The 40,797-nt window shown below is 48.3% G+C and carries 32 protein-coding genes and 3 pseudogenes; 19 read left to right on the top strand and 16 right to left on the bottom strand.

All coding sequences use genetic code 11. The features are described from left to right. A pseudogene (locus NK638_RS04090) lies at positions 1-187 on the bottom strand (hypothetical protein); the annotation flags it as partial. A 642-nt stretch (positions 188-829) separates the two neighbouring features. On the opposite strand from NK638_RS04090, the gene NK638_RS04085 reads away from it, so the two are divergent. The 6 genes from NK638_RS04085 (at position 830) to NK638_RS04060 (ending at position 6,186) form a co-directional block, all read left to right on the top strand. Continuing rightward, positions 830-1,441 (top strand): rhomboid family intramembrane serine protease, encoded by a 612-nt coding sequence (locus tag NK638_RS04085; protein WP_274632034.1) that lies wholly within the window; start codon positions 830-832, stop codon positions 1,439-1,441. 114 nt (positions 1,442-1,555) lie between these two features. Next, positions 1,556-2,506, top strand: coding sequence for a metallophosphoesterase (locus NK638_RS04080; protein ID WP_201584142.1), 951 nt, complete (start codon positions 1,556-1,558; stop codon positions 2,504-2,506). Between the two features lie 149 nt (positions 2,507-2,655). Then, positions 2,656-3,210, top strand: coding sequence for a 5-(carboxyamino)imidazole ribonucleotide mutase (purE, locus tag NK638_RS04075; protein WP_105244753.1), 555 nt, complete (start codon positions 2,656-2,658; stop codon positions 3,208-3,210). 212 nt (positions 3,211-3,422) lie between these two features. Continuing rightward, the gene (locus tag NK638_RS04070) at positions 3,423-4,805 is read left to right on the top strand and encodes a 5-(carboxyamino)imidazole ribonucleotide synthase (RefSeq protein ID WP_274632033.1); all 1,383 of its coding nucleotides are present in this window, start codon (positions 3,423-3,425) and stop codon (positions 4,803-4,805) included. Next, the gene (locus NK638_RS04065; RefSeq protein WP_274632032.1) at positions 4,805-5,254 is read left to right on the top strand and encodes a YaiI/YqxD family protein; all 450 of its coding nucleotides are present in this window, start codon (positions 4,805-4,807) and stop codon (positions 5,252-5,254) included. Before NK638_RS04070 ends, NK638_RS04065 begins: the two co-directional genes overlap by 1 nt. Positions 5,255-5,547: 293 nt before the next feature. After that, positions 5,548-6,186, top strand: coding sequence for an NAD(P)H-binding protein (locus tag NK638_RS04060; protein WP_274632031.1), 639 nt, complete (start codon positions 5,548-5,550; stop codon positions 6,184-6,186). A gap of 257 nt (positions 6,187-6,443) precedes the next feature. On the opposite strand, the pseudogene epmA reads toward NK638_RS04060, so the two are convergent. From epmA to NK638_RS04045, 3 genes and pseudogenes are all read right to left on the bottom strand, one after another. Further along, positions 6,444-7,491, bottom strand: a pseudogene (gene epmA, locus NK638_RS04055) (EF-P lysine aminoacylase EpmA). A gap of 43 nt (positions 7,492-7,534) precedes the next feature. Then, a complete protein-coding gene (locus tag NK638_RS04050; protein ID WP_274632036.1) occupies positions 7,535-8,692 on the bottom strand; it encodes a 4-phosphoerythronate dehydrogenase in 1,158 nt (385 codons plus the stop codon). A 39-nt stretch (positions 8,693-8,731) separates the two neighbouring features. Beyond that, the gene (locus NK638_RS04045; RefSeq protein ID WP_105244748.1) at positions 8,732-9,859 is read right to left on the bottom strand and encodes an AI-2E family transporter; all 1,128 of its coding nucleotides are present in this window, start codon (positions 9,857-9,859) and stop codon (positions 8,732-8,734) included. An 834-nt stretch (positions 9,860-10,693) separates the two neighbouring features. Between NK638_RS04045 and NK638_RS04040 the strand changes: the two genes are divergently transcribed. Both NK638_RS04040 and NK638_RS04035 read left to right on the top strand, forming a co-directional pair. Continuing rightward, positions 10,694-12,385: an NAD+ synthase gene (locus tag NK638_RS04040; RefSeq protein WP_274632030.1), complete on the top strand. Its 1,692-nt coding sequence runs from the start codon at positions 10,694-10,696 to the stop codon at positions 12,383-12,385. Positions 12,386-12,512: 127 nt separating this feature from the next. Then, positions 12,513-13,787 carry a hemolysin family protein gene (locus NK638_RS04035; RefSeq protein ID WP_274632029.1) on the top strand — a complete coding sequence of 425 codons (1,275 nt, stop codon included), beginning with the start codon at positions 12,513-12,515 and terminating at the stop codon, positions 13,785-13,787. A 34-nt stretch (positions 13,788-13,821) separates the two neighbouring features. Here NK638_RS04035 and NK638_RS04030 read toward each other — a convergent pair whose 3' ends face one another. Further along, positions 13,822-14,517, bottom strand: a complete 696-nt coding sequence (locus NK638_RS04030; RefSeq protein ID WP_274632028.1) for a YggS family pyridoxal phosphate-dependent enzyme — start codon at positions 14,515-14,517, stop codon at positions 13,822-13,824. Positions 14,518-14,868: 351 nt separating this feature from the next. On the opposite strand from NK638_RS04030, the gene NK638_RS04025 reads away from it, so the two are divergent. Further along, positions 14,869-15,924 carry a type IV pilus twitching motility protein PilT gene (locus NK638_RS04025; protein WP_192995874.1) on the top strand — a complete coding sequence of 352 codons (1,056 nt, stop codon included), beginning with the start codon at positions 14,869-14,871 and terminating at the stop codon, positions 15,922-15,924. 124 nt (positions 15,925-16,048) lie between these two features. Further along, positions 16,049-17,170 carry a PilT/PilU family type 4a pilus ATPase gene (locus tag NK638_RS04020; RefSeq protein WP_075101772.1) on the top strand — a complete coding sequence of 374 codons (1,122 nt, stop codon included), beginning with the start codon at positions 16,049-16,051 and terminating at the stop codon, positions 17,168-17,170. A 154-nt stretch (positions 17,171-17,324) separates the two neighbouring features. Here NK638_RS04020 and fur read toward each other — a convergent pair whose 3' ends face one another. Then, positions 17,325-17,759 (bottom strand): ferric iron uptake transcriptional regulator, encoded by a 435-nt coding sequence (gene fur / locus NK638_RS04015; protein WP_192995876.1) that lies wholly within the window; start codon positions 17,757-17,759, stop codon positions 17,325-17,327. 362 nt (positions 17,760-18,121) lie between these two features. On the opposite strand from fur, the gene NK638_RS04010 reads away from it, so the two are divergent. After that, positions 18,122-18,541: an outer membrane protein assembly factor BamE gene (locus tag NK638_RS04010; RefSeq protein ID WP_083608584.1), complete on the top strand. Its 420-nt coding sequence runs from the start codon at positions 18,122-18,124 to the stop codon at positions 18,539-18,541. A gap of 19 nt (positions 18,542-18,560) precedes the next feature. On the opposite strand, the gene NK638_RS04005 is transcribed toward NK638_RS04010, so the two are convergent. The 5 genes from NK638_RS04005 to NK638_RS03985 form a co-directional block, all read right to left on the bottom strand. Further along, positions 18,561-18,644, bottom strand: a complete 84-nt coding sequence (locus NK638_RS04005) for an RnfH family protein (RefSeq protein ID WP_274632035.1) — start codon at positions 18,642-18,644, stop codon at positions 18,561-18,563. A gap of 7 nt (positions 18,645-18,651) precedes the next feature. Further along, positions 18,652-18,864 carry a hypothetical protein gene (locus NK638_RS04000; RefSeq protein ID WP_274632037.1) on the bottom strand — a complete coding sequence of 71 codons (213 nt, stop codon included), beginning with the start codon at positions 18,862-18,864 and terminating at the stop codon, positions 18,652-18,654. After that, positions 18,852-19,994 carry a hypothetical protein gene (locus NK638_RS03995; protein ID WP_274632027.1) on the bottom strand — a complete coding sequence of 381 codons (1,143 nt, stop codon included), beginning with the start codon at positions 19,992-19,994 and terminating at the stop codon, positions 18,852-18,854. Before NK638_RS03995 ends, NK638_RS04000 begins: the two co-directional genes overlap by 13 nt. A gap of 428 nt (positions 19,995-20,422) precedes the next feature. Next, positions 20,423-21,091 carry a c-type cytochrome gene (locus tag NK638_RS03990; protein ID WP_192994403.1) on the bottom strand — a complete coding sequence of 223 codons (669 nt, stop codon included), beginning with the start codon at positions 21,089-21,091 and terminating at the stop codon, positions 20,423-20,425. Positions 21,092-21,408: 317 nt separating this feature from the next. Continuing rightward, positions 21,409-21,741, bottom strand: a complete 333-nt coding sequence (locus tag NK638_RS03985; protein ID WP_105244740.1) for a c-type cytochrome — start codon at positions 21,739-21,741, stop codon at positions 21,409-21,411. 387 nt (positions 21,742-22,128) lie between these two features. Here NK638_RS03985 and yihA point away from each other — a divergent pair, with 387 nt between their 5' ends. After that, the gene (gene yihA / locus NK638_RS03980; protein ID WP_274632026.1) at positions 22,129-22,893 is read left to right on the top strand and encodes a ribosome biogenesis GTP-binding protein YihA/YsxC; all 765 of its coding nucleotides are present in this window, start codon (positions 22,129-22,131) and stop codon (positions 22,891-22,893) included. A 321-nt stretch (positions 22,894-23,214) separates the two neighbouring features. On the opposite strand, the gene NK638_RS03975 is transcribed toward yihA, so the two are convergent. Further along, a complete protein-coding gene (locus NK638_RS03975; RefSeq protein ID WP_274632025.1) occupies positions 23,215-23,955 on the bottom strand; it encodes an HAD family hydrolase in 741 nt (246 codons plus the stop codon). A gap of 278 nt (positions 23,956-24,233) precedes the next feature. Then, positions 24,234-25,259, bottom strand: coding sequence for an RluA family pseudouridine synthase (locus NK638_RS03970; RefSeq protein WP_274632024.1), 1,026 nt, complete (start codon positions 25,257-25,259; stop codon positions 24,234-24,236). A gap of 463 nt (positions 25,260-25,722) precedes the next feature. Between NK638_RS03970 and NK638_RS03965 the strand changes: the two genes are divergently transcribed. Both NK638_RS03965 and NK638_RS03960 read left to right on the top strand, forming a co-directional pair. After that, entirely contained in the window at positions 25,723-25,890 is a 168-nt protein-coding gene (locus NK638_RS03965; RefSeq protein WP_172953039.1) for a hypothetical protein, read from the top strand. 535 nt (positions 25,891-26,425) lie between these two features. Continuing rightward, on the top strand, positions 26,426-30,526 hold the full coding sequence (locus tag NK638_RS03960; RefSeq protein WP_274632023.1) for an Rne/Rng family ribonuclease: 4,101 nt from the start codon (positions 26,426-26,428) through the stop codon (positions 30,524-30,526). 163 nt (positions 30,527-30,689) lie between these two features. Here NK638_RS03960 and NK638_RS03955 read toward each other — a convergent pair whose 3' ends face one another. Then, a complete protein-coding gene (locus tag NK638_RS03955; RefSeq protein WP_274632022.1) occupies positions 30,690-31,616 on the bottom strand; it encodes a DUF808 domain-containing protein in 927 nt (308 codons plus the stop codon). Between the two features lie 586 nt (positions 31,617-32,202). Here NK638_RS03955 and NK638_RS03950 point away from each other — a divergent pair. From NK638_RS03950 to NK638_RS03930, 5 genes and pseudogenes are all read left to right on the top strand, one after another. Then, positions 32,203-33,045, top strand: coding sequence for a DsbC family protein (locus NK638_RS03950; RefSeq protein ID WP_274632021.1), 843 nt, complete (start codon positions 32,203-32,205; stop codon positions 33,043-33,045). 272 nt (positions 33,046-33,317) lie between these two features. Continuing rightward, entirely contained in the window at positions 33,318-34,661 is a 1,344-nt protein-coding gene (locus NK638_RS03945; RefSeq protein ID WP_192994415.1) for a homoserine dehydrogenase, read from the top strand. Positions 34,662-34,751: 90 nt separating this feature from the next. Beyond that, positions 34,752-35,933: a thiolase family protein gene (locus NK638_RS03940; RefSeq protein ID WP_274632020.1), complete on the top strand. Its 1,182-nt coding sequence runs from the start codon at positions 34,752-34,754 to the stop codon at positions 35,931-35,933. Between the two features lie 404 nt (positions 35,934-36,337). Continuing rightward, positions 36,338-37,157, top strand: a pseudogene (locus NK638_RS03935) (YsnF/AvaK domain-containing protein). Between the two features lie 231 nt (positions 37,158-37,388). Then, positions 37,389-38,024 carry a YsnF/AvaK domain-containing protein gene (locus NK638_RS03930; protein WP_274632019.1) on the top strand — a complete coding sequence of 212 codons (636 nt, stop codon included), beginning with the start codon at positions 37,389-37,391 and terminating at the stop codon, positions 38,022-38,024. Between the two features lie 294 nt (positions 38,025-38,318). Here NK638_RS03930 and NK638_RS03925 read toward each other — a convergent pair whose 3' ends face one another. Beyond that, positions 38,319-38,870 carry a hypothetical protein gene (locus NK638_RS03925; protein WP_274632018.1) on the bottom strand — a complete coding sequence of 184 codons (552 nt, stop codon included), beginning with the start codon at positions 38,868-38,870 and terminating at the stop codon, positions 38,319-38,321. Between the two features lie 235 nt (positions 38,871-39,105). After that, positions 39,106-40,797, bottom strand: a 1,692-nt coding sequence (locus NK638_RS03920; RefSeq protein WP_274632017.1) for a preprotein translocase subunit SecA, incomplete at its 5' end; no start/stop codon positions are given.

The raw sequence follows: 40,797 nt of genomic DNA, 5'->3' as shown, positions 1-40,797 counted from the left end.
CCGCCTCTGTACTGATTGTCTCATCGCTACGCAATAGCTCAGAGTATATATCTGGCTGCGCCAAACGGCTAGCCAAAACCGCATAAAACTGCTCAAGCAAACTGATATAAGCCACGCTTTGGTGACTTGCCTGCTCACCTAAGACAGCTGGGGTCACGGTTTGCTCTAGTTGATCGATGATACTCATAGATGACTGCCTCTATCGGCCATTGATGGAAATTTACAAAATGACAAGCTTATATTTTATTATGACTAGGGTTGACGCTATTGAAAAGCAGTATCGGTACAGAAAAAGTACTGGCTGTATGCTTTCAATAACAGCGCCAGTGTCGCAAAACCACGTCGACATTGATGACCTATCATGCCAGCTCAAACGCTACCTAATTCAGGTTTGACGGCTATCAATCATTGCATGGCTACATTATTCACCAGAAACGCATAAAAACGCAGCGTTTTGTCACATAATAGGTTTTGGCATTGGCTCAACTACTGTTAATATTATGGCTTACCTCGGTGCTCGATCAGCGATAATTTGGTTCCCTATAAAACATAACACCACTAGCGTATGGCTGGGATAAATATAGCTTATGCTGAGATTACCTAGGCTTAAGTTACGTAAAGATAAAGTGAGATAGCTTCAGCAGACACAGTCGATAAGTAAAATGTATCTCGCTAAGAGCGCATTTTTAGCCCATTTAGATGGCTATCGATTGAATTGAGAACACGCCCTAGTAATGATCGTCAGTTTTTATGCAGCCGTAACGCTTAGGCTTTGAACGTTGTCATTTCTCGCATTGTCATACATCAGGCGCATCCTAAGGATTTTTCTTTGTTAAACCATACCACTCTTATCATTATTATTACGGTTATCATCAGCTTGTTGGCATGGCAAAACAAACGCTTGTTTAACCGTTTTATTTTTTATCCGCCAGCGGTAAACAACGGACAGTGGGATCGTTTTGTGACGCATGGTTTTATCCATGCCGACAGCATGCATCTATTGTTTAACATGTTTACGCTGTATTTTTTTGGTCGCGCCATCGAAGGGCTGTACCAGCCGTGGTTTTTGTTTGGTTATGGGTTTGTGGTGTTTTATGTGCTTGCCATTGTTATCGCTATGGTGCCAAGCTATCTAAAAAACAAAAACAATGCCAGCTATCTAAGTCTTGGCGCGTCAGGCGGGGTTTCAGCGGTGCTGTTTGCCTTTATCTTGCTGGCACCGTGGGAAAGCCTTTACTTATTTGCCATTGTTCCGATTCCGGCGATTTTATTTGCAGTAGCATATGTGGCTTATAGTATTTATGCAGATAGGCGCGGCGGCTCAAACATCAATCATATGGCCCATATGTGGGGCGGCGCGTTTGGGGTGGTGGCCACGATTGTTTTAGAGCCGCGTGTCTTGCCGCACTTTATCAACGCGCTGCTGTCGCCAGGTTTTTAGAGCCGCTATGGCTATGGCTGATAATGGTCGATAGACAATCATCTCATTGATGGTTTGACTTTTTATGTATTGCGTTTTTATAAGCGCACAACCTCTCCTTTATGTTGTTTTATTATGATTATAGATGTTATCGGTGATATTCACGGCTACGCGGACAAGCTTGTCGGTTTGCTTAAACAGTTGGGTTATGTCCATAATGGTCAATACTTTGTGCCGCCAGAGGGCCATCGAGCGCTGTTTATTGGCGATTTGATGGATCGTGGGCCCCAGCAAGTGGCGACGTTGGAGATTGTGTTTGCCATGCTAGATGCTGATGTCGCCGACGCGGTGATGGGCAATCATGAGTATAACGCGCTGGCTTTTGCCACACCCGACCCGGACGTGCCTGGCGAGTATCTGCGCTCGCACGATGCGGTGCATACCCGTCAACACGAGGCGTTTTTGGCAGAGGTGCCTTTTGGCTCGGCGGCGCATCAGTACTGGCTTAAGCGTTTTTATGAGATTCCGTTGTGGCTCGAGACTGACTATGCCTGTTTTGTCCATGCTTGCTGGGATGTAGATAGCATGGCTGTGCTAAAGCCGTTGCTCACCGCAGATAATTGTCTGACGCCGCATGCGCTTGAGGTGACCTCGCGTGAGTTTAGTCCGGCCTTTGATGCGCTAGAGCGAGTGCTAAAAGGTGTGGAGACACCTTTGCCAGACGGCTTAGTAATGGTCGATAAAGAAGGCACGGAGCGCAAGCGGGTACGGGTACGCTGGTGGCTGGATGCGTTGAACCAGCGCACGCTGTATGAAGTTGCTCGCGCGCCCGCTTCGGCATTGGCGCAGATTCCTCAAGACGTCTTGGCTGATAATATCGATTTTGCCTTAAAAACTCACAAACCTGTGTTTGTCGGGCATTATTGGCTGACAGGTACGCCTGAGCCGCTCAGCGCGCAAGTCGCTTGCACAGATTATTCTGCCGCCGTAGACAGCGGCTATCTGACGTGCTATCAGCTTGATACGACCAAACCATTACCACTCACAGCAGATAGCTTTGTACAGTATCGTCACGATCAGCGCTAAGACCGCGTATGATGCGCGCTACCTGCTGACGCTTCTGTGTTCTGTGATGCGTGAGGGGACAAAAACGCGATAGTATGGCGAAACCTCAATCTTGGCTTTACGAACGCGGCAAAACTTTTGTATGATGGTCTTTTTGAGGATATCGCATCATGAGCACCCAATCAGCTACGATTCAACCTAATCCTATCGCCTCTCCTGCTGGCCAGCCAAAAGTCGGCATCATTATGGGCTCACAATCTGATTGGGCCACCATGAGCGCCGCCGCCCAGCTACTGGCCGACTTTGATATTGCCTTTGATTGCGAAGTGGTCTCAGCGCACCGTACGCCTGATAGATTGTTTGACTACGCCAAATGTGCAAAAGACAATGGCCTACAAGTGATTATCGCGGGTGCTGGCGGGGCGGCACATCTGCCTGGTATGTGTGCCAGCCAAACGCCGCTCCCTGTCTTTGGTGTACCGGTCAAGTCCTCCATGCTCAGCGGCTGGGACAGCCTACTCTCTATCGTACAGATGCCAAAAGGCGTGGCGGTCGGCACTCTCGCTATTGGGACGGCAGGCGCATATAACGCCGCTTTGCTGGCGATTCAAGTATTGGCATTACATGACGAGGCGGTGGCCAGCAAGCTCGATACGCTGCGTCAGACGCAAACCGATACCATCCTTGCCAGCCCAACTCCAGGTATCATTAATCAATCCGCCTAGCGATTTATGGTATCTGGGCTGATGGTTATCATACGAAACAACCATGCAAAAACATGCAAAGCCAAGCGATCATTCATCTTAGCGCGTCTAGCGATTGTTTTAAAATGCGCGCTTAGCATGCGGGTTCACCCAAGAATAAGGTGCAGAAATTGCGCCTTTTCCTATTTTAATACGCTCGTTTTCATCCATTACTTATTCAAAGAGTTACTATCATGACCACAGCCAATGCTTATCCTGTTACTCAAACTATCCGTACCATCGGTATCTTAGGTGGTGGTCAGCTGGGCATGATGCTCGCCCAAGCTGCGCTACCGCTCGGCTATCAATGCGTGTTTTTAGAGGACAATGCGGACTGCCCAGCCAGCCTCTATGGTACGGTATTTTCAAGCGCGCAGCTCGATGACTTTATCGCAGCGGCCGATGTCTTTACCTTAGAGTTCGAAAACACGCCAACTGCCACGGTCGAAAAACTGGCCAGCCTCTCAACATCAGGCAACAAACAAGGCATGTTTCCGCCGCCAGTGGCCTTAGATATCGCTCAAGATCGCTTAAAAGAAAAGCGGATGTTTAATGACTTAGCAATCGCCACGGTGCCTTTTCAAGAAGTCAGCTCTGAGGCTCAGTTAAAGCAAGCCTGCGATGAATTAGGGCTACCTATCGTTCTAAAGACCAGCCGCGGCGGTTATGACGGCAAAGGCCAGTATGTCATCAAACAAGACAGCGACATCACCAAAGCTTGGCACGACCTCAAAGACGCGGTCAGCGGTAAAGGCAGCCTAACGCCTACCCCAGCGCCGCTGATTGCCGAAGGTTTTATCAACTTTAGCCGCGAGGTATCTATCATTGCGGCTCGCGCCCAAGATGGTAGTGTGCGCTGTTATGATTTGGTCGAAAACCACCATCATCATGGCATTTTGGCCAAGACCCAAGCGCCTGCTGTCGGCACCAGCCATATCTTTAGCCAAGCCAAAGAAGCCATCACCACGATCATGAACCACTTAGGTTATGTAGGCGTGATGGCGCTTGAGCTGTTTGTCACCAAAGATGCGCGCGGTCATGACTATCTGCTGGCCAATGAGATTGCGCCGCGGGTACACAACTCTGGGCATTGGAGCATCGAAGGGGCGATTACCAGTCAATTTGAAAACCATATCCGCGCGGTGGTCGATTTGCCATTAGGCGATACTGATAACGTCCATCCAGCGATTATGGTCAATGTGCTGGGTCAATACCCTAACATCAGCGACGTACTGGCTATCGATGGTGCCCATTATCACAGCTACCACAAGGCTGAACGCGACGATCGTAAAATCGCTCATATCACCTTGATGCCCAATGACGTCACTGACTTAGAGCCTTCGATGGCCAAGCTGGTCGCCATCTTACCCAACAAAGTCGGTTTGGATAAAGAGTACGCTGCCGTCCAAAAGCCTCAAGAGCCTGCCAGTCCACAAACGAACAGCACCGCCCAAGACGCCCAGACGCTCGATAGTAAGGCCGCGAACAACGCTGCACCCCAAGCTACAGACCGCCAAGTGGAAAGTGAGGCGAAGGTGCAACCCACACAGGACAAAACCACACAGGCAAAAAAATAATGCAGATTTGGGTAGATGCAGATTCGGTACCATCCATTGCCAAAGACTTGATTATCAAGACTGCTGAGCGCACACAAACGGCGGCGATATTCGTCGCCAATCAGCCGATTAAACTGCGCCGCTCACCCCTGCTCACCATGACGGTGGTACCATCGGGGTTTGATAAAGCCGATGATTATATCGTTGAGCAAATACAGGCAGGCGATCTGGCCATCACCAGCGACATTCCTTTGGCCAATGATATTTTGGACAAAGGCGCGTTGGTGCTTACCACGCGCGGCATCATTTATACTAAAGAAAATATTAAGCAAAAGCTGAACATGCGTGACTTTATGGATACCATGCGCGGCACTGGCGTCTTAGAGCCACAAGAGATGAGCGGACAAAAACCTTATGGCGAGCGTGACAAAAAAGCCTTTGCCGATGGTCTAAACAAGCTGGTGCGCTGATCTTCCACGTATTTTTGCAGATCTTGCAAACCCTATACACTCTACAACCAAACACTATGCAAACGGCACGCTTCATAACGAAGTGTGCCGTTTATTGTTGTTAGTCTATATACAGTCTTTAAGATGTGCTTTTCCAGACACGCTTTGATAGGGCGATGACATTGGCAAAACGGCAAAACGCAATATTGTTTAAAGCCCTGTATCATTTAAATCAGTCAAAATACTGTGTTGTCAAAGCGCTATGATAAAAGCGCAGACGTCATCGTAGTTAATATATAACAATAGGAATGCATATGAAAATTTTAGTGATTGGAGCAAGTGGCCGTGTGGGTACAGATTTGGTCGAACAACTATTGGCAGACGACCATCAGGTCATCGGTACCACGCGTCAGGATAAAAAACTGTTTGATAACGACAATTACCGTCAGCTAGACTTAGATATCACCGCCGAAAAAGACGCCATCGCCGAGCAAATAGAGCAAGATATCGATGCGGTCTATTTTGTTGCAGGCTCAGGCGGCAAAAACGTTTTAGAAGTGGACTTACATGGCGCTGTAAAGACCATGCAAGCGGTAGAAGACAAAGGCATCAAACGCTATATCATGCTAAGCACGGTGTTTTCGTTAGACACCAATAAGTGGGACACTCCTGGCATTGCTGATCTAAAAGAATACTATATCTGTAAGCATTACGCCGATCAGTGGCTGGTCAACGACAGCACGCTTGACTATACCATCGTACAAGCAGGGGCCTTAAAGGAGCGTGCAGGGACTGGCAAAATCACCATCAACGATGACAATGCAGGCGAAAATGCGATTGCAGATGTGGCGGCGACCTTGACTGCGGTATTGGGCGCAAACAATACCATCAAAAAAGTCTTTAGTCTGCACAATGGTGAGACCGCCATCAACGAAGCCATCGCTACGTTATAGTAGATAATAGGTAGCATATATAGTTGATTCTAAATAAAACAGATACATTCTATGTCAACGTGGAACTGTATCGTTTTTATACTGAACTCACTATACAATCTACAACTTATAAATACGGTGCTGAATCAGATTAACGACCGTTACAGCTAAAAAAGACAAAAGCGAGTCAGCCTTTTTGCTTGACTCGCTTTTTTATGACGGTCTATTAGAAGACATAATATTAGAACGCTTGCACTTACAATGCATTTACAGCCCAGTTACGCCAAACCACTAGGAAAGGCAATCACTTCCTCCAAGCTGCGCGCTCCTGTTGTCACCATCAATAACCGATCGATACCAACCGCGATGCCGCTACAAGGCATCAATGCATCAGAGGCTGCCAATAGATGCTCATCGATTGGCATGGCTGGCAGGTCATGCTGCTGACGCCGCTCATTGTCCTGCTCAAAACGCTGGCGTAACGCTGGCCCATCTGCCAGCTCATCATACGCATTGGCAATCTCAATGCCATTGATATACAGCTCAAAACGCTTGGCAACGGTATTACCCTCTTTATCCACCGCAGTCTTTGCCAGTGCTGCCGTCGCTGGTGGATATTCAATAATCAGCGTCGGCAGATCATGACCTAAATTTGGCTCGACGACGTGGCTAAACAGCAAGTCAAGCCAGCTTTGGCGGATGCTCTCCTCGCTCTGACCGGCGTCGTTTTTTTCAGCCTTATTGATGCCCGTATTAAAATCAAACCCCATCAGCCCTTTATCCTCTGCAACTGCTTGTAGCGTCGCAAGGCTAGCGGTCAGCGGATGAATCCCGACAAAATCCATAAAAGCATCGACATAGCGATAATGACTTAGCACCACTGCATGACCATATAGGCGCTCCCAGCTCGGCGGCCATATCCTCAAGACTATAATGGGGCTGATACCACTCCAGCATGGTGAATTCGATATTATGCCGCACCCCTATCTCATTGTCTCGAAACACAGGACAGATCTGATAAATCGGCACTTGCCAGCTGGCGAGTAAACGCTTCATAGCAAACTCAGGCGAGGTATGTAGATAGTAGGTGCGCGGTTTGTCTTGATAGGTGACCGCCGCGGCGACCGACTGCAAAAAAGTATCGGTATTGCCCGCTTGCGACAGTAGCGGCGTCTGCACCTCTAATACGTGCCGCGCTGCAAAAAACTGCCGCACCTTACTCATAAAATGCGCGCGCTGCTGTGCCATGGCAAGCGTCATGGTCGGCGCATAACTGGGCTGGGAGCAAGCGTTTGGGTTTGATGTAACTGATGCTTTGGAACTCATGATGATGTACTACAACTTTTATAAAAACCTATGGAAAATACGCCTAAAACTGCCACTCGCGGCGCAAATGATAGTCACGGCGAAGCTGATCAAAAGCCGCGGCCTTTACCTGACCCTCAGCGAGCGTGGCTCGCAGCGCTTTATCATCTTGCATGATGTCATAAAACTTAACCAGCCTATCAGGGTGTGCCTGTAGCTCAGACCACAAAAACATATTGAGCGGTAGCAGCTGATGCATCGACTGCGCAGGGCTGATTGAGAGTTTTTCACAGAGCGCATCATAGATCATTTGAGTGCCGCGCAGCTTACCTTCCAAGGTGTAGCCAGCGATATGCGGGGTGGCAATCGCCAGTTTGCTTAGCAGTGCTTCCTCAATTTGCGGCTCATGCTCAAAGACATCGAGCACCACTTGCCGACCGGTACGCTCAATATCCGCCTGCAAGGCAGCGGCATCGATGACGGGCCCGCGAGCACTGTTGATCAATAAGGTACTGGCTGGCATCGCATCCAGAGCGTTTTTGTCGATTAAATGCCGCGTTGGATACTCATGGGCATGACTACTATGATGGGCACTGCCCGCCACACTGGTCGCACTCGATTTGTCAGTCAAGGGCACATGCAGGCTGACCACATCGCTTTTTTCGATGACTTGCGCAAAGCTGGCATTATTGAGGCTTGAGGCTGGTAGCAGCGGATCATAGCCGAGCACTTGCCAGCCCAAACTACTGGCATATTGCGCCAATGTACTACCGATATTGCCCAGTCCAATAATGCCCACTGTGGGCGGCGTCGATGACCGCTGCCAGTACTCAGGCCGCAAGGTCAAAATAGCGCTCAGCACATACTGCGCCACAGAGTGCTTGCTACAGCCTGCCGCATTGGCAAAGTGAATACGACGCGCCGCTAAGTAATCTTGATCGACATGATCGGTACCAATCGTCGCCGAACCGACAAACCTCACACTGTCATTGTCTTTCAATAAATCTGCGTTGACGTGGGTCACTGAGCGTATCAGTAAGACATTGGGCTGCGTATCCGCCAATAGCTGCGCATCGATATCGCGCCCTGCCACTTTGATCATACGCACGCGCCGTCCTGTCGTCCCACTGAGCGTGTCATTATTAAAAAACTCAGACAAGCTGGCGATATTGCTATCGGCCACGATGGTGAGGTCTGTTGCTGCATTTGGTTTATTTTCCATTGCCACATCCGCGCTCTTATTTAACATGGTCGTGTACCTCTATTCTGATTTAGTCACAGTTGGCAACGTCTGAGTCTCAGACAGTACCACGTCTTGCTGAGCAAATATCTCATTTTTATGCTGAGATATCCATTCACGCCACACGGCCAGCCCGATGGCTAGCACCACAGGCCCGATAAACAAACCGACAAAGCCAAACGCTGTCAGCCCGCCCAATACCCCGATAAATATAATGATAAAAGGAATCTTGGTGGCACCGCTGATGACGATAGGCCGAATCAAATTATCCACCCAGCTAATGACAAATATCCCCCACAGTGCCAGACCGATGCCCTCAACTGTATGACCTTGGCTTAGCAGCCAGACCGACACCCCGCCCCACACAAACGGCGTCCCAAACGGAATCAAGGCAATAATAAAGGTAACGATGGTCAACAAAATAGGACTGGGCGCGCCTGAGAAATAATAGCCAATACCGGCAAGCAAAGCCTGCGCCAGCGCGGTCAGCCCGATGCCATAGACTACCGCTCGTGTCGTCGTGCCGACCGAATCAATATAGCCATCAATGCGATTGCCAATGATATTGCGCAGGGCTTGGCGTATTTGCCGTACCAAACTGGTGCCATCTCGGTAAAAAAAGAACAGCGTCATCAATGCCATACCCAGCTTGGCAAGTCCACTAAACACCACATCAAAGGCGACTTTGCCATAATATAAATGTGACTGCACCCACATCCGAAACGCTTCTAGCGTGCCCTCTGGGTTTTTATTGATGCGCCACAAGATATCTTTGACCTGCTGACCGATAACTGGCAGGTCCTTGATGGACTCTGGCACATCCAGATAGCCCACCTTGATACGATAGATCAAGTTGCTAATAAGGCTCAACGCCTCTTGTTGTAAAATAAAAACCCCAATGACCAGCGGTATACCGATGATAAGTGAGATACTCACGGTCATAATCGCCGCGCTAAAGTCTGGACTGAGCTTTACTTTTTCATGAAAAAAACTATAAATAGGAAACGTCACATACGCCAAAATCGCCGCCCACAAAGCCGGCACAATAAAAAACTGTACCACCTGAAAGCACAGTACAAATAACGCAACCAATAAGGTAATGGCCAGCAGGCGCTGAATAATAAATTCTTTTGTCCAGTTTTCAATCATAGCGTATAAACCAAGGGCTGACAGCAAAGACCATTACAGCTTTGCTGACAAGTTTATAAATGGGTGATGAATATCCGTCTATAGATCATGTCCATAAGTCGTATTCACAAGCGAGGGTTTGTCCAACATTCATAGCGATAACACCATCACGATAGCAGTAGCAAGTCCTATGATACCGTAACACATTTAGCAGCCATTCTTTTTATAAAAACACACCAAAATCAAAGCGATTATCACCCTCATTATGCAATAAAATATCCCAAATAAATAACGCTATGTTGTAATCTTTACTTACAACTTTCTCTATACAATCTTATCGAGCTATGAGCACAATAACCACACTGCATCATAGGGTTTTGGTCGATAAAAACCATCACCGACAGCAGCGCGCTTCTGCCCATTTGCAGCAGATATCTCATCAGGTAATTCACCGGCGCGTTCTATTTGTCACGGTAATTGATGTTATACTAAAGCGATTATTTTACGCTTTTTGGGCGCATCAATGGCAATCCACCATAAAATAAAGACCGTTACAAAGCCGCTATCACATGGACATCGCCATTTTGATATCAAATCAAGAGGTTAGCGTCGTGTTATCGATGACGCTAATTTGAGAGATTAGCAGGATATAGGCGCACGTATCAGGTGCCGCTTTACGCCTTCTCTCAAAGCGAAAGTTTCAGCTAGGCGCTGTATGATTTAATAATCAAGCGGTCTATACCAGTGCTGTATAACCGCATTATTTTGCATAAATGTTGTTTGAATGAATGTTGGATTTTTAGACCCACACTGCCTGACCACATTTTAAATACTATATCGATAGGAAAAATAACAATGTCAAAAGACACTGATAATCCCAATCTAAACCCCTCGAGCGAGGCCAGTCATACCAGCAAGCCGCCAGAGACCGTTACTTTTGCACTGGCACAGTCACACTTTTTGGTCGGTGATATCAACGCCAACGCCGAAAAAATGCGCACCTTAGCGCTGCAAGCACGTGAGCAAGGCGCCGACGTTATCGTCTTTCCAGAGCTGGCCTTATTGGGCTACCCACCACAAGACCTATTGCTGCGTCCAAGCTTGTCAGGCCGCGTCAAAAGCGCGCTATCTACCCTAAGCGATATCGACGACATCGTTATGATTGTCGGCTATCCGCACGTCGATCATCACGGTACCTTCAACTCAGCGGCCATCTTACATAATGGTCATCAAAAAGGCTTTTATCATAAGCAAATTTTGCCAAATTATGGCGTGTTTGATGAACGCCGCTACTTTGATAAAGGCCGCAATCAAGTACTGTTTGACTATAAAGGTATCACCATCGGTCTGCTGATCTGCGAAGACTTGTGGGAAAAAGGCCCAGTCGCTGAGCTAAAAAAACAAGGCGCTGATATGATCGTCAGCCTAAACGCCTCACCGTTTGAGATTGAAAAACAAGAAAACCGCAAGACCATGCTGGCCAAACGCAGCCGCGAAAACAACTTACCTATTATCTATATCAATGCCGTGGGCGGACAAGATGACTTGGTGTTTGATGGCGGCTCAATGGCGATACAAGCAGATGGCAGCGTCGCCCACGAAGCGCCGCGTTTTATGAGCCAATTACTGCTGGCCACTTTAGATGTCAAAACAGCCAAGTTCGACAGCCAAACCAAAGCGCCACTGAGCTTGAGCCGCGAGTCGGAGATGTATCAAGCATTGGTAGTAGGGCTACGTGATTATGTCAATCTTTCTGGATTTTCAGGTGTCATCGTCGGCCTGTCAGGCGGTATCGATTCTGCCTTGACGCTTTGTATCGCGGTCGACGCGCTGGGCGCAGATAAAGTCTATGCAGTGATGATGCCGTACGAATATACCTCACAGATCAGCTTAGAGGACGCGCAAGCACAAGCGCGCCGCTTAAACGTTTCTTATACTGTCTGTCCAATCTTTGATGCGGTGGAAGGTATCCGTCATACGCTAGCGCCACTGTTTCACAAATCGCCTGCTGATACCACCGAAGAAAACATCCAAGCGCGCGCGCGCGGTGTGGTGCTGATGGCACTGTCCAACAAGTTTGGTCATCTGGTCATCACCACTGGCAACAAGTCAGAGCTGGCAGTTGGTTACTCAACATTATATGGCGACATGGCAGGCGGTTTTGATGTACTAAAAGACGTCTATAAATCACAAGTATATAAGCTGGCAAGCTACCGTAACCGCCTAGAGGACACACCTGTGATTCCAGAGCGCGTCATCACACGGCCGCCGTCCGCTGAGCTGCGTCCTGACCAAAAAGACCAAGACAGCCTGCCTGATTATGATGTATTGGACAGCATCTTGATGTCGTATATCGATGAAGACATGGGCTATCAAGAAATCGTCGATAAAGGGTTTGAGGCAGCTATGGTGGCCAAGGTCATCAAGATGGTGGATAACAGCGAGTACAAGCGTCTACAAGCGCCAATCGGCACCAAAATCAGTCACAAAGCCTTTGGCCGTGAGCGCCGCTATCCACTGGTTAATAAATGGTCTATTAAAGGCTAAGCCCGCTTGTTAAAACAGTCGTCTCACTTTTATCATTAGCTGGGTGCTTGCCCAGCTTTTTTAGTTTTTATAAATAAGTTTTTTTGTTTATTCCCTACTTATCTATCATTTTGTATCTGAGTACGTCATGAGTTTGCTAACCGCTAGTGTGTTTTTGCTTTTATTACTTGCCTTGAGTGCCTTTGTCTCTGGCGCTGAGATTGCCATTGCTGCTGCTCGCAAGATCAAGCTACAAATCATAGCAAAAGAAGGAGAGGTACGCGCCCTTGATGTGCTACATATGCAAGACAATCCTGGTGGCTTTATCACTGTGGTGCAGGTGGTATTGAACGCCGTTGCCATCTCCGCAGGTGCTATCGGTGAGTCTGCTATCAGCCCTTATTTTCAATTGGTGGTCAAAAACGAAGCCGTCTCGTCAGTCACCTCCTTTGTCCTCATCACCAGCCTGTTTTCTTTGCTCGCGGACTTGATGCCCAGACGCTTGGCGATGTCCAATGCTGAGGCTTTTGCCGTGCGTTTGGTGCGGCCAATGATGGCGCTGACGTTTATCTTTAAGCCTGTTATTTGGGTGTTTGACGGCGCGGCCAATATGTTGTTTAAGTTTTTTGGTATCTCCACCAGTCGTCAAGATGACATCACGCCAGAAGACATCTATGCGGTGATGGATGCTGGTGCCGAGGCAGGCGTGCTCAAAAAACAAGAGCATCATTTGATAGAAAACATCTTTGAGATGCAGGAGCGTACCGTCACCTCAGTGATGAACCCTCGCGAGCATATCGTGTACTTCGATACAAAAATGAGTACCGAACAAATCGTCGAGACGATGATTGAACAGCCGCACAATAAGTTTTTGGTCTGTCATGACGATGATTTAGAGCATATCATCGGCTATGTCGAATCTCGTAGTTTTTTGGCGTTGGTACTCAATAAGCAAGAAGTCAGCCTCACGGACAAGTCCCTGATAAAACCAGCGCTGTTTGTGCCAGATACCTTGTCATTGTTTGAAGTGCTGGAGATGTTTAAATCCACAGGTGCTGACTTTGCTGTCATCGTCAATGAATATGGCTTGGTGGTGGGCGTCATTACCTTAAGGGATGTCATGAGCATCGTCATGGGCGAGCTTGTGACATTAGAGGAGCAGCCTATCGTTCAGCGCACTGACAACTCATGGCTGATCGATGGTATGACGCCGATCGAAGATGTGGTGCGCGCGCTCGATATCGTCAATCTGCCGCGCAATCAAAACTATGAAACCATCAGCGGCTTTATGATGTATATGCTGCGCAAAATCCCCAAAAAGACCGACTCTATCGAATATGCCAACTATCGTTTTGAGATCATCGCCACCGACAACCTCAAAATCACCCAAATGCTGGTTACCAGACTTGATGAGACAGGGTAACTGGAGAATAGTTAGAGAAAATATAGGACGGCATCTACTCTCGCGACCCAAATATGGCGGTACCCACGCGCACCATCGTCGAGCCATGAGCGATGGCGTCCGCCATGTCCCCACTCATGCCCATGCTCAGCGTATCCCAATGCGCCAAGTCTGGATGCTTATCTTTAATGTCTTCAAACAACTGCTGGGTACGGGCAAAGGCATTGGTATCTGTCTTGGCAGGGATAATCATCAGTCCGCGCAGTATCAGACGCTCATAGCGCTTCATGGCACTTATCAGCTCAGGCAACTCGGCTGGCAGACAGCCTGACTTACTGTCTTCATCATCAATATTGACCTGCACCAATACATTCAATGGCGGTAAATCCTCTGGCCGCTGATCATTTAAGCGCTTGGCGATAATGCCGCGCTCGACCGTTTGCACCCAATCGAAATGCTCAGCGATATCACGGGTTTTGTTGCGCTGGATACTGCCGATGTAATGCCAAACGATATGCTCAGCGTCAGGTTGACTTTGTAGCTCATTGATTTTTTCGAGCGCTTCTTGTAAGTAGTTTTCTCCAAAATGGCGCTGACCTTGCTGCGCCAGAGTCGCGATCATCTGTGCAGGTTTGGTTTTGGAGACGGCCAGTAGTGTTACCTGCTCGGCTTGAGAGTCCGCTTGCTCACAAGCTGCGATCACCTGTGCACGAACGCGTTGCCAATTGTCGATTAAGTATTGCTTATCCATAGTATTTTCGCTGTTGTTATATAGGTTTGTTTATAAGCTTCGCCCATTGCGGTTGGGTCTAGCAATTGGGTCTAACATTAACTGTCTCGCTCCCCATCTGCGACCTACAACGCTAGACAAATTTTACATTTTCTTTGGGCAGTAGATGGTTAAATGTCGGCAGTCTTGTTATGATATTGTTACATGGTCTAACATATGCTACTGAATATAAGCGTCATGGTAAAGACAAGGTAGGTTGGCAGATCGCTTTACCCAAGGCTGCGTCCTGCTGCGCCACATATTAGCATCACACCATCATTGGCCTTTACCATCTTTTGTTTGACCTTTTTTGACTGATAGGACTATCCGATTATGGCTGAAAAAAACACCTTAAGCATCGAAGACTTGTTGCGTTTTACGGTTAAACATAAAGCATCTGATTTACATATTTCAGCCGGTATGCCCGCGATGATTCGTGTCGATGGCGAGATGACGCGCATCAATATGCCAGCGATGACGCATCAAACGGTGCATCAGCTGATTTATGACATCATGAATGACAAGCAGCGCGCCGATTTTGAGGAGTTTTTTGAGACGGACTTTTCTTTTGAGATTCCCAATCTTGCCCGCTTTCGGGTAAACGCCTTTAATCAAAACCGCGGCGCAGGTGCTGTGTTTCGTACCATTCCCTCCAAGGTCCTAACGATGGAAGATTTGGGCATGGGCGATGTGTTCAAACGCGTATCAGACTTCAAACGCGGCGTGGTGCTGGTGACTGGCCCGACCGGCTCTGGTAAATCCACGACGCTGGCAGCCATGATTGATTATATCAATGAGAGCCGCAAAGAGCATATTTTGACCATCGAAGACCCAATCGAATTTGTCCACGAATCGAAAAAAAGCCTCATCAACCAGCGCGAAGTACACCGCGACACATTAGGGTTTGAGCCAGCCCTACGCTCGGCACTGCGTGAGGATCCCGACGTTATCTTGGTGGGTGAGCTACGTGACCTTGAGACCATTCGCTTGGCACTAACGGCAGCTGAGACCGGCCACTTAGTCTTTGGCACCCTGCACACCAGCTCAGCGGCCAAAACCATTGACCGTGTGATTGATGTGTTCCCTGCCGCCGAAAAAGACATGATTCGCGCCATGCTCTCAGAGTCGCTACAGGCAGTCATCTCACAGACCTTGCTGCGCCGTCAAGCAGGTGGCCGTATCGCCGCCCACGAGATCATGCTAGGTACGCCGGCCATCCGTAACCTCATTCGCGAAAACAAAATCGCCCAGATGTATTCGGCGATTCAAACAGGCGCAGGCGACGGTATGATCACCCTTGACCAGACTTTAAAAAACCTCGTGGCCAAAGGCACCATCAGCAAAGACGTGGCGCGCCCTTATGCCAAGCAGCCTGAGACTTTTTTATAGGCGGTGATTTGCCATTAAGGCAGCACTGACGCAGTGCTCTGCAGTATCAGCATCACTGCGGGCATCACGGATCACATAATTTTAGATATTTTTTTAGGCGATTGACATCGAAAGCGGGTACAACATGGACATTGATAAACTATTGCAGTTAATGATCAATAAAAACGGCTCTGACCTTTTTATTACTGCTGAAGTGGCACCTTCGATGAAGGTGAATGGCAAGATATTGCCTGTGGGTAAGACCCCGCTGACCCCTGCCCAAACCTTAAAACTGGTCCAAAGCGTCATGACGGCCAGTCAGCAGCAAGAGTTTGAAGAGACCAACGAGTGTCAGTTTGCCATCACTGATGAAGCAAAGCAGGCACGGTTTCGGGTCAGCGCGTTTGTACAGCGCGACATGGCTGGGATGATTTTGCGTAAAATCGAAAACAAAATCCCAACCGTCGAAGAGCTGCGCCTGCCACCTGTTCTCAAAGAGTTGGCGATGAAAAAGCGCGGCATCATCCTACTGGTCGGTGCGACAGGTACGGGTAAATCGACGACGCTTGCTGCCATGATCGGCCATCGCAACCAGAACTCGCAAGGCCATATCATTACTATCGAAGACCCGATCGAGTTTGTCCACAAGCATCGCGGCTGTATCATCACCCAGCGCGAGGTCGGTATCGACACCCACTCTTTTGAAGCAGGTTTAAAAAACACCCTGCGCCAAGCCCCTGATGTCATCTTGATTGGTGAGATTCGTAACCGCGAGGTCATGAGCTACGCGATTCAGTATGCTGAGACGGGACATTTGGTATTTGCCACGCTGCACGCCAACAACGCCAACCAAGCCATTGATCGTATCATTCATTTTTTTGAGACCAGCCGTCACAACCAGCTGTTTATGGATTTGTCGCTCAACCTGCAAGCGATCATCGCCCAGCAGCTCATCCCAACACCGGATGGCAAAGGGCGACGCGCAGCGATTGAGATTTTATTAAACTCCCAGCTCATCAGCGACTATATCCGTAAAGGCGAGATTCATGAGATTAAAGATGTGATGAAGCGCTCACGAGAGAGCGGCATGCAGACCTTTGATCAGGCACTGTTTGATTTATATGAGAACGGCGAGATTACCTATAAAGAAGCGATCTTGCATGCTGACTCACCAAACGATTTGCGCCTAAAAATCAAGCTCAGTAGCAAAAACAGCGCCCACCTTTTAGACGAAGGCGCAGATGGTTTGTCGCTAGATATCACATAAGCTGGCGGTTGAATCAAGGCCATAAAAAAAGCCCTCATAAAAAATCGTGAGGGCTTTTTGCTGCGTGCTAGTATTTGAGTGTTTAAACATTAAACAAACAACAAAACGGTTAAAGGTGATAAAACCTTATCAGACTTTGATAACTTAACCGCTGTTATTTGACGCTGTCCTTGCATTCTTGATCATCACAAATACCGTATAGCACCAGTGAGTGACCCGATAATTTAAAACCATGCGACTCTGCAACTTTGAGCTGCTCCTCTTCGATAGCTTCATTATGAAACTCGACAATTTTGCCGCAGTTGTCACAGACCAGGTGGTCATGATGCTCTTCTTGGGTGATCTCAAACACCGATAGATTGTTTTCAAAGTTATGACGCTCGACGATGCCCGCTTGTTCAAACTGGGTCAATACTCGATACACCGTGGCCAGTCCCACATCTTCGCCTTGGTCGATCAGCGCCTTGTACACTTCTTCGGCACTCATATGATGCAGCTCTGCATTTTCTAGCAGTTCTAAAATTTTGATACGTGGTAAGGTGACCTTCAACCCTGCTTTGCGTAAATCTTGATTGGTAAAAGAAGCCATAATATCCCTTGTGACCGTGACAGTCTTAGCAAATAAAGAACCAAAAAATAGGAGGTAGATAAGCTAATAAATTACTTTATAAAGCGTGTTTTATCTAAGACATGCCAAACATGCCTTTTGCAATTCATTGATATCTCGCGTATGACCCTTGCTTATCTTTAACGCCTATATGGTCTATCATTTCGCCGAAAATATCAATGCAAGTCTATGAATTTAAAAAACAAATAACCAAATCACCTTGGTAGCGTTTGGTAAATAATGTCGTAAGTGGTAGGCAATTGCAAGTAAATGACGTATCATTTGTTCAAGATAGTCGGCCAGACACCTTAGCATTGATGGTGGCCGCACCTAACCCATTTCTTATGAGTCATCTTACCATGATAAAGACATTAACTTTTCGTCCGTTCAGCCCTGCACGCGCATTACGTAACATTATTCTAACCAGTATGCTCAGCGCTACCGTCGCGATGTCCGGCTGCTCTTTACTGAGTGTTTATAAGATTGATTTACCACAAGGCACTGCCATCACCCAAGCTCAAGCACAAAAGCTGCAAGTGGGTATGAACCAAAACCAAGTGCTATACATCCTCGGCAGTCCTGCGATTAAAGATACCCTAGAGCCAAAGCGCTGGGACTATATCTACGACTATCAAGCGGGCACTGAAGGCCAACGCCAAGGCATTGCTGATGTCAAAAATGCCAGCCAGCACCTGATTGTCTACTTTGATGATAATGGTTTGGTCAGCCGCATCGAGGGTATAGAGAGCTTGCCTGCGTCGTAACGTGAGGGCTGACAAGCCGCTAGCTTCGTGATTTGTTTTTGCGCTGAGACATCGGATCAGCGCTCAAACTACGATAGACTTCGATACGATCAAAAGCCTGCAAGCGATAGCTAAGCGGCTCGCTTTGCCATTGGGGTTGCCACCTCCGCCATCTCCTCGCACCACGCGGCCAAAGCGGCAAACTGCGTCAGCCACCCTGCTTGCGATAGCGCTTCATACAGCGTGGTATCAGGGCGCACCTGTAGTGACTTGTAGTGCTGATGTGTGGCATCCTCGGCATAGGCCAGATATACGGTGATAGCGTCGTTATTTAGCTCAGCCACTGTAGCACCCAACCCAGTAATGCCAATATCAAAGCCAGTGGTACCACCAACCGTATCGCCACGCGCCACAAGTTATAAAACCCTTCACTACCGAAATTAAGCGACTTGCGCAAATGACTGATTTTCATTTGCCAGCCAGCAAATATCGATAGGAGCAGCACCGCGATACTACTGATAATGACCAAGATACCGACCAACCAAGTGGCAGGAATCACAACGACCAGCGCCAATGCCACCACCAAAGTGATCACCAAGCTCACCACCAGCCCAAACTTATGCGCCAGCTGCTGGGTACTATAGTGCAGCAAATAACTGGCAACGAATAGCACCCCTACCCAATACAATAGCTGAGCGATAGGCGGCAATGCCATGCCACTGACAAACAAAGCCATCATCCCGACTAGCAGTTGCAGTATCCAAATCGGTAGCACCAGCTTGGTCGCACGTGGCTCGGCGGCCAGACGGCTACGAGCAGGTTTTTGGGCATTGTGATTGCCCACACCGACGGCGGTCACTGACTGCTTGCTGGCCAAGCTTTGACCAAACCAATACAGCCCCGTACCCGCCCCCACACTGACCAGCGCCAAGGCAACCGCACGCGCCCACTCGCCTAAGCTCACCTCTGTCATGGCAAAGTCAATATTTGGCAGTCCATTGACCGCACCCAGCAGTAGCCCCGCAACCATCAGCCCCAGACCAATCGGTAACGGCGCGACACCCACTAGGCTCAGCAATACAGCGATGACCATCAGACCTGCCGCCATTGCAAAACTCGGTAGCGCAGGCGCGCTATCAAGCGCCGTCAAAGCCGCCAATATACCTGTACTAGCGCCCGAGATGACCAGCGCAGCGATGACAATCGACACCAGCGCCGCAAGCCAACCAAAACTGCGCCATATCGGACTGGCATCCGCCTCGCGGGTCAGCTTTTGCATACCAGCCAGTGGCGCATCGACGCTCCGATACGCCAGCGCTATCTCTGCATACACCACAGGTAGCGATACCAATACCATCGCCAGCAGCCACAATAGCCAAAAATCTATCTCACCGACTGAAGCAGGGGCAAACCAGCGAAACAACAGTAACGGCAGCAAGGCAGCAACGAAGTAAGAAGCATAACGGATCATCATAATCTAAATCCAAATGAGCTAGGGCGTGTCATCGTTTATGTCATTGACTATATAGCTAAGGTGCAAAACACTGAGCTTGCAACAACAAACCTTAAAACAACGAAGCTTTAAACAGGCAAACTTTCATGATAGTAAGCCTAAAATCGATCGCAACAGGCTCATTGACGACACGCGCTTAAGTGAGGAACAGTAATTTATCACGATACCACATCATGACTTTATAAAGATAAGCCCCTATGAGGGGTTTTATCTTTATAAGGTCATGAGAGTGATAATATAAGGGAACATCAGTTATAAAAAAACCCCGAAATCGGGGTTTAATCATCGAATAATGCTTCATTATCACATAATAACAACTGGCTATCAGGCACTCATTATCAAATCAACGAACAACCGCGCTCTGTGGCCTGTGCTGTGATTGCTACAAATTAGTGAACGGCACTGATATAGTCTGATAGGATACGAATATCACGATCTGATAGCTTCGATGCTACCGTCTGCATCATACCCATCTCGCCTTCTTTGGCAGCGTCGTTGATACGTTTTTGCTCATCGCTATCGATATCATCAGCGCGGCCTGCGGCGCGGAACAGTTTTAGCTGAGTTGAGATATACTCGGCATGCTGGCCGCCTAAGCGCGGAAATGCTGCCCACTCGTTACCAGCGGCATCTGGACCATGACAGCCTGCACAGCCGATCACGCCGCGCGACTTATCACCACCCAAATAGAGTTTGGTGGCTTCTTGGTTGGTCGCAGGATTACCAAAACCAACACCCCAAGGAGCTTGGCTGGCATAATAACCTGCCACGTTGGCTAGGTCTTGCTGAGATAAGTTGGCGACTTGCGACTGCATGATACCATTCTTACGATAGCCTGTTTTAAACTCGACCAACTGCTTATAGAGGTATTTTACGTTTTGGCCACCCAAGTTAGGCTGCGCAGGGACAACGCTAACACCATTAACACCGTGACAAGCAGCGCAGACGGTCTCTGCAATTTTCTTGCCTGCATCGACATCATGCTCAGGAACAATAATAGCAGCTTGTACGCTGAAACTTGCAACGCATAAGCTGGCAGCAGCGATTAACTTTTTCATTGATACAAATCCTACTAACTCGGTGTAAGCATTATTTAGAGTGATTGTACTGATAAGATACCTGATACCGACCGCCCTATAATCAGCGAGGCAAGTATATAATTTAAGGTCTTGGCCACAAGCAATCTGAAAGTACTTACTAACATCAGGGTTTATTTTCGATTATTATAGCAAGACTTTGTAGCATTTGCCTACTTAATCGTCACATCCACCAGTTTTTCTAGTCGGCTTATTATGCTGCTTGCAAAAAAATAAAAGCGCTTTCGGGCAATAAAACCCAGCGCTTTAGATGGCATGACTTATTGATTTTCTACTGATTATTTGCTCATATACTCGATCAGCTGACGGTAATCATCATCACTACAGCTGTCACAGAGTCCGCCCGCTGGCATCTGCGTCATGCCACTTTTTACTGAGTTTATCAAGGTCGGCATGCTCTTTTGTTTGATAAGCTGCTGCCATTTGGCGCTGTCGCCTTTTTTGATGGCATTGAGTGCGCCACTATCGTGACAGGCTGCACATGAGTTATTATAGGTCGCTGCGATATCAGCAGCAGCGCCCGTTATCATCGTGCTGCTTAAGATGAGTGCCGCCGCGCCGCTTATGAGTACACGCTGAGCACGGTCAAAAAGTGTGGTGATTGAAAACATTGAACACCTCCTTTGGATATGACATTCGTTTAGTCTATTTTTTTGATTAAACGTGTGTCGCTAACTATCTCTTAGCAAATATTGTAACAATGTATGTCATACAAATACAGATAAATATAGTTTGGCTTTGGTAACCTAATGATGACTGGTGTTACTACCATGATAGCCTGCGATATATGAGTGACTGTGATATTTATATGATATTAATTGCCGTTATTTCAATAAGTAAGCGGACGAATAGTATAGAATAAGCAATTATCAAGTCGTCTGCCATGCCGACTGCTATAAACGTTATGTGACGCTTATGTCCTACTGTCGCCTCTCGCTGGTCTAAACGACGCAACGCCTTACCACTGTATCCAATTTTTTAAGATTAATGAGTCATTTATGAGCACCCCGTTTACCGATGTCGCCACCGACCAAGCCTTATTTAACACCAAGTCTCGTCAAAAAATTCAACAAACCGCCTTTATGATGTCAGCGCCGACTTTTCGCCTTTGTCCTGCCGATATGGGCTTAGAGGTCGCCTTTGCAGGCCGTTCAAACGCGGGCAAATCCTCTGCCATCAATGCGCTGACCAACCAGCGCCAACTGGCACGCTCGTCCAAAACCCCTGGTCGTACGCAAATGATCAACTTTTTTAGCGTCGGTGATAGCGACAGACGACTGGTCGACTTACCAGGTTATGGCTATGCCGCTGTCCCTTTAGAGATGAAAAAAGAATGGCAGGTTGAGCTAGAAGAATATCTGGTATCGCGCTCAAGCCTTGCAGGGCTGGTGTTGATGACAGACATCCGTCATCCGCTTAAGTTTTTTGATGAGCAAATGCTGCATTGGGCCAAAGATGGAGATTTGCCCGTACACATTTTGCTTACCAAAGCAGACAAGCTAAAATACGGCGCCGCCAAAAACGCCCTGCTCAATACCCGAAAAAGACTAAAAAAACTGGGGTTAAACTGTAGCATTCAGCTGTTTTCTGCCTTGCGCAAAGAAGGGTTAGAGGAGCTGGCTGGCGTGATGGGCAAATGGTATGAGTATCAGCTCGATGGCGATAAAATCATTGAAATCGGCCTCAGTGAGTCTGCCGACACTCAAGTTGGCGAGACGACGGCATCTGTAGAAGAGAGTGATGCAAAAGGCGGTGCTAAATAAGCTGCGCCACGCGGATAGAGCGGGTCCTAGGGCGTGTCTTTATTTCAAAAATAGTGAGAAAAATAAGATGAATGGCGGTCAAACAAGGAAAATAGCGCCGTTAATATCGGGATATAGACCAGCTATTTGACGATGGTTGACAAAATTTGGCCACTTTTAGCCCATTTAGATAACTATAGTCGATGCACTCTAAAAAGCGCATAGCGCTACTGGGATGCTGTTTTTAAATGTAGGTTGCGCAGCCTCTGGGAACGCAGCACGCAAGTAAAATTTATACCAGTAGCGCGTTTAAACTTATATAACAGTTTTATTTTCAACTGACTATAGCGAATGACTTGAAGACACGCCCTCGCCACATAATAACGCCATTAATGCTTGCGGCGTCTCAACCTGATAGGTAGGCTGCTGTGCGGCAAGCTCTGCCGCTGATGCTGTACCATAATTGACCGCAATACTACTCATACCCAGCTGCGTCGCCATCTCGATATCATAGACGCTATCACCGACAAAAACAGCGTCGGCGATACCCTGCTGAGTAGCCTGTAATATATCAATGAGCATCTGCGGATCAGGTTTTGAGCCTGCTTCATCAGCACAGCGGGTCATCACAAAATACTGATGACTGCTCGAGGCTGCAAGCACCCGATCTAGACCTTTTCGTTTTTTGCCTGTGGCCACAGCCAGCTGTTTGCCTTGACGCTGTAGCGTTTGTAGCATGCTTTCTATCGGAGCAAACAGCGGCGTGCGGTGGCTATTGGCGATATAGTACTCAGCATAGCTTTGCTGAATGCCCTGCTTTTGTAAATCGCTGGCCTGCGGATATAAAATATCAATGCCATTCATCAGGCTAAGACCGATGATATCTTGCACAGCCTTATCTGTCGTTTGAAACCCGTGCGCCTCCCCTGCCACATGCATGGCCTCCACGATTAAACCCACCGAATCCATCAAGGTGCCGTCCCAGTCAAAAATAATCAGCGTCTTATCGGCCAGATTGTGCGGGTTGGATACGCGAGAGCTGGCTTCGGCAATAGCAATACTGGCAGCAGATTGTGGACTCATAAATAAACCTTGATGACTGTTAAGACTTGACGACCTTTAATACTTGATAAGCTGACGTGTGACTTGATGGCTTTTATGAATAAAAACTATGAATAACGACGATGAATGGTAAGTATCAATACAAAAACGTCACGGCGACTTATCAAAAATAAGCGAGCGTGACGTTTAGCGCACGTATTCGACTTTATCGTCCGTCCTTAGCGCGTGTTGAACCTTTACAAGTAAGATAGACACACTGTCATCATACGCGAGAGTGGGACAACACTAATGGGACAATACTAATCAGGCAGTGTGCTCTGCTCTGGCAGCCAGTCGGCCATATCATCTGGCAGCGGCGCGGTGATACTCTTATAACCTGGGATATCCAAACGCCATGCATGCAGGCACAGACGATGGACGCCTGATTTGTCGTGCACGTTATATTTATCATCGCCCAAGATGGCGTGACCGATATGCGCTAAGTGTACACGAATCTGATGGGTACGCCCAGTGAGCGGCTTGGCTTCAATCAAGCTCACAGGCTGATCGGCCAGCATAAAACGCTCATGAATGATAATGTCCGTCTGGCTGTCTTTGGCTTGCGGATCTTGGCTATCTACCTTGACACGGCGCTCACCATTAGCAAGCGTATAGCGTAACAATGGCGCATCGATACGTTGCTCACCCATCACAGGCTGGCCTTTGGCGATACACAGATAGTGCTTTTGGATGGTTTTATCCACCAGATGCTGCTGCAAGGCTTTTAGCGTTGAGCGTTTTTTAGAGATCATCAGCAAGCCTGAAGTATCCTTGTCGATGCGGTGCACCAGCTCCAGATATTTTTTACCAGTGACTTCACGCATGGCCTCGATGACACCAAAATCCAACCCGCTACCACCATGCACCGCAATGCCCGAAGGCTTGTTTAGCACCAACATGCCCTCATCTTCATACACCACTCGTGCCAGCAAGCTATTGGCAAACTCGGTGCTAATGATGGGCTTTTCGCGCGTCGCCAGCTGAATGGGCGCGATACGCACGACGTCTTCACGCTGGACTCTATCATGTGCTTTACAGCGTTTATTATTGACACGTACTTCATCCGAGCGAATCATCTTGTAGATGTGCGATTTTGGCAGACCCTTTAGGCGGTTGAGCAAAAAATTATCCAAACGCTGGTCATGCTGATGGCGCGTTACCTCTAGATAATTGACTCTGGCAAAGTTGCTGATTTCGTCGTCAGCGCTTTGCGGGCGTGTTTTGCTATTGAAAATAGCAGGCGCTTCGTGGATCGGCGCATCATCGGTCGTTTTTGAGTTTGTCATTTTTCGTTAGGTATTTACACAAAGATTTGCTATAGTTTAGCATGTTGAGCGCCAATTAAGCAGAAGCTGCGCAATAATCATTATTGCAAAAGATTGCCTAACGCTATTTTGCCAATCACGGTTTTATGAGTGATTGCCCAAGCGCGGTTAGCGATGCCTCTGCCAAGATGGGCCGTCTCATCTGATTTTAGGGTGCATAAACTGAGTAAAGCTGTTTTTATAGACGTCGCTTCTCAGACCGCCCCATAAATTGTAAACGCGGCATGAATGCTTCTTTTTTGATAAAAGCAAGTTTTTTTTTACCGCATGGCTATTTGTATGATAAAACTGATAGTGACTCAAAATACCATTGCGTGAATAATACTGGCAAAACGCCTATTTATTGACCATTTACCCCATAACACTGATTTACTACCCGCATAATCACGACTGTTTTTGATAACACATTATCAACGTCTTTTATGTGAGGCAGCCGAGCAAGTATGGGACGTTTTACCTTAGCATCGAGACAGATATCGATAGCCGCCTTAGTATCGGTGGTCAAACAGATGACAATAAAGATATAGACATAAACCGTGCCGATAAGCCGGTCATTTACTCTGTTTGCCAAGTACGCCCCGCCGATGACTGATGCGACCATAGCTAACAAAACGCCCAAGATATGATTGACGTAATCGCAAAAGAACGAAAAATAAAGCAAGACCCATTGTTTTACCTGATCTAACAGATGCTGCATCGCGCTATTTTTTATAATAGTATTTTATAATAGTATTGATGATAGCGATTATTGCTAGACTTTGAGGATGCATAGCAACAACACAGCGCCTTTTTTAGGAGCAGTATTTTTAGAGCCGTCGCTAAGGCTTGCCCACTCTAACAAAGTGCGCGGTCATAATGACCCTAAAAACCACTGACCAAAAACTTACCTAAGACGCTGATGCATAGATGTTTAGAACAATCTGCGTTTGCATGGTTTGACATAGTTTGTTTGATATAGCTTGTCTGACCCTGCTGGCCTCTTTAGATCACCGTAAAGCAGCCCTTGAGGCTGATTGCTTATGTTCTCCGGTCACCATATCTGCCGCCGATGTCGCCATTTGCAGCACTTGCCGGCACCTCCTAAAGTCCAAGCTTAGTCGTCGTTATGCGTACTCATAGGATAAAATATGAAACGCATTTTGATCAACGCCACTCAAAACGAAGAGATTCGCGTCGCCCTTTGTAAAGGCAACCATCTATACGATTTTGATCTAGAAAACCGCACCCGCGAACAAAAAAAATCCAATATTTATAAAGGCCACGTGACCCGTGTCGAGCCATCGCTTGAAGCGGTGTTTGTCGAATACGGCTCACAGCGTCAAGGCTTTTTACCGATTCGTGAAATCTCTGCTGAGTATCTAAGCGGCAACCCACGTGATGAAAACATCAAAAAGCTCATCAAAGAAGGCGACGAGCTAATCGTTCAGGTCGAAAAAGAAGAGCGCGGTAACAAAGGCGCCGCCCTATCGACTTATGTATCACTCGCTGGCCGTTATTTGGTATTGATGCCCAACAACCCTCGTGGCGGCGGTATCTCACGCCAAATATCAGGCAAACTGCGTGAAGATATGAAGCGCATGCTAGGCAATCTTGACTTGCCAAAAGGCATGAGTGTCATCATCCGCACCGCTGGTATCGGTAAAACTCAAGAAGACTTGCAGCACGATCTCAATCACTTGCTCAACATCTGGCAAGCCATCCAAGAACAGAATAAAAAATACCCATCACCGCGCTTAGTGCATCAAGAAGCTGGCGTCGTCACCCGTGCCGTGCGTGACTATCTGCGTGACGATATCGCTGAGATTTGGATCGATAACGAAAACGCGTACGTTGAGGCAGCCAGCTTCATCAATGCTGTCATGCCAAAACAAGCCGAAAAACTGCGCAAATACACCGATTATGAGCCGATGTTTTCGCGCTTTAATATCGAAAAGCAGATCGAAACGGCCTATCAGCGCGAAGTGCGCTTGCCCTCAGGCGGCTCTATCGTCATTGATCAAACCGAAGCGCTGGTCTCTATCGATATCAACTCCGCCAAGTCAACCAAAGGCTCAGATGTCGCCGAAACCGCCTACCACACCAATTTAGAAGCCGCTGACGAGATTGCCCGTCAGTTACGCCTACGTGATATGGGCGGCTTGATTGTCATTGATTTTATTGACATGAATGACAACAAGCATCAAAAAGAAGTCGAAAAACGTCTGATTGATGCGACCAAATACGACCGCGCCCGCGTGCAGTTCGGTGATATCTCTAAATTTGGTTTGATGGAGATGAGCCGTCAGCGCTTGCGTCCCTCACTTGAAGAATCAACCGGCTATATCTGCCCGCGCTGTCATGGCAACGGTATGATTCGTGATTTGCGCTCATTGTCATTGTCAATCATGCGCCAAATCGAGCAGATCGCCCTAAAAGAGCGTCAAGGTGAAGTACAGGCCGAAGTACCGACCGATATCGCGGCATTTTTGTTAAATGAAAAACGTGACAGCTTGGTTTATCTGGAGCAAGACAGCGGCACGCGTATCACGATTTTGCCACACGCGCATCTTGAGTCACCAAATTTCAAATTGCACTTCAATCGCGACGGTTTTGCGCCATCCAGCTACGAGCGTATCACTGACACCCAGCAGCAAGAGCATAGCGATCTTGGCTACGACGTCGACTGGCAAACGGCGGACAACGAACGCCCTGAGCAGCAGCCAACGCGTCAGCCGCGCCAGAGCAGCGACAAAAGCGCAGCACAGAAAAACAAAAGCCGCGCCCAGACACTGTCAAACGCTCCTGCGCAAACACAAAACAACAGCGCGCAACAAACCGAACGCCATCAAAAAGACCGTCATCAAAACGATCGTCGTCAAAACAACAGCACCAACACCGCGGCCGCGACACGCGCGCCGCAAGCGGGTAAGCCTCAACCAGCAGCCACGCCATCAGCGAGTGTGACCGCCGCCCAGCCGCAAGCCGTTGCTTGGCTATCCAACCTGTTTGCTCAGGCACCGCAAGCATCAACCACGCCTACCGTGAGCAGCCGTGATGCTGCCGAGGCAATCGAAGCCTTGGTCAACACTGGCGCACAAAGCTTAGGCGCTTTTGGTCAAATCGATAACAGCGCGCTTAGTGCCGAAAGCCGTACCGCGAGCACCGAGCAAAACTCGCAAGCCCCTGAGCAGCAAACCGATGGCAAATCAGACAGCGCCAACCGCCAGCAAGCGCGTCGCAGCTCAGACAATAAAAACGAAGAGAGCAACGACGACAGAAGAAGACGCAAATCACGTAAGTCTCGCTCTGCTAAGCCGCGTCAACGCAAAGAGCAAAATAGCGAGAGTAATCAAAAAGTAAGCGCTGAGACCCAAAGCAGCTCAGAGGCCGCCGAAAGTGCAAACGAGCAGCCAAATAAACGTCAGCAAGACAATAAACGTAGCAGTGAGCGCAGTCGCAACAACGGCCGCGATACTGGTGAGCGTAAGGCAGCAGACGAGCAGCCGCTCAATAAACGCAAATCGCACAGCCAACGCGGTTCACGCGGCAAGCTAGAACGCGGTGAGACGCTTACCTCTGATAGCGTCAAGCAGTCCTCTGGCAAAAACGGCGAAGCACACACCAGCAAACAAGCCGCGAACACGCGCCGTAACCAAGACCCAAGCGAGGTCATACTGCAGGTCAACGAAGCCCCAGCGATGCTAAAATCGCCAGAAGTGGTGCACCTATCCTTAGATGATAGCAAGCCGGCCTCTGCCAAACGCTCACCTGCTGACAAGCCCCTTTCAGCAAATGACAGTACAGCAAACGATACTGCGAGCAAAAAAGACGCTGATCAAGCAACTACGGCCAAAGGTAATGCGCAAAAAGCGCCTGCCGATAAGCAGTCAGCAAATAGCCAAAGCGTCGAGAAATCTGGTAAAAACGGCACTACGGCACAGGCAGATACCAGCGGTGATAAAGCAGCGCATAGCAAAGCGGTAACCGCTAACGAGCAGGCAACTACTAAACAGCCGACCGCCGACGAGTCATCAGCTGCGAAGAGCCCTACTACGCGCTCAGCTTCAGCGCCGGCTGATCGCGCTACTGCCACCAAGTCGCAAGACACCGCGGCAGACACAGGTGACCGTGATACCGGCAATGCAAATGGCAACGCTGCAAAACAGACGCACGCCACTGCCAAAGGCACACAGAGCATAAGTGCCCAAAGCAGCCCTACTGCAGATAAAGCCGATGCGGACGTTAGCGCAGCACCCTTGCTCACGCATGATGCCTTGTTTGCCGACCGTTACGTCACCGCTCAGAAGTTTGGACAGGCCAGTAACGACCCACGTGTCGTGCGTCGTCAGCAGGCACAGTCCCAGTCCACTGAGCAGCCAGCGGTAGAATCGGCAACACCTGTACCAACGGTGCGCGGTAGCGTTGGTGACTTTGTGCGTCAAACACTCACCGATGCCGAAAGCCGTCTAAAAAATGACGGTGTGATCCGCTGCTTTATCGCGGCTATCGAAGCGCACTCAGAGCAAGCAAAATCTGCTGACAGCGCGCAAGCACAGCAACCAGTTGCTGACGTTCAAGCTCGAGGCTTTGATTTTAGCAACTATGGCTACCAGCCATTGGCGGCAGACTATCTGGCGCGCTTTGAGGCGATGACTCAGGCCGTTAGTCAATTTGCTACCACCCAAGGCAAAACAGCAGTCGCGCCGCGAGCGATCGGCAAACGCGCTAGCAATGACCCCCGTGGTCAACATCCTGATTATCAGGCAGACGAGGTGGACGCTGATGATGTCGATGCGACTGCTCTAGCCAATCAAGCACAGGCAGACGATGTCAGCACTGAAAGTGAGCAGCTGCTAAAAGCCGATAAAAACGTGGTGCCTGCTACTAGTCCATCAGCTGACCATGTTGACAATGCCACTAGTGCTGACACTCGCACAAAGACGGCTGAGTCTGACAGCGAAGTCGCCCAGCAAAGCGATACATCTGAGTCAGAGGCGCCGTCTAAAGACGCAGACAAAGGCGCAGAAAAGGAAGACAGCCAAGCGGCCAAGTCCAAAACCACGATCGCCAGTTATAAAAACATGATTGAAAATGTGGCCGAGCAGTTATTGCCACAGACTGGCATGTTTAACTTGACCACGCCAAAAGTTCCTAAGGCGCGCATTCGTAAGCCAAAGGCTGAGCACAAAAAGCCGACACAAGCTGAAAAGCCAGATGCTGAGGATGCCGATAAGCAAGCAGACAGTTAATCACCGTCGCTTGTACTATTAAATCGCTTGTATTACCGCTTGTATTATTAGACACAGTACAAGCATAGATACTCAAAAGCCCCGATAGTTCACTATCGGGGTTTGATATTTTTTTTCACTTTGCTGAGTAATGCGTTATCTGTTTAGTACTTTTCATGCAAGCTCAGTGCGTCGCTGACTTTGTATCGTCGTCACGCATTTTGCCCACGATAGTGAAGATCCCAACGATAATAGCACCGATAATAAAACCAATGACTCCATTTAAAATAGCGGTGGTCACGCTCTCAAAGATACCCGTCAAATGGGCGATGTCCTCGACACCGTGATGCAAAAAGCCAATGCCATGCACCAAAATACCACCACCGACCAAAAACATAGCTAAAGTACCGGCGATAGAGAGAAACTTCATCAGTTTTGGCGCGGCAGCAAACATCACTTTTCCAAGTTTTTGTTTAAAATTGCCTTCTTGCTCCATCAAATGCAAACCAGCATCATCTATCTTGACGATACCAGCGACCAAACCATAAATACCGATGGTAATACCAATTGCCAAAATGGACAATACCAAACTGCGTTCTAACAAGGTAGCGCTTGCCGTTGCCCCTAGTGCAATCACGATAATCTCAGCGGATAAGATAAAATCGGTCCGTATCGCCCCTTTGATTTTGTCTTTTTCAAAGGCGACTAAGTCTACGGTTTCATCAGCATTGGCCTGCCGGCGAGCGTTTTGCTCTTCATCATGCGGCAAAGCATGCGGCCAAAATCGATGAATGACTTTTTCTGCACCTTCATAAACCAAAAACAACCCGCCACACATCAATAAAAATGTCACTAAAGGCGGGTAAATAGCACTAATAATAAGGGCTGCTGGGACTAATATTAGCTTATTGACAAAGGAGCCTTTGGCGACCGCCCACACCACTGGTAGCTCACGGTTGGCCTTGACCCCCGTGACTTGCTCTGCGTTTAGCGCCAAATCATCGCCCAGCACCCCCGCGGTTTTTTTGGCCGCGACTTTGGTCATGACGGAGACGTCATCCAATATCACACTGATATCATCGAGTAGGGTTAATAAACTGGCACCTGCCATGTGGGCTCCTTAGCGCAATCATTGAAGTGAGTGATTGAAATAAATACTATTAAAGGGACATATATAAAGAATTCATATAATTTTTTAGCAAAAACAATGCCATTAGCAGTAGACTATCTGATCGAACATCACAATCAAACATCATAACCAGATGTTGTGGCTCAGCACGGTAGCTAAACATTGATAGTAACTAGCCAAGCTTTGATATTACATAGTACAAATGTATCTTGTTTTTTGAATTTAGGTGTATAAACGTTATGTTTTTCAACACCGCGATGACGTCATTTTAGATATCATCAGCCCTAAATAAAACGGACACAACAACTACTATGTGCTACGTGCTGATGGTGTTTATTTAGCGCCGTTATAGAAGTATATAAGATCGCCGTACCTGACCATCGCTGTACCTGCTCAGCGATGGCTATTATTTATCATAAATATGTTAAGATAAGCGGCATTATCAAGTGGGGACGTTTCTTACTTGAGAGAAAAACCCCTTTATATTGAACCTTTTAACTCTCATTGATAAGCGCTATATCCACAATCACAGTCTGGCATGATGCCGACGCATTTATGATTAGGCGCAATGCCTACAGGAAACTTATATGTCATCCTCCATCACCCAAAAAGCCCACGCTGTCATTGGATTTCGCAAAACCCGCCTATCACGCTTTATGATGGGGGCGTTATTGGTGCCGCCGATGCCACCAGCAACACCGGTGTGGTCAATAGCACTCAGGCAAATACCAAGACGGTATCGGCAGCGAGTGATGCAGCGGTGGTCAGCGCGTTGCAAGAAAACCTCAAAGCCTCAGGGATTGAGGAGACTATCCTCTCAGCCGTACCGACAGATATGGACGGTATCTATTGGGCGACTGCTGAAGGGCTGCCGTCTTTTTTTACGGATAAGTCGGGCAAGCACATCATTCAAGGTCAGATCATCGCGGTCGGTGACGGCGCGCCGGTCGATATCAGCGCCGCATTGGTGGCCAATACCGCCCAAAAAGCATTGCAAGCGGTCGATAAAGACGAGCTGATTATTTACCCAGCCAAGGGTGAGACCAAAGCGGTGGTCTACTCGTTTACCGATGCCGACTGCCCTTATTGCACCAAGCTGCATGAAGAGATGGCTGATATCAATGCGCGCGGCATCGAAGTGCGTTATTTGGCGTGGCCTCGTAGCCAAGCATCGGTACCCAAAATGGAGGCAATATGGTGCAGCCAAGATCGCCATGCTGCTATGAATCAAGCAAAAATGGGTGCCAACGTGCAAGCGCCTAGTTGCGAAAACCCAGTCGCAGCGCATATGGCACTAGGCGCAAGATTGGGCGTGCGCGGTACGCCAGCTATCTTTACGGAGTCTGGCCAGCAAATCGGTGGCTATCTGCCGGCTGAGCAGCTGGCACAAACAGCGATTGACGCCAGCTAACACGCTGCTGTCATATCGTTGACTTTGGCGACAGTCAGTTTGGGTAGACGTCACAACTGCATGTCGGTATGATACGATGAAGCGTCATAAAACATCAGCAACACAACCGTAGTGTAAACATCAATGTGAGTCTTTTTTATTCAACGATAATGACGCCTTGATAACCCTATCACAAACGACATTTGCGCCCACCGTATGCTCGATACGACCAGCGCATTTGTCTGATAGCAGTGTTATGCTGGGCGTCTTATATTTAACCTCTTGAGGATACTGTGAGTCATTCCATCAAACTAGCGATACTTGGTCTAGGCACCGTCGGAACGGGCGTGATCAATCTAATCAATGACAATTTAGATGAGTTAAAACGCCGTAGTGGACGCGACATTACCATTACCGAAGTGGGTACGCGCCGTCATCGTGATGATATTGATCCCAATATCATGCAAAGCAGTGACTTGATGGCAATTGCGGCAAGCGACAATGTCGACATCGTGATCGAGGTGATCGGCGGCACCACACTCGCCCGCGAAGTCATCATGCATGCCATCAAAAACGGTAAGCATGTGGTCACCGCAAACAAAGCCTTACTCGCCGAACACGGCAATGAGATCTTTGCTTTTGCAGAAGAGCATCATGTCCATGTGGCATACGAGGCAGCAGTCGCAGGCGGTATTCCAATCATCAAAGTGATGCGTGAAGCCTTGGCGGCCAATAAAGTAGAGTGGCTGGCCGGCATCATCAACGGCACGGGCAACTTTATCATGACAGAAATGCGTGATAAGGGTCGCCCGTTTGCTGATGTACTGAGCGAAGCCCAAGCGTTAGGATATGCCGAAGCCGACCCAACGTTCGATGTCGAGGGTATCGATGCGGCGCATAAGCTGGCCTTATTGGCCTCTATCGCCTTTGGTATCCCGCTACAGTTTGATAAGGTATATTGCGAAGGCATCACAGGTATCACCTTACAAGACGTCAACTATGCCGAAGAGCTGGGCTATCGTATCAAGCATTTAGGTTTTGCGGTGCGCCGTGATGGCACAGGCGACGATGCTGCGACTGGTATCGAGCTGCGTGTCCATCCGACCCTCATCCCGCAAGACGCTCTTTTGGCCAATGTCAATGGCGTAAAAAACGCAGTCTTGGTCAATTCACACCCACTCGGGCAGACCTTGTACTGCGGTGATGGTGCCGGTGCAGGCGCGACCGCGTCGGCGGTGATGGCGGATGTCATGGACTTGGTACGTGTGTTAGGTAGCAAGGATGCCGACGATACAAGCAACAATGGTCACCATGTGCCGCACCTAGCGTTTATCCCTGAGCAATTATCTGACACACCGATCCTACGCGCCGAGCAGATGACCACGGGTTACTACTTGCGCGTCCATGCTTATGATAGCCCAGGAGTGCTGGCCGATATCACGCGTATCCTCAGCGATGCAGGTATCAATATCGATGCGATTTTGCAGAAACCGGCGCACAAGGTTGGTCAAGTGCCTGTCATTATCTTGACGCTGCCTGTGGTTGAGCGCCGCATGAATCTGGCCATCGAAAAAATCGAAAAGCTAGACACAATTACTGATAAAGTAGTACGCATTCGCCTAGATGAGCTAGCGTAAACAACAGCAAGATGGATAGCCGCTAGCCTGTCAGCGTTTGGCCAAAAAGTGCCACACGTTCATTTAAATACGTAAAAAGGAATAATAACGATGTCAAATGATGCAATTGTGATTTTAAACGGTGCCCGTACTCCTATGGGCGGTTTTCAAGGCTCGCTAAAAGATGTGAGCGCAACCGAGCTTGGCGGGGCGGCGATCAAAGCTGCTGTCGAGCGCTCAGGTGTCGATGTCGACAGTATTGATGAAGTCATTATGGGCTGTATTTTGACAGCAGGCTTAGGTCAGGGTCCTGCCCGCCAAGCGATGCGCAACGCCGGCTTGTCTGATGCGACGGGCGCGGTCACTATCAATAAACTGTGCGGCTCAGGCCTAAAAGCAGTCATGCAGGCTCACGATGGCATCAAAGCGGGTAGCTTTAAGGTCGCAGTCGCAGGTGGTATGGAGTCGATGACCAACGCTCCTTATATCATGCCAGGCTCGCGCGCAGGCTACCGTATGGGGCACAAAGAAGTCAAAGACCATATGTTTTTAGATGGTTTAGAAGACGCAGAAACGGGCAAGCTGATGGGTATGTTTGCTCAAGAAATGGCTGACGAAAAAGGCTATACACGTGAGCAAATGGACGAGTTTGCCATCAAATCGCTCAATCGTGCGCTGACAGCAATCAAAGACGATCACTTCAAAGACGAGATCGAACCCATTACTTTTAAAACCCGCAAAGGCGAGCAAACGGTCGATACCGATGAGCAGCCAGGTCTGGCCAACGCCGAGCGCATCCCTGCCCTGCGCCCAGCGTTTGCCAAAGACGGTACCATCACCGCCGCAAACGCCAGCTCAATCTCAGACGGTGCAGCAGCTGTCGTGTTGATGAAAGAATCACAAGCCAAAGAAGAAGGTCGTGACTATCAAGCACGTATCATCGCTACCGCATCTAACTCTCGTCATCCAAGCGAGTTTACCATTGCACCGATTGGCGCAATCGAAAAAGTCCTTGCTAATGCTGGCTGGTCGATCGCTGACGTCGATCTTTGGGAAATCAATGAAGCCTTTGCTATGGTCACGATGGCGGCGATGGATGAGCTAAACATTGACCATGCCAAAGTCAACGTCGAAGGCGGCGCTTGTGCTCTTGGTCATCCAGTTGGATGCTCTGGCGCGCGTATCTTGGTCACTTTAATCAATTCACTTAAGCGTACAGGTGGCAAAAAAGGCGTGGCGACCTTATGTATCGGTGGCGGCGAAGCCGTGGCGGTAGCCATCGAGCTTGCTTAATCAGCAGCTGCCTGATTAATAAGGTACCTATTTAGATTAATATAAGCCTTAATAGCAGTCAGGCTGTTTATTCTTTAATATATCAAGCTCTTAAATGTATCAAAACCGCACGGCGATATGCTATGCGGTTTTTTTATGTCTGTCATTTCCCAAAATAGCCAAATTATTGCATCGTGTAAAAACGCGTTAACTTGTACCCCTTACTCTGTTATGCCACTTACAGCCTATTACACGTCATTACCTCAAGCGCACACTTTGCTACCTTGCTTATATATCTCATCTAAAATCAGGGTGTTACGATAATTACAAGTTGAGGCAGCAACTACCAAGGTAACATTCAATGACTTAACCAAACGCTGTCATTTTAATAATCAATAATGAACTCATAAAAAAGGAAGACAATAATGAGCCAGCTAATTCGTTTAAAAGACATCCAAGCCACACACCGCGACCTAATCGGTGATGACTATTATGATCCAACGGGCAAGACCGCCTATGGTGTCAATGAAGAAAAAATCGGTAAAATCGAAGGCGCACTGGTAGAGGATACCACAGGCCGCCTGGTTTAGCTCAAAAGAAGTCCTTGTCCCAGCAGGTCTGGCACGTATCGTCGGTGATGATGTATTCTTCGACAGCTTAACAGAAGCGCAAGTCGAAGCGATGGAAGTATACGACCATGATTATCAGTACAGCTACAAAGAGCAGTACGAAAAAGACCGCCAAGCCTTTGTCGCAGACAGCGTACCAGAAGCTGAGCGTATGGAGATTGCTGATCATGCTTATGAAGCGCCAAATACCTTAGAGCTACTAGAAGAGCGTCTAACCGTCAATAAAGACCGTATCGTAGCAGGTCTGGTCAAAGTCGGTAAACATGTGGTCACAGAAGAGCGCAACGTCGATGTCGAGCTAGAAGAAGAGCATGCCAACATCCAGCGTACCAATGTCGATCGCCCAACAGATCGCCGCATCGGAGATGTTGATGGTAATGAAACTATCGAAGTCGAGCTAGAAGCAGAGCGTGCACGCGTGGGCAAAGACACTTATGTGGCAGAAGAAGTCAATGTTGGTAAGACAACTGAGCGCCATACGGAGACGATCGTCGAAACCATTCAGCGCGAAGAGCTAGACATTGACCGTGATGGTAATGTGGTAGACCGTGAAGGCAACATCGTTAATCGTGATGACATCACTGCCGAAGACGTACGCCGTGCTCGCGGTATGTAATCCACAACAGCCTTATACTGGCCTACTCCCTGATTGGTTATAACAATATAATAAATACACCAGTCATAGTCGCCACTTACAGCTAAGTACGGCTGCACTATGAAATAGGAGGCAGCGTCACTTAGCAAAAAAGGCCAGAGCATGTCTCTGGCCTTTTTTCTGGCTTTCACAAGTAGCATATCGCTCTTGCGCCACGACATTGATAGTATTTCACCATATAAGGATATCAAAATGACCACTGACCCTAATGCCGTCACCGACTCCAACCGCGACCCATCAAAAGACAATGGCATCTCTACATCAGCCACTCCTCTTCATAAAGACACCACGCAGATGGCCGAAGATACAGATCCAGCAGCTGACCGGCATCCCTCATCACAAGAGGTTGGTCATTTAGAGCTGCTAGAAGAGCGCCCTGTGGTCAACAAAGAGCGTCTTGATGTCGGCAAAGTCACAGTGACCAAACACCGTCGCACCAAGACCATCGACGTGCCGATAGAGCTGGTAGAAGAGTATCTTACTATTCGTACTGAATACCACGATGCCGAAAGCCAAGACTTACTATCAGGTCAGTACGATGATAAAGATATTTTGCGTCACGTCGAGCCTGCGCTAGATAGCAAAGCGGTGGTGACGGTCAATGGCCAACAGATTGGGATCGATGAAGCACCGCTTGAGATTGTTTTGTCTCGTCAAGTTGCCACCATTACCAAGGAGACATTTGCCATTCAAGAAATTGATGTTAACAAAACTACACATACCCATACCGATAGTATTCAGGTGACCTTGAAGCATGAGGAGCTTGATGTCACCGAAGAAGGATTTTTGGCTCATGAGCATGATGCCACTGATGATAAAGCCAATTGAAAATAAAACCGATATGCACATCTTAATGTGCATTAACTATAGCAGCTTTATCAGAAGCCCACGATAAGTAAGCTGACGACGTAAAGACAATACAAGGCAAATACGGCAAAAAAAAGCAACGCTGTGTTAGCGTTGCTTTTTGCGTAAATTATCGAATCAATGCTTAGTCGTAAAATCTAAATATAAATATAACCACATAAGGGTACCAGCTGTTGTCTAGCTGCAGTCTCGCTCTTACTGCTGGTTAGCTGTTTAGTTGGCTAGCTATCTAATGATAAAATCACGACGGCGCGGTTAGGCAGCTGACCCATCGGCGCTAGGCTTGGCTGATTTTTTACATTCATAAGTGCTGACATTATCGGCATCGGCACCGGCGGTACGCATTATACCTGTCTCACGCTCTGTATGCGCCACACGCCACTGTACAAACCCTACACCACCATCAATAGCGGTATCAAGATTGAAAACTTCTGGGTTGCTCGCATCATTGGTTTTGGTCAAAGTCGCACTGCCATTGGCAGTTTCGATGACCACTTGATTATCAGCGTCTTTATAAGTTGCCTTTACCTCTAGTGCTGGCGAGCATGAGTAGGTCATCTGAGTGACACCACTATTGACCATCGCGACCGTATCATCTGCCACCTCATCAGCTGGCGCGTCCATTACCATATCATTTGGCTCGGCAGGCTCAGCAGACATCGGTACAGATTGCTCTTCGCTGATGCTTTCTTCTAGGCTAGGCTCAGTTTCTTGCTGTTTTTGGCAAGCGCTGACAGTCATGGCACCAGCCAATAAGCCCGTTAAAACGACAGAGGTTCGAAATTGTTTTAATAATTCTACGTTCATCACACTCTCCAAAACAAATATGTTAAATACTATAGCGTGTCCCTAAATGCACGCCTATGTACAATTTGTAAACAATCCATACAAAAACAGTGAGCATTTACCTGCTTCTAGAGGCTGTTTGCAAGCCCAAAAAGACACTTAACGTCTTTCTTGGCGTTCTACCCTTTTCATAAAAAAGCCCCTATCTGTGCAAGATAAGGGCCTGTAAACATCTCATTTAAACTGCTTGATACGCCTAGATCTTGCCGTGGCACTGCTTGTACTTCAGGCCTGAGCCGCAAGGACAAGGCGCGTTACGGCTGATATGCATACCCGCGTATGGGTTTTCCCCAGCAGCGCTCGCACTGGCATTCGTACCTGCAGCACCGGCCGTCATACCAGCGGCGGCCGCGCCTGCTGCTTGGTTACGGTTTTGCGCTGGTGGCTGCGCGGCACCGGCGTTGCTGTCTAAGTTATCGACATCATTGTGCTCAAACTGCATCTGCATTTGCGCGGCGTTTTCACGCTGCTGCGCCTCTAGCGCTTCTAACTCTTCTTTGGTCGGAATGTGCACGCGTGATAAGTCTTGTACGGTCTCAGACTTGATAGCACCAAGCATCATCTGAAACAGCTCAAAAGACTCGCGCTTGTACTCTTGCTCTGGGTTTTTTTGTGCATAACCGCGCAGATGGATACCTTTACGTAGCTGATCCATCTGGGTTAAGTGCTCTTTCCAGTGCTTGTCCAGACTTTGCAGCATAAAGTGGCGCTCAAGCTGGGCGGCGTCTTTTTCGCCCATCTGCTCGCGGCGAGTATGATAACGATCCAATGCCGTTTGGATGATTTTGGCACGTAAGCCTTCTTCATCTAAGCGGCGGTCTTCATCCAGCCAATCATTAATTGGCATCGAGATTTTAAACTCATCCTCTAGCTCATCTTCTAAGCCGTCGATATTCCACTGATCATCGATAGAGCCTGGCGGAATAAACTGATCGATCATGGCATTATAGACTTCATGATGCATGACATCGATGGCCTCTTTTAAGTCCATCTCTGCGAGCAAATCATCGCGCTGACTATAGATGACTTTACGCTGCTCATTAGCGACGTCATCGTATTTGAGTAGGTTTTTACGGGCATCAAAGTCGCGGCTTTCGACTTTACTTTGCGCGTTTTCGATCGATTTTGAGACCATCTTATGCTCGATGGCTTCGTCTTCTTTTAGTCCCATAGCGCGCATCATATTGACCACGCGGTCGCCTGCGAAGATACGCATCAAGTCGTCTTCTAATGATAAAAAGAAGCGCGACATACCAGGGTCACCTTGACGTCCGGCACGGCCACGTAGCTGATTATCGATACGGCGTGACTCATGACGCTCAGAGCCGATGATATGCAGACCACCAGCGGCCACGACTTGGTCATGTTTGACTTGCCACTCTGCTTTTAGGCGTGCCATCTCTTCTGGGCTGACCGCATCGATGTCTTCGATAAACGACTGCCAGTTACCGCCCAAGATGATATCGGTACCACGGCCTGCCATGTTGGTGGCGATGGTCACCGCTTTTGGGCTACCTGCCTGCGCGATAATCTCTGCCTCACGCTCGTGCTGCTTGGCGTTTAGGACGTTGTGTTTGATGCCTTCTTGATCGAGCAGATAAGACAACTCTTCGCTGGCCTCAATCGTCGCCGTACCGACCAGTACCGGCGCACCTTTGGCCTGAATCTCTTTGATCTCGCGGATGATGCCTTTGTATTTGCCAAGCTTGGTCAAGAAAATCTGATCGTCCATGTCGATACGGGCGATCGGCTCGTGCGTTGGAATCACGACGACATCTAAATCATACGTGGATTTAAACTCCGCCGCTTCGGTATCGGCCGTGCCCGTCATACCAGAGAGTTTGTCATAAAGACGGAAATAGTTCTGGAAAGTCGTGGTCGCAAGCGT

Source organism: Psychrobacter sp. A3 (assembly GCF_028823565.1).
Classification (GTDB): Bacteria; Pseudomonadota; Gammaproteobacteria; order Pseudomonadales; family Moraxellaceae; genus Psychrobacter; species Psychrobacter celer.
The sequence above is the reverse complement of the archived record's forward strand: the minus strand, read 5'-3'. Positions and strand labels throughout refer to the sequence as shown.

Excerpts from the sequence above, each read along its gene's own strand:
- NK638_RS04080 (WP_201584142.1), top strand. The coding sequence starts at position 1,556 with ATGATTATAGATGTTATCGGTGATATTCACGGCTACGCGGACAAGCTT.
- fur (WP_192995876.1), bottom strand. The coding sequence starts at position 17,759 with ATGGCTTCTTTTACCAATCAAGATTTACGCAAAGCAGGGTTGAAGGTC.
- NK638_RS04030 (WP_274632028.1), bottom strand. The coding sequence starts at position 14,517 with ATGGATAAGCAATACTTAATCGACAATTGGCAACGCGTTCGTGCACAG.
- NK638_RS03950 (WP_274632021.1), top strand. The coding sequence starts at position 32,203 with ATGCCTACAGGAAACTTATATGTCATCCTCCATCACCCAAAAAGCCCA.
- NK638_RS03985 (WP_105244740.1), bottom strand. The coding sequence starts at position 21,741 with ATGTTTTCAATCACCACACTTTTTGACCGTGCTCAGCGTGTACTCATA.
- NK638_RS04070 (WP_274632033.1), top strand. The coding sequence starts at position 3,423 with ATGACCACAGCCAATGCTTATCCTGTTACTCAAACTATCCGTACCATC.
- purE (WP_105244753.1), top strand. The coding sequence starts at position 2,656 with ATGAGCACCCAATCAGCTACGATTCAACCTAATCCTATCGCCTCTCCT.
- NK638_RS03975 (WP_274632025.1), bottom strand. The coding sequence starts at position 23,955 with ATGAGTCCACAATCTGCTGCCAGTATTGCTATTGCCGAAGCCAGCTCT.
- NK638_RS04040 (WP_274632030.1), top strand. The coding sequence starts at position 10,694 with ATGTCAAAAGACACTGATAATCCCAATCTAAACCCCTCGAGCGAGGCC.
- NK638_RS04010 (WP_083608584.1), top strand. The coding sequence starts at position 18,122 with ATGAGTCATCTTACCATGATAAAGACATTAACTTTTCGTCCGTTCAGC.
- NK638_RS04025 (WP_192995874.1), top strand. The coding sequence starts at position 14,869 with ATGGCTGAAAAAAACACCTTAAGCATCGAAGACTTGTTGCGTTTTACG.
- NK638_RS04035 (WP_274632029.1), top strand. The coding sequence starts at position 12,513 with ATGAGTTTGCTAACCGCTAGTGTGTTTTTGCTTTTATTACTTGCCTTG.
- yihA (WP_274632026.1), top strand. The coding sequence starts at position 22,129 with ATGAGCACCCCGTTTACCGATGTCGCCACCGACCAAGCCTTATTTAAC.
- NK638_RS04065 (WP_274632032.1), top strand. The coding sequence starts at position 4,805 with ATGCAGATTTGGGTAGATGCAGATTCGGTACCATCCATTGCCAAAGAC.
- NK638_RS03925 (WP_274632018.1), bottom strand. The coding sequence starts at position 38,870 with ATGAACGTAGAATTATTAAAACAATTTCGAACCTCTGTCGTTTTAACG.
- NK638_RS03970 (WP_274632024.1), bottom strand. The coding sequence starts at position 25,259 with ATGACAAACTCAAAAACGACCGATGATGCGCCGATCCACGAAGCGCCT.
- NK638_RS03990 (WP_192994403.1), bottom strand. The coding sequence starts at position 21,091 with ATGAAAAAGTTAATCGCTGCTGCCAGCTTATGCGTTGCAAGTTTCAGC.
- NK638_RS03940 (WP_274632020.1), top strand. The coding sequence starts at position 34,752 with ATGTCAAATGATGCAATTGTGATTTTAAACGGTGCCCGTACTCCTATG.
- NK638_RS03955 (WP_274632022.1), bottom strand. The coding sequence starts at position 31,616 with ATGGCAGGTGCCAGTTTATTAACCCTACTCGATGATATCAGTGTGATA.
- NK638_RS03960 (WP_274632023.1), top strand. The coding sequence starts at position 26,426 with ATGAAACGCATTTTGATCAACGCCACTCAAAACGAAGAGATTCGCGTC.
- NK638_RS03995 (WP_274632027.1), bottom strand. The coding sequence starts at position 19,994 with ATGATGATCCGTTATGCTTCTTACTTCGTTGCTGCCTTGCTGCCGTTA.
- NK638_RS04060 (WP_274632031.1), top strand. The coding sequence starts at position 5,548 with ATGAAAATTTTAGTGATTGGAGCAAGTGGCCGTGTGGGTACAGATTTG.
- NK638_RS03930 (WP_274632019.1), top strand. The coding sequence starts at position 37,389 with ATGACCACTGACCCTAATGCCGTCACCGACTCCAACCGCGACCCATCA.
- NK638_RS04045 (WP_105244748.1), bottom strand. The coding sequence starts at position 9,859 with ATGATTGAAAACTGGACAAAAGAATTTATTATTCAGCGCCTGCTGGCC.
- NK638_RS04020 (WP_075101772.1), top strand. The coding sequence starts at position 16,049 with ATGGACATTGATAAACTATTGCAGTTAATGATCAATAAAAACGGCTCT.
- NK638_RS04050 (WP_274632036.1), bottom strand. The coding sequence starts at position 8,692 with ATGGAAAATAAACCAAATGCAGCAACAGACCTCACCATCGTGGCCGAT.